Annotated in this window: 43 protein-coding genes; 11 read left to right on the top strand and 32 right to left on the bottom strand. The window is 64.7% G+C overall.

Features of this window, described 5'->3' with window-relative positions:
• A partial coding sequence (locus HMPREF2550_RS08360; RefSeq protein WP_070790652.1) for an HNH endonuclease signature motif containing protein occupies positions 1-843 on the top strand: 843 nt, incomplete at its 5' end.
• A gap of 64 nt (positions 844-907) precedes the next feature.
• Here the strand turns inward: HMPREF2550_RS08360 and ptsP are convergent.
• From ptsP to dacB, 19 genes are all read right to left on the bottom strand, one after another.
• Positions 908-2,593: a phosphoenolpyruvate--protein phosphotransferase gene (gene ptsP / locus HMPREF2550_RS08365; RefSeq protein ID WP_070790653.1), complete on the bottom strand. Its 1,686-nt coding sequence runs from the start codon at positions 2,591-2,593 to the stop codon at positions 908-910.
• 31 nt (positions 2,594-2,624) lie between these two features.
• Complete coding sequence (locus HMPREF2550_RS08370; protein ID WP_070790654.1) at positions 2,625-3,437, bottom strand: PRD domain-containing protein; 813 nt, start codon at positions 3,435-3,437, stop codon at positions 2,625-2,627.
• Between the two features lie 17 nt (positions 3,438-3,454).
• Positions 3,455-5,488: a glucose PTS transporter subunit IIA gene (locus HMPREF2550_RS08375; RefSeq protein ID WP_070790655.1), complete on the bottom strand. Its 2,034-nt coding sequence runs from the start codon at positions 5,486-5,488 to the stop codon at positions 3,455-3,457.
• Between the two features lie 70 nt (positions 5,489-5,558).
• On the bottom strand, positions 5,559-6,707 hold the full coding sequence (locus tag HMPREF2550_RS08380) for a glycosyltransferase family 87 protein (protein WP_070790656.1): 1,149 nt from the start codon (positions 6,705-6,707) through the stop codon (positions 5,559-5,561).
• A complete protein-coding gene (gene lysS / locus HMPREF2550_RS08385) occupies positions 6,708-8,249 on the bottom strand; it encodes a lysine--tRNA ligase (protein ID WP_070790657.1) in 1,542 nt (513 codons plus the stop codon).
• Between the two features lie 19 nt (positions 8,250-8,268).
• On the bottom strand, positions 8,269-9,675 hold the full coding sequence (locus HMPREF2550_RS08390) for a DHA2 family efflux MFS transporter permease subunit (protein WP_070790658.1): 1,407 nt from the start codon (positions 9,673-9,675) through the stop codon (positions 8,269-8,271).
• Positions 9,666-10,940, bottom strand: a complete 1,275-nt coding sequence (locus HMPREF2550_RS08395) for a hypothetical protein (RefSeq protein ID WP_070790659.1) — start codon at positions 10,938-10,940, stop codon at positions 9,666-9,668. Before HMPREF2550_RS08395 ends, HMPREF2550_RS08390 begins: the two co-directional genes overlap by 10 nt.
• Positions 10,941-10,961: 21 nt before the next feature.
• Entirely contained in the window at positions 10,962-11,753 is a 792-nt protein-coding gene (locus tag HMPREF2550_RS08400) for a pantoate--beta-alanine ligase (protein WP_070790660.1), read from the bottom strand.
• Positions 11,750-12,442, bottom strand: coding sequence for a 6PGD fold domain-containing protein (locus HMPREF2550_RS08405; RefSeq protein ID WP_070790661.1), 693 nt, complete (start codon positions 12,440-12,442; stop codon positions 11,750-11,752). Before HMPREF2550_RS08405 ends, HMPREF2550_RS08400 begins: the two co-directional genes overlap by 4 nt.
• The gene (locus tag HMPREF2550_RS08410) at positions 12,439-13,386 is read right to left on the bottom strand and encodes a DUF6779 domain-containing protein (protein WP_070790662.1); all 948 of its coding nucleotides are present in this window, start codon (positions 13,384-13,386) and stop codon (positions 12,439-12,441) included. The genes HMPREF2550_RS08405 and HMPREF2550_RS08410 overlap by 4 nt, the downstream gene beginning before the upstream one ends.
• A 10-nt stretch (positions 13,387-13,396) precedes the next feature.
• On the bottom strand, positions 13,397-13,888 hold the full coding sequence (locus tag HMPREF2550_RS08415) for a DUF3180 domain-containing protein (RefSeq protein ID WP_371441176.1): 492 nt from the start codon (positions 13,886-13,888) through the stop codon (positions 13,397-13,399).
• 4 nt (positions 13,889-13,892) lie between these two features.
• Complete coding sequence (gene folK, locus HMPREF2550_RS08420; RefSeq protein WP_070790663.1) at positions 13,893-14,366, bottom strand: 2-amino-4-hydroxy-6-hydroxymethyldihydropteridine diphosphokinase; 474 nt, start codon at positions 14,364-14,366, stop codon at positions 13,893-13,895.
• A 1-nt stretch (position 14,367) separates the two neighbouring features.
• On the bottom strand, positions 14,368-14,742 hold the full coding sequence (gene folB, locus HMPREF2550_RS08425; RefSeq protein ID WP_070764226.1) for a dihydroneopterin aldolase: 375 nt from the start codon (positions 14,740-14,742) through the stop codon (positions 14,368-14,370).
• Positions 14,742-15,593, bottom strand: a complete 852-nt coding sequence (folP, locus tag HMPREF2550_RS08430) for a dihydropteroate synthase (protein ID WP_070790664.1) — start codon at positions 15,591-15,593, stop codon at positions 14,742-14,744. Before folP ends, folB begins: the two co-directional genes overlap by 1 nt.
• 3 nt (positions 15,594-15,596) lie before the next feature.
• Positions 15,597-16,169, bottom strand: coding sequence for a GTP cyclohydrolase I FolE (gene folE, locus HMPREF2550_RS08435; protein ID WP_070790665.1), 573 nt, complete (start codon positions 16,167-16,169; stop codon positions 15,597-15,599).
• On the bottom strand, positions 16,159-18,543 hold the full coding sequence (ftsH, locus tag HMPREF2550_RS08440; protein ID WP_070790666.1) for an ATP-dependent zinc metalloprotease FtsH: 2,385 nt from the start codon (positions 18,541-18,543) through the stop codon (positions 16,159-16,161). The genes folE and ftsH overlap by 11 nt, the downstream gene beginning before the upstream one ends.
• A 41-nt stretch (positions 18,544-18,584) precedes the next feature.
• Complete coding sequence (gene hpt, locus HMPREF2550_RS08445; RefSeq protein ID WP_070764360.1) at positions 18,585-19,178, bottom strand: hypoxanthine phosphoribosyltransferase; 594 nt, start codon at positions 19,176-19,178, stop codon at positions 18,585-18,587.
• A 90-nt stretch (positions 19,179-19,268) separates the two neighbouring features.
• Positions 19,269-20,174 carry a tRNA lysidine(34) synthetase TilS gene (tilS, locus tag HMPREF2550_RS08450; RefSeq protein ID WP_070790667.1) on the bottom strand — a complete coding sequence of 302 codons (906 nt, stop codon included), beginning with the start codon at positions 20,172-20,174 and terminating at the stop codon, positions 19,269-19,271.
• Positions 20,175-20,176: 2 nt separating this feature from the next.
• A complete protein-coding gene (dacB, locus tag HMPREF2550_RS08455) occupies positions 20,177-21,457 on the bottom strand; it encodes a D-alanyl-D-alanine carboxypeptidase/D-alanyl-D-alanine endopeptidase (protein WP_070790718.1) in 1,281 nt (426 codons plus the stop codon).
• A gap of 63 nt (positions 21,458-21,520) precedes the next feature.
• Between dacB and HMPREF2550_RS08460 the strand changes: the two genes are divergently transcribed.
• Positions 21,521-21,997: an inorganic diphosphatase gene (locus HMPREF2550_RS08460; RefSeq protein WP_070764217.1), complete on the top strand. Its 477-nt coding sequence runs from the start codon at positions 21,521-21,523 to the stop codon at positions 21,995-21,997.
• Between the two features lie 360 nt (positions 21,998-22,357).
• Here HMPREF2550_RS08460 and HMPREF2550_RS12285 read toward each other — a convergent pair whose 3' ends face one another.
• The 7 genes from HMPREF2550_RS12285 to HMPREF2550_RS08500 all read right to left on the bottom strand — a co-directional run bounded on the left by HMPREF2550_RS12285 (position 22,358) and on the right by HMPREF2550_RS08500 (position 35,802).
• A complete protein-coding gene (locus HMPREF2550_RS12285) occupies positions 22,358-24,475 on the bottom strand; it encodes a zinc metalloprotease (RefSeq protein WP_168167701.1) in 2,118 nt (705 codons plus the stop codon).
• Between the two features lie 345 nt (positions 24,476-24,820).
• Positions 24,821-29,860 (bottom strand): DUF6923 family protein, encoded by a 5,040-nt coding sequence (locus HMPREF2550_RS12135; RefSeq protein WP_141760570.1) that lies wholly within the window; start codon positions 29,858-29,860, stop codon positions 24,821-24,823.
• A gap of 82 nt (positions 29,861-29,942) precedes the next feature.
• Positions 29,943-30,866, bottom strand: a complete 924-nt coding sequence (locus tag HMPREF2550_RS08480) for a SpaA isopeptide-forming pilin-related protein (protein WP_141760571.1) — start codon at positions 30,864-30,866, stop codon at positions 29,943-29,945.
• Positions 30,867-30,872: 6 nt separating this feature from the next.
• Positions 30,873-31,775 (bottom strand): class C sortase, encoded by a 903-nt coding sequence (locus HMPREF2550_RS08485; protein ID WP_070790671.1) that lies wholly within the window; start codon positions 31,773-31,775, stop codon positions 30,873-30,875.
• A gap of 153 nt (positions 31,776-31,928) precedes the next feature.
• Positions 31,929-33,428, bottom strand: a complete 1,500-nt coding sequence (locus HMPREF2550_RS08490; RefSeq protein ID WP_070790672.1) for a SpaH/EbpB family LPXTG-anchored major pilin — start codon at positions 33,426-33,428, stop codon at positions 31,929-31,931.
• Positions 33,429-34,177: 749 nt separating this feature from the next.
• The gene (locus HMPREF2550_RS08495; protein ID WP_070790673.1) at positions 34,178-35,029 is read right to left on the bottom strand and encodes a hypothetical protein; all 852 of its coding nucleotides are present in this window, start codon (positions 35,027-35,029) and stop codon (positions 34,178-34,180) included.
• An 89-nt stretch (positions 35,030-35,118) separates the two neighbouring features.
• Positions 35,119-35,802, bottom strand: a complete 684-nt coding sequence (locus HMPREF2550_RS08500; RefSeq protein WP_070790674.1) for a sortase family protein — start codon at positions 35,800-35,802, stop codon at positions 35,119-35,121.
• A gap of 26 nt (positions 35,803-35,828) precedes the next feature.
• Here HMPREF2550_RS08500 and HMPREF2550_RS08505 point away from each other — a divergent pair, with 26 nt between their 5' ends.
• Together HMPREF2550_RS08505 and HMPREF2550_RS08510 are read left to right on the top strand one after the other, a co-directional pair.
• Positions 35,829-36,125, top strand: a complete 297-nt coding sequence (locus HMPREF2550_RS08505) for a rhodanese-like domain-containing protein (RefSeq protein WP_070790675.1) — start codon at positions 35,829-35,831, stop codon at positions 36,123-36,125.
• 75 nt (positions 36,126-36,200) lie between these two features.
• Positions 36,201-36,641, top strand: a complete 441-nt coding sequence (locus HMPREF2550_RS08510) for a MarR family transcriptional regulator (RefSeq protein ID WP_070764204.1) — start codon at positions 36,201-36,203, stop codon at positions 36,639-36,641.
• A gap of 251 nt (positions 36,642-36,892) precedes the next feature.
• On the opposite strand, the gene ppk2 is transcribed toward HMPREF2550_RS08510, so the two are convergent.
• From ppk2 to groL, 4 genes are all read right to left on the bottom strand, one after another.
• On the bottom strand, positions 36,893-37,792 hold the full coding sequence (gene ppk2, locus HMPREF2550_RS08515; RefSeq protein WP_038592494.1) for a polyphosphate kinase 2: 900 nt from the start codon (positions 37,790-37,792) through the stop codon (positions 36,893-36,895).
• Between the two features lie 121 nt (positions 37,793-37,913).
• The gene (locus HMPREF2550_RS12540; RefSeq protein ID WP_256380815.1) at positions 37,914-38,042 is read right to left on the bottom strand and encodes a hypothetical protein; all 129 of its coding nucleotides are present in this window, start codon (positions 38,040-38,042) and stop codon (positions 37,914-37,916) included.
• 89 nt (positions 38,043-38,131) lie between these two features.
• Entirely contained in the window at positions 38,132-38,278 is a 147-nt protein-coding gene (locus HMPREF2550_RS12290) for a hypothetical protein (RefSeq protein ID WP_168167702.1), read from the bottom strand.
• Between the two features lie 391 nt (positions 38,279-38,669).
• Positions 38,670-40,310 carry a chaperonin GroEL gene (groL, locus tag HMPREF2550_RS08520; RefSeq protein WP_070790676.1) on the bottom strand — a complete coding sequence of 547 codons (1,641 nt, stop codon included), beginning with the start codon at positions 40,308-40,310 and terminating at the stop codon, positions 38,670-38,672.
• A gap of 217 nt (positions 40,311-40,527) precedes the next feature.
• Between groL and HMPREF2550_RS08525 the strand changes: the two genes are divergently transcribed.
• From HMPREF2550_RS08525 to HMPREF2550_RS08555, 7 genes are all read left to right on the top strand, one after another.
• Positions 40,528-41,865, top strand: a complete 1,338-nt coding sequence (locus HMPREF2550_RS08525) for a dipeptidase (protein ID WP_070790677.1) — start codon at positions 40,528-40,530, stop codon at positions 41,863-41,865.
• Between the two features lie 204 nt (positions 41,866-42,069).
• A complete protein-coding gene (locus HMPREF2550_RS08530) occupies positions 42,070-45,084 on the top strand; it encodes a Na+/H+ antiporter subunit A (protein ID WP_070790678.1) in 3,015 nt (1,004 codons plus the stop codon).
• Complete coding sequence (locus HMPREF2550_RS08535) at positions 45,085-45,576, top strand: Na(+)/H(+) antiporter subunit C (protein WP_070790679.1); 492 nt, start codon at positions 45,085-45,087, stop codon at positions 45,574-45,576.
• Entirely contained in the window at positions 45,566-47,413 is a 1,848-nt protein-coding gene (locus HMPREF2550_RS08540; protein WP_070790680.1) for a Na+/H+ antiporter subunit D, read from the top strand. Before HMPREF2550_RS08535 ends, HMPREF2550_RS08540 begins: the two co-directional genes overlap by 11 nt.
• Positions 47,414-47,935 (top strand): Na+/H+ antiporter subunit E, encoded by a 522-nt coding sequence (locus HMPREF2550_RS08545; protein ID WP_070790681.1) that lies wholly within the window; start codon positions 47,414-47,416, stop codon positions 47,933-47,935.
• 3 nt (positions 47,936-47,938) lie between these two features.
• Positions 47,939-48,217, top strand: coding sequence for a monovalent cation/H+ antiporter complex subunit F (locus HMPREF2550_RS08550; RefSeq protein WP_070790682.1), 279 nt, complete (start codon positions 47,939-47,941; stop codon positions 48,215-48,217).
• Positions 48,214-48,615 (top strand): monovalent cation/H(+) antiporter subunit G, encoded by a 402-nt coding sequence (locus HMPREF2550_RS08555; RefSeq protein ID WP_070764186.1) that lies wholly within the window; start codon positions 48,214-48,216, stop codon positions 48,613-48,615. Before HMPREF2550_RS08550 ends, HMPREF2550_RS08555 begins: the two co-directional genes overlap by 4 nt.
• A gap of 4 nt (positions 48,616-48,619) precedes the next feature.
• On the opposite strand, the gene HMPREF2550_RS08560 is transcribed toward HMPREF2550_RS08555, so the two are convergent.
• Together HMPREF2550_RS08560 and HMPREF2550_RS08565 are read right to left on the bottom strand one after the other, a co-directional pair.
• Positions 48,620-49,756: a glutamate--cysteine ligase gene (locus tag HMPREF2550_RS08560; protein ID WP_070790683.1), complete on the bottom strand. Its 1,137-nt coding sequence runs from the start codon at positions 49,754-49,756 to the stop codon at positions 48,620-48,622.
• A 69-nt stretch (positions 49,757-49,825) separates the two neighbouring features.
• Positions 49,826-50,818 carry a LytR C-terminal domain-containing protein gene (locus HMPREF2550_RS08565; protein WP_141760572.1) on the bottom strand — a complete coding sequence of 331 codons (993 nt, stop codon included), beginning with the start codon at positions 50,816-50,818 and terminating at the stop codon, positions 49,826-49,828.
• Between the last annotated feature and the right edge of the window lie 255 nt (positions 50,819-51,073).

Raw genomic sequence — 51,073 nt, forward strand, 5'->3', positions numbered from 1 at the left:
CAAGAAGGCGCGCGTGTGCATGGCCACCGGTTAGACACCCTGGCCTACATCACCCGCTCCGCCCGCTCGCTCAAGGATGTAACCAAGCGCTGGCACTACATCGACACGCTGTGCAACACATCCGGGGACCTGGCGCGCATCCGGCGGGTGGCCGCAGAGCTGAAGGCCGAGTTGCAGGCACCGGAGCCGCGCACCCCGAAAGCACGGGTGACCCACCACGGTGATGGGTACGCCACCCTGCGCCTGACAGGCCCCGCCGCCGACGTCCAGGGCGTGTTCGACGCCGCGAAAAACGACGTGACCGGCTGGCTGAATGGTGGGTGCCCGAAAGCCGAGTACCTGGTGCGCGTGACCGCGAACCTGGACCTGGGTGACTACCTGCGCATCATCGCAGGCGAAGGCAACGACGTTAAGGTCCACTTCGACAACGGTGTGATCGTTACCGGGGAGGAGTTTGTGCGCATGCAGCTCGAAGCACTCGGCTCGATCATCTTGATCGGTGCGATGGACGGGCCAGTCAACGCGTACCACGCCCGGTTCGCCACCCCGAAGCACCGAGAAGTCATGCTTGCCGACTCCACGACGTGTACCTGGAAAGGATGCAAGGCACCCGCCTCTGAGTGCGATGCCCACCACATGGTCGAACACCAACACGGCGGGGAGACCACACCATCGAATCTCGGCTGGTTATGCAAGTACCACAACTCGCAGGCCGCCCGCGGCACCCGGGGTCACACCGAAAGGCGCGACGGGCAGATCACCTACGTCTCACCCTACGGGAATGTCACCGCTACCGGTGCCGACCACAAAGCCCGAGCCGAGAACCGAAAACCACCCGACTAAACCCCGCACGCAAAAAGCCCGCGCGCCAGCAAAACTGGCGCGCGGGTAAGCATGCCTGAAAGCGCTAGAGCAGGTCGCGGAGCACCGGATCAGCGATCTTGAGGACGTTTTCGCGCGCCTCCTTGGCGGTCGGGGCGTCGACAGCGTAGTTGGCCATCTGTCGGCAAGTATCCATGTCGTGCAGGCGCAGCGCGGCGCGGACCGCGTTGACCTTCGACGGCGCCATCGACAGCGAGGTCACGCCCAGGCCGACGAGCACGAGCGCCATGAGCGGGTCGCCGCCGGCCTCGCCGCACACGCCGACGGACTTGCCGGTCGCGTGCCCGCCCTTGCCGGTGGCCTTGATCATGGTGAGCACCGGCGGCTGCCACGGGCTGAGCAGTTCGGCAAGCTCGCCCTGCATACGGTCGGCCGCCATGGTGTACTGCGACAGGTCGTTGGTGCCGATGGAGGCGAAGTCGGCGATGCTGAGTACGTGCCCGGCGCGGATCGCGGCCGCCGGCGTTTCGACCATGATGCCCACCTTGGGCAGCCCGTAGCCGCGTGCCTTGTCGCAGAACCACTGCGTTTCCTCCACGGTGGCGACCATCGGCGCCATAACCCACAGTTCCGCCTCGGGCACGTTGGCGTGCGCGTTGGCGAGCGCCTGCAGCTGGTCGTCGAGGAGGTCCTCGCGCTCCATGGACAGGCGCAGGCCGCGGCGGCCGAGCGCCGGGTTTTCCTCCTCGCCGAGGTCGGCGAAGCTCAGCGGCTTATCGGCACCCGCGTCCAGGGTGCGCACGACCACGCGGCGCTTCCCAAAGGCGCGCAGCACGCGCGTGTAGGTCTCGGTCTGCTCCTCCACGGTGGGCGCCGAATCGCGGTCGAGGAAGAGGAACTCGGTGCGGAACAGCCCGGAGCCCTCCAGGTCGAGGCCCGCGGCCTTCTCCGCATCTTCCGCGGTGCCGATGTTGGCCAGCAGCTTCACCTTGTAGCCGTCGCGGGTTGCGCCCTCACCGGAGGAGCCGGCGAGCGCGTCGGCGCGGCGGCGGGAACGCTCCTCCAGCTCGGCGACGTCGGTGTCGGCCGGGGCGACGATGACTTCGCCGACGCCGCCGTCGAGGGCGACCGGCGGGGCGTCGGCAACCGCGCCGAGGACGCCCTTGACCTGCACGGCCGCGGGGATGCCCAGCTGGGCGGCGAGGATCGCGGTGTGCGAGGTCGCGCCGCCGCCCTCGGTGACGATGCCGAGCACCATCTCCGGGTCCAGCGTCGCTGTCTCCGCGGGTGCGAGGTCGTGGGCGACCAGGATCGACGGCGCGTCGAGGTGCGGCACGCCGGGCTCGGGCAGGCCGCGCAGGCGCGCGATGGCGCGGTCGCGGATGTCGTAGAGGTCGGTGACGCGCTCGGCCATGTAGCCGCCGAGTTTGCGCAGCTTGCCGGCGTAGACCTCCACTGCGTCGTGGACGGCGCGGGTGACGCCGGTACCTTTCTTCAGTTCCTTGTTGATCCCGCGGATCAGGCCCCGGTCGGTGGCCAGCGTCGCGGTGGCCTCGAGGACCTGCTTGGAGGTTTCGGAGTTCGCGTGTTCGGCGCGCGCGGTCAGTGAGGCCGCGACCTCGTCAAGCACCCCCGCGACGCGCTCGGCGTCGCCTTCGGCCGCGGCGGGTTCCGCCTCGTCGATGCCCACGGGCGCGGTCACCACGGCGACCGGGCCCGAGGCCGTGCCTGCGGAGACGCCAATGCCGTAAAGAACAGTGCGGTCAGTCATGTGTTTCCTTTCGCTCGTTCTCCCCTCGAGACTACTCGCCCGCGTGCGGCTGGCGCAGGCGCGCGATGTGGAGGCCGAGGTAGGCCAGTTCGTCGTCGGTAAGCGACTGCCCAAAGCGCAGCTCCACCACGTGCGCGACCTTCCGCGCAACCGCCATATCCTGCGGGTATGCGCGCAACAGCTCGCGTGTGAGCGGGGAATTGCCGTGGTCGAGCTGCGCCCCGCGCGCCAGCCGCACGAAGAGGTAGCGCGCGTGCGTGATGAAGCGGGCAGTGCTTATCGACGCCCCGTCAACCCCAATCACGTCCAACATCTGCTGAATCACGCCCGTCATCTGGTAGGTGTGCGCGAGGTTTCCCGTGTTGAACCCGGCGTTGACCAGGTGGAGGGTCAGCGCGATGGCTTCCTCCTGCGGCAGCGGCTCAGCGAGCCTGCGGTTGAGGGCGTGCAGCAGGCGCTCCCCCTGCGCGGCCTCCTCCGGGTAGAGGTGGGTGACCTCGGCGCGCAGCGGGTATTCGACCGTGGTGCCCTGGCGGGCCCGTTCGGCGGCACCGATGATGTGGTCGGCGATCGCGGTGACCAGGGTCAGCCGCGTGTGCACGCCGACTTCCTCGAGCGCTGCGGCGACCTGTTCGACGGTTTCGGCGGGCAGTCCCGCGATCATTTCGCCGGCGTGGTCGGGGTCGCGGCCGTCGAGCGGGACGAAGATGCGGGCGACCTTGGCTTCGTCGATGCGCTCGCCCTGCTTGGCTTGAAAGCCGACGCCGCGGCCGGTGACCACCACTGGGTCATCGCCGCGGCGGGCGAGCACGACATTGTTATTGAACACGCGCAGGACCTGCATGCCCTCCAAGCGTAGTGCTACTTGGTCACGCCGAGGATCGGCTGGCCCTCCGCGACCGTGTCAGCTGCCAGATCGTCGACGGCAGCAAGCGTCTTGGAGTTGACCACGGTGGTGATCACGGTCGGGTCGACGCCGGCGTCGATGATCGAGGCGAAGTCCACCTCAGCCAGCGGCTCACCGGCGCGGATCTGCTGCTTCTTCTCCGCGACCGGGGTAAAGCCCTCCCCCTTCAGCTTGACGGTGTCGATGCCGATGTGGACCAGCACCTCCACCCCGTCGGCGGTCTTGATGCCGTAGGCGTGGCCTGTCTTGGCCACCGAGATGACCTTGCCGTCGACCGGGGCGACCACGGTCGCGTGATCGGCCTGCGGCGTGATGCCCACGGCGTGGCCGAGGGCACCGGAGGCGAAGGCGGCGTCGGCAAGCTTGTCCATGGCTACCGAGGCACCAGCGAGCGGGGCGAGCACCTCCTTGGTGGCAGCGGGCGCTGCGGCAGGCACGGGCGCAGCCTCGGCTGCGGGCTCTGGCTCGGCCTCAGCCTGAGCCTCTTCTTCCGCGGCAGCGCGACGCGCGAGCGCCTCCGCCTTCTCCTCCGGAGTGCGGTAGTCCGTGATGAAGATGATGGTGAACGCGGTGAAGAATGCCACCGCGATCGCGATGACGTAGACCCACGCCGGGCTGAAGACCGGGATGGTCAGCAGCGAGGTGAACACGAACGCGCTGGTCTGCACGCCGCCGAACGGGGTGCCCAGGATCGCGATGGTCAGGCCACCGGCGAAGCAGCCCACCAGCATGCGCGGGTAGATGCGCTTGAAACGCAGGTGGATGCCGTAGAGCGAGGGCTCGGAAATACCGCCGAACAGGCCGGCTGCCAGCGCGGAACCGGCGGTCTGGCGCATGAGCGGGTCCTTGTCACGCAGCGAGATGGCGAACACAGCGGCGGTCGCGCCGAAGCAGGCGAAGTTCCACGCGCCCATCGGGCCCTGGATGAAGTCGTAGCCAAGCGTTTGGATGTTCACCAGCATCAGGGCGTTGAGCGGCCAGTGCAGGCCCAGCGGCACCAGGAACGGGTAGAGCATCGGGATCAGGATGGCAAAGACGAAGGGCGCGTTGCCGTTGAGCCACGCCAGGCCGACGCCGATCCACGCGCCGAGGGCGTAGCCGAGCGGCCCGATGACCAGGGCGGTAAAGGGGATCATCACCAAGAGGGTGAGGAAGGGGACAAACACCATGTGGACCGCGGACGGGATGAGCTTCTGGAAGCCCTTGTACACCAGCGCCGCGATGGCAGCCATGATCAGCGGGACAAAGACGTTGCCGCCGTACTCGGGAAGCAGCATCGGTGCGCCGAAGACGGTCACGCGCGCGACCTCGCTGCCAAGCAGCGCGTTTTGCGACACGATCGCGTCCGGGTGCTCCGCCAGCCCGGTGAACTCCGGGGTAAACAGTGCGAACATGACCGCGGCGGGGACCCAGCCGTCGATGCGCAGCTTCTTACCCGCGTTGTAGGCCACCATCACCGGCAGGAAGTAGAACACGGAGCGCCACATAGCGTCGACGAACTGCCAGGTCGGCGTCTTGACCTCGGCGCGGAAGTCGACCAGGCCGAGCGCGTCGATGACCGCGGCAGCCGCGATGACCAGCGAGGCACCCAGCAGCACGCCCAGGATCGGGCGGAAAGAATCCGAAAGGTACTCGAAGAAGGCGTCCAGCCACGGCACCTTGCCCTTGGCCTTGGCGCGGTTTTGGGCTTTGACGTCGGCGTCGCTAAGCTGCTTCGCCCCGCGCATCTCGGGCAGGGCCTTCATCTCGTTGTAGACGTTGGCCACATCGCCGCCGATGATGACCTGGTAGTGGCTGCCGCCCTGCGGAACCGCACCCATCACCTTGGGGTTTGCTTCGAGGCGTTCCTTGTCGGCCGCCGAGGCGTCGGCAAGCTCGAAGCGCAAACGCGTCGCGCAGTGGGACATGCTCACGATGTTGTCGCGCCCGCCGATTCCGGCGAGGATGTCAGCGGCCTGCTCCTGCAGGCTCGCTTGTGTCTTTGCCATCAGTTCGCTCCTTATTTCAAAGAAAAAAGACCTGGGACGCGAAAACGTCCCAGGTCTTGCCCCGCGCTGTTTAGGCGGGTAACAACCCTGTTGTCTTTTTCCATCGTAGGCCCGCGTGCACCGCGATGGCAAAGGGCACCACGCCCCATCCGAGGGTGGCCAGCAAACTCGGCTCGCCGGGCAGCGCGAACAGGCCGGTGGTGGTCCAGATCGCGATGCCGGTGGCCCAGTTGCGCGCGGGTGAGCGCAGGTCGATCGCGGACATCGCCAGCGGGATCAACCAGATCGAGTAGTAGCCCTGCAGCAGGCCGCCGACGAGGAAGACGCCGCTAAACAGCGCGCCGAGGGTACAAAAAGCCCACACCGCGCCGAGCTCGCGGCGCTGCGGGAACATGAGCGCCACGGCGGCGAATACGCCGATGAGCACGATCGCGCTGACCACGAAGGTGCCGACCGTGCCCAGCCCCATCGCGCCGATGGCCCCGTTGTCGTAGTCGCGGGTCTCCGACAGGTACGGCACGAGTCTCTCGAGGTACCAATGCGGGTTGACCGTGGTCGCCCAGCCGATGCCGAACAGCGCCGCGTACGCCGCGACCGCGCCGACGATCACCCACCACTGCGCGAGCAGAAACGGCACGGCCGCGAGCACCACAAACTGCGGCTTGATGGTCACCGCGTAGGCGAACAGCAGCGCCGCGACGACCTTCGAGCCGCGGTAGTCGCGCAGGCAGGCGTGCACGAACGCGACCATCACCAGCAGCAGAAAACCGTTGATGTTGGTCAGGTACACGGTGGATTGGACCGGCTCGGGCGTGTTAAACGCAATCGCGATCGTCGCCAGCGTCAGCGGCACCGCCCTGTGCGGGGCGAGCATCCTCGCGGCCCAGTACACCGCGCCGCTTATCGACGCCACACTCGCCCCCACCATCGCCCACCGGCCAACCTCAAACGTGCCAAAGATCGCGAGCGGGGCCAGCACCACGTTCGCGCCCGGCCCGTAGAGGTAGTGCGGGTCGGTGGTGGAGTAATCCTCGTTGTAGACGGGGATGCCCTGGGTGTAGCGCTGCACCGCCTCCCAGATCGGCACGAAGTCGGAGCCGTATCGGGCCAGCGGCAGCGTGATCGCGACACGGATCAGGCCGATGAGTGCGGCCGCGGCGAGCAGCCACAGCGGCACGCGCCGCGGCAGAAGCGCGGTGCGTTCCGCGCTCGGCGTCACCTAGGCCTCCGGCTTGACCATCGGGAACAGGACGGTCTCGCGGATGCCCAGGCCGGTCAGCGCCATGAGCAGGCGGTCCACGCCCATGCCGCAGCCGGAGGTCGGCGGCATGCCCTGCTCCATCGCTGCGAGGAAGTCCTCGTCCAGCACCATGGCTTCCTCGTCGCCGTCGGCGGCCAGGCGCGCCTGGTCCTCGAAGCGGGCGCGCTGGATGATCGGGTCGATGAGCTCGGAGTAGCCGGTGGCCAGCTCGAAGCCGCGGATGTAGAGGTCCCACTTCTCGGTCACGCCCGGCTTGTCGCGGTGGTCGCGGGTCAGCGGGGAGGTCTCGACGGGGAAGTTGGTCACGAACACCGGATCGTAGAGCTGGTCGGCGCACAGCTCCTCCCAGATCTCCTCGACCAGCTTGCCGTGGCCCCAACCTTCGCCCTTGGGGACCTCGAGGCCGATGTGCTCGGCGATCGCGGTGAGCTCTGCAACCGTGGAGTCGATGGTGACCTCGGGCTGGCCCGGGAACTTGCGCTCCAGCGCCTCGTTGAGGCTGGGGTACATCTCCATGACCTTCCATTCGCCGGAGAAGTCGTACTCGGTGCCGTCGGCAAGCGTGACCTTCTCGGAGCCGAAGACCTCGCGGGCGCAGAACTTCACCAGGCCCTCCATCAGCTTCGCGCCGTCGGCGTAGGTGCCCCACGCCTGGTAGGTCTCCAACATGGTGAACTCCGGCGAGTGCGACTTGTCCACGCCCTCGTTGCGGAAGTTCTTGTTGATCTCAAAGACGCGCTCCAGCCCGCCAACCACGGCGCGCTTGAGGTAGAGCTCCGGCGCGATGCGCAGGTACAGGTCGATGTCCAGCGCGTTCGAGCGGGTCACGAACGGGCGGGCGGCGGCGCCACCGTGCAGGGTCTGCAGCATCGGCGTCTCAATCTCCACGAAGTCCTCGCCGGTGAGGTACTTGCGCACCGCGGCGATGACCTTGATACGCGTCATCGCGTTCTCGCGTGCCTGCTCGCGCATGATCAGGTCGGTGTAGCGGTGGCGGACGCGCTGCTCCTCGTTCATCTCCGCGAAGGCAACCGGCAGCGGGCGCAGCGCCTTGGAGGCCATTTGCCAGGATTGGGCCTGGACGGAGAGCTCGCCACGTCGAGAAGCGATGACCCGGCCCTTGACCGCGACGATGTCGCCCAGGTCGGTGTCGGACTTCCAGGCGGCGAGCGCGTCCTCGCCCACCTCGGCCAGCGACAGCATGACCTGCAGCTGGGTCCCGTCGCCCTCCTGCAGGGTGGCGAAGCACAGCTTGCCCGTGTTGCGCTGGAACATGATGCGGCCGGTCACGGCCACCACGTCCTGGGTCTCCTGGCCCGGCTCGAGCTGAGTTACGCCGTCGCCCTCGCCTTCGGGCACGGCCTGGTACTTGCTCCGCAAGTCCTTGAGGGAGGTCGTGCGCTCGACGCTGACGGGGTAGGCGTCGCGGCCCGCGTCGAGGAACTTCTGCCGCTTCTCGCGGCGGATCTGCTGCTGCTCTGAAAGATCTTGCGTAGTCACGCCCGCCTATCGTAGTCGGTCAGCGCGGTGCACTCGACTCCACGGTCACCGTTTTGCGTTTGCCGCCCACAAAGCTCACCGCCGCCAGGGCAATTATCGACGCCACGATACCCGCCACAAAGCTCACCGGCGCGGCCTCGGCCTGGCTCGCTCCTCCCGCAACGCCCAGCGACATGATGCCAATGAACACCGCGGTGCCGGCCGCGCCGCCCAGCTGCTGCAGCGTGTTGAGGATCGCGGAGCCGTGCGAGTACAAAGGCTGCGGCAAAGCCGAAAGCGAGGCCGTCATCAGCGGCGTCATCACCATGGCCATCGCAATATTGGTGAGGATGAGTGTGGTGACGATGAGCCACTGCGGGGTAGTCTCGCCAAGCGTGAGCCACAGCGTCACCTGCGCGGCGGCGAGCAGGATCGCCCCGGGGATGGCGATGGGGCGGGTGCCGACGGCGTCGAAAATGCGACCCGCGATCGGCGAGGCAATCCCCTGCGCCACCCCGCCAGGCAGCAGGATCAGGCCGGTGACCACGGTGGACAGCCCCAGCGCACCTTGCAGGTACATGGGCAGCAGGTTGACCGTGCCGAGGAAGGAGCCGAAGACCACAACGATCGCCACGAGCGAGAGCGTGAAATCGCGGTAGCGCAGCGCGTTCAGGTTCAGCAGCGCCTTGTCCACCTTGGCCAGGCGGCGTTGGCGGGCGGCGAAGATGGCGGTAAAGACCACGCCGACACCGACCGCGATCCCGGGTGCCACCGAGTCGCCGGTGACCAGCTGGGTGAAGGTGGACAGGCCGTAGACCAGCCCGCCGAAGGCGAAGACGGACAGCAGCACGGAGAGTGCGTCGAGTGGAGTCTTGCGGACTTCGCCCACGTTGGGCATGACGACAATGGCCAGGATGAGCAGCAGCGCAGGAAGCGGCACCATCACCCAGAAGATGTGGTGCCAGGTCCACCGGCTCAGCACCAGGCCCGCGAGCGTCGGACCGAGCGCCGGAGCCACCGAGATGACCACCGCGTTGAGCCCCATCACCGTGCCGCGTCGCTGCGGCGAGACGACGTTCAGCGTGACCGTGAACAGCAGCGGGATCATCACCGCCGTGCCTGCCGCCTGGATCACGCGCGCGGCGATGAGCACCCAAAACGCCGGGGCGAGCGCGGCGATGACGCTGCCGGCGAGGAAGAGCGCCATCGACAGGAAGTACAGCGTGCGCGTGGTGAGCCGGTCGATGAGGAAGCCCGAGGTGGGGATCACCACGGCCATGGTCAAAAGGAAGCCGGTCAGCAGCCACTGGGCCACGTCCGCGCTCACGCCGAATTCCGCCATGATCGCGGGCAGGGCGACGGCGACGGTGGTCTCGTTGAAGATCATCATCATCGCGCTGAGCACGAGGATGGCAAGGAGCACCGCCGGGTTTTGGGCTACTCGCACAGCGGCAGTCCCAGGCGCTTGTCCTCAGACTCGTGCCCGTTGATCACCACGAGGTACTGTTCTTTATTCTCCGGCACCATCACGAACGCCGGCGGGTAGGCCTCGGGCACCTCGTAGGAGTCGATCATGCACTCGCCGCTGCCCAGGATCACCGCCTCATCGCGGCCCGGGACCACGTCGTCGCGAGTGTCTTGCGAAACGTACTTCGACACGGAGACACCCAGGTCCTCGTTGGCGCAGCGGATCTTGCCCTCCTGGCCAGCCTCCGGGGTGGCCGACTCGCACACCAGGTCCTCCCAACCCTTGCCGCCAGCACGCTCAGAGACGAGTTGCGGGTATTCCTGGGCGATCTCGGCGTCCGCGCCTGTCCACTCCTCGCCGCGGTTGTTGTCCCACCACCACCAGAACGCGCCGAGCGCGATGAGCAGCAGGACGAGCACGGCGATGATCCACGGCCACGGGTTCATCCTGTCTTTAACCACGGCGGGGCGCGTGTACTCCCCCGTCGGGCCGTAGGCGTAGGGCTCGGGCGGCTTGCGATAGCCGTCCTGCGGGCGCGGCGCGACCGGCGTCGAGCCATCGGTGCCCACCGCGGCGGCCGCCCCGCCGGCCAAGGCGAGGAGGTAGCCGGCGCAGGAGCCGGACTCGCGCGCCAGCTCGGCGTCGGTCGATTCGCCGGTCATCTCGGACACGAGATCGCGGAAGGCGGCGCGGTTAGCGTCGATGGTCGCGGCCGCATCGGTCTCGCCGCCACCTGCGAGCGGGCCCACCAGCGCCATCTTCACCGGTACGGACGACCACGCCGGCTGCACCAAAAGCTGCGCCGGGTCGATGGAGCGCGAGACAAACTCCGGGTGGCCCTCACGGTTGTAGGCGTCGATCGCCTCGGCGGCAGGCAAAAGCAGGTCGCGTGCTTCGGCGTTGGTGAAGGTGGTGCCGGCGGCGCGTTTGTCGTCGATAAGCGAGCGCAGCGTCGAGCCCGAAGGGGCCTCGCGCAGCACGAAGAACTGGCCCTCATCGCTGATGCCGGCACCGCGCGGCTGGAAGGTGCCGGGGTGCTCGGCTTCGCTGAGCTCGCGGCCGAGTGCGTCGGTGTCGGCGGTGGCGCCGGCGTCGAAAAGCTCGACCTCCACGGCCTGGCCCTCCGCATTCGACGCGGTGAACAGCGTCGATGAGGCAGTGCGGCCCGATTGGCGGACCTGCTCGGCGGTGAAGGCGAAGCCGTAGCGCTGATTTAGCAGTGCAGCGATGTTGGACACAGACATGCCCAAGAGTGTAGCGCCTGCCTACGCCTCGATGTTTTTGAACCCAACGCCCAGCGGCACGCCCACGTTGTCGATCAGGCGCACCTCGCCCAGATCCACTGCGGCGAGCAGGCGCGCGTCCCCGGTCGCGGGGGCCGGGCGCATGGCCAGGTCGCGCAGCTCCAGGTAGGCGGGCGTGACCCCGGCGGCCGCGAGCACCCCGCGCGCGGTCTCGAGCACCGTTGCCGCGCCGTGCTCGGCGGCGTGCGCTCCGGCGGTCAGCGCCGCGCCGAGTGCAAGGGCGGCCTCGCGGTGTTCCGGAGCCACGCGCTCGTTGCGCAGGCTCACCGCGAGCCCATCGGGCATGCGCACCGTCGGCACGCTGTGCAGCTTGACCTCCATCCGCAGCGCCGAGACCGCCAGCTGGGTGGCCACGAGCAGCTCGAAGTCCTTCTCGCCGAGCACCAGGTCGGTGGCATGTGTGGCGTTACACAGGGCCAGATGCTTAGCGACGCCACGCTCCACCCCCTCCGCGTCCTCCAAACACTTCACGCCCGTGGACACCCGTGCTGCGGTCGGCAGCGTGCCGTGGAAGACGACGTCCACCTTCTCCTCGGCGAACACGTCGGGGACCTCCTCGCCCTCGAAGCTGACGAACACGTACGCGCCGAGCAGCGACTTCGCCGCGCGGATCAGCTCGATGTGTCCGGCGTGGACGCCCGTGGACAGCGGCACGAGCACCACCGACTTGCCCACCTTGCGAAACGCGCGGCCGTAGGTGGCGAGCAGTGCCTCGTCGGTGACCACGGTCGCTTTGCCCGGTTCAAACGTCATCTGGATTGTCTCCCTTCGTACTTTTCCATTGCCCATACTTGCACGGCGGTGTCCCCGGCCTGCTCAGCGGTACGGCGCTGCAGGTCGACGAACAGGCGGCGCACGCCCGGGTCCTCGATCGCGGCGTAGAGGGTTTCCAGGGTGGCGACGTCGAGCGGTGCAGCGTCTTCGGGGTCCTCGGGCGCGGGGAGGTTGGGGATGGCTTGGGTGGTGAGCGTGTGGGCGTCGGCAAGCACGGCGTGCTGGCGCGCGCGGAGCTCCTGCGCTGCGGCAAGGGTGGGACGCACCGTGTCCGCGATCGGCACGGCGGTCGCGCCCGCCTCGGCGAGCAGCATCGCGACGACCGCCTCCCCCATCTCGTCGGCGCCCGAGGTCACCCACGTGGACTCACCGATCTGGTGAGCGCACATGACGATGGCGCGGGCGGTCTCGACCTCGTCGAGCAGCTGCGCCCCGCCGAGCAGAGCCGTGTGGATGAACATCTGCTCGGCGCGCGCGTGCGGGGCGAAGCGGGCGGCCCAGGCGCGGACGGTGGCGGGATCGTGGGCGTCGATGAGCACGAGGTCGACGTGCGCGATCTGCCCCGGATCCGCCGGGTCGAGCGCAACGACGCTGTGGCCTGCGCGCTCCAGGCCTGCGGTCAGGTCTTCTGCTGGGCCAATCTTGCCGACGAGCAGCCGCGGCGTCATGAACGCTTGCTGCGCGCGATCAGCTCGGCGACGGAGAGTGCTCCCTCGCGGCCGGCGTCGCGGCGGCGACGGCCACCGGTCGACTCCTGGGCGGGCTGCTCGTGGCGGCCGACGTACTCGGGCGTCTCCGGCTCCGGCTCCGGCTGTGCAGGCTTCTGTGGTTCCGGCTTCTCCTGTTGCGCCGGCTTTTCCGCCTCCGCCTTCGCGCGCTCGCTGATCAGCGCGGACAGCGGGTTCGGCTGCTCGCGCTGCGGCATCTGGCCGATCTTGCCGGCGACGGCGTCGCTGCTCGGCGCGCCACTCGGGCGGGTGCGGCGGGTGCCTGCGGCGGTGTGTTCGCTGGTGACGCGGGTGATCTTGGCGGTCTCGTAGGTCGAGGGGCCCTTCGCCTCGGCCTTCGGCGCAGCCTGAGGCTCGCGGAACGGTGCCACCGGCTCGTGTACCGGCTCCTCCACCGGCTGGACGGCCTCACTGGGCTGCGCGGCGGTGTCCTTGGCCCACGTATCCGGAGCCGCACCTGCCTGCTCGATCTCCTGGATGCGCCGCGCCGCCGCGCGCACGGCCGCGGGTTCGTACTCGAAGACCTGTCCGCTCATCTCCTCCAGCTGGGTGCGCAGTGCCTTGATCTCGGACTGCAGTTCGCGCAGGAGTTCCTCGTCCACGGAAGGCGCGGCCGGCGCGGGGCGCGCCTCAAGTCGGGCGAGCTCTTCCTTGTGCTGCGCCTCGCTGGCTTCCAAAGCGCGGGTGGCTTCGTCGCGGTCGCGGCGGGTTTTGAAGATGATGATCAGCCCGGCTGCGGCGGCCCACAGCGCGAGGATGAGCGAGATTTTTAGCGCGTTGGCCGAGTTCGTGAAGAGCATCACCACCGTGCCCACGATCGCGAGCGCGAAAGGCACGATGACCCAGATGTTTCCGTTGTCTCTGGACGAAGATTCGGCAGTCATGGTTAGTACCTTAGCTAACCGCTTCCCCGTTGGATGGTGGCGACACCTCACACGCCTTCTCCAGCAGCACCCCGGCCACCGCGAGCGCGAGCCCACCGAGCACACCGCTGGCGAGTGCGGGCAGGTCGTCACCCGCCGCCGCAAGCACCCCGAGCCGGGGCAGTACGTAGACCAGCGGCCCGAGGTAGGCCCCGCCGGCGATCGCGCCGCCCCACGCACTGGCCTTGCCAAAGAGCATGAAGTTCGCGGCCATCATGGGGTTGAGCTGGGAACGGTCCAGCCCGATGCGCCCGTCCTCGCGCCGCTTCTTCACCACCACCACGAGGTAGCCGCAGGTCAGCGCGAGCACCCAGAGGCTCGAGGGCACAAGAATGCTTATCGACGCCACCGCGCCGTAAAACCGGCGCATCAAAATCAACGTCGCCGCAGCACAAAATCCGGCGACCCCGACGAGCGCAGCCACGGAGGTGCGCTGCATGCCGCTGCCCGGTTGTTCTGCCATGAATCTAGTCCTCCAGCCTGCGCACGCCTTCGCGCTCTTCTGCGTCGAGGCCCGCGAGCAGGTCGGCCACGCGCTCGCCGCCCAGGGTAGCGTCCGGGTCGAGCTCCAGCCAGGGTGCCAGGACGAAGGCGCGCAGGTGGGCGCGCGGGTGCGGCACCGTCAGCACGGGATCGTCTGAGGTGAATCCTTCGATGTCGACGATGTCCACGTCGAGTGTGCGCGGGCCCCATCGCTCGATACGCACGCGGTTGGCGGCGGCCTCTAGCGCCTGGCATTCGGTCAGCAGTTGGGAGGGGGAAAGCGGGGCGTCGATAAGCAAGCTCTGATTGAGAAAGTCCGGCTGATCCGTCTTGCCCCACGGCGCGGTGGCGTACAGCGAGCTTGCGGCGACGAGTACGTCGGCGAAGTGCGCGCGGACGCTCGCGAGGTGGGCGCGGGAGTCTTCCATGTTGGAGCCGGCGGAGATGACGGCGCGCATGCTACCTCCTGTGCTTGCGGTTGCGGCGGCACACGACAGCGACGTCGTCGAAGACCAGCGGGATCGGGGCGTGCGGCTTGTGCACCGTGACCTCGATGGCGTGGAGGGGGCTGAAGCGCTCCATGGCGGTGTCGGCGATCTCGGTGGCGACGGTCTCGATGAGCTGGCGCGGGGTCCCAGCGGCCACGTCGTAGGCGAGCTGGGCGAGCTCCGCGTAGTTGATCGTCTTGGTCAGGTCGTCGCCAGCTGCGGCCTCGGCGAAATCGACCCAGCAGGTGATGTCGACGGTAAAGGCCTGGCCGTGCTCCGTCTCGTGCGGGAGCACGCCGTGGTGGGCGTAGCAGACAAGGCCTTTAAGTTCGATGCGGTCGGCCATTAGTTGACGCCTCCCTGCCGCCAGCGCGCGGCGACGTCCACCGCGTCGCGGGAGACGGCGACCTCGTGGACGCGCACGCACCACGCGCCGTAGTGCGCCGACAGTGCGGTCACCGCAGCGGTGGCGGGATCGGCGTCGACCGGCCCGTGTGCAAGTCCGCGGTCCTCGCGGATCCCGCGGAGGAAGCGCTTGCGGCTCGCGCCGACCAGGACGGGGAACTCGCCGGCGATGAACTCCGGCAGCGCGTGAAGCAGCGCCCAGTTGTCCGCGGCCGTCTTGGCAAAGCCCAGGCCCGGGTCGAGCGTGATCTGGTCGTGCGCAACGCCGGCGGCAAGCGCGTTGTCGACCAGCTGGGCAAGCACCTCGTGGACGTCGCGGACCACGTCGCCGCCGTGGTCGGCGGCACCGGAGGCGTTGACAAAGGCGTCGGCGCGCCAGTGCATCAGGCACACCGGCAGCTTCGTCTCCGCCATCACGCGGTACATGTCCTCGTCCGCGAGGCCGCCGGAGACATCGTTGATCAGGTCCACGCCGGCTTCTGCGGCGACGGCTGCGGTGGAGGCGCGCATCGTGTCAATGGAGGTGCGGATGCCATCGGCGTGCAGCGCCTCGATCACCGGGCGGATACGCGCGGCCTCCACCTCCGCGGGCACGCGGGTCGCGCCCGGGCGAGTGGACTCGGCGCCGACGTCGATGATGTCCGCGCCCAGGCGCACCAGCTCGTGGGCGTGCGCGATCGCGTCGTCCGCGGCGAGCCAACGCCCGCCGTCCGAGAAAGAATCCTCCGTGACGTTGACAATGCCCATGACGGTGGTCCGCCCGGGCGCCGTCAGCTCTGCCACGCTGACCATTGCTTACCTCCTGATCAGGCTCAAGACCTCGGCGCGCGAGGCCGCGTTCTTCTGAAAGCCGCCGCGCACCGCCGAGGTGGTGGTGATCGCGCCGGGCTTGCGGATGCCGCGCATCGCCATGCACAGATGCTCGCACTCGACCACCACGATCACCGCGGAAGCGCCCAGCTTCTCGACGATCGCGTCAGCCACCTGGCCTGTCAACCGCTCCTGCACCTGCGGCCGCTTCGCGTACAGATCCGCCAGGCGGGCCAGCTTGGAAAGGCCCGTGACCTTGCCGTCTTTGCCCGGGATGTAGCCCACGTGCGCCTTGCCGTAGAAGGGCACGAGGTGGTGCTCGCAGGTGGAGTAGATCGGGATGTCGTGGACCAGCACGAGCTCCTGGTGGTTCTCCGCGAACGTCTTCTCCAGCACCTCGGTGGGGTCGGTGTGCAGCCCGGCGAAGACTTCCTCGTAGGCGCGGGCCACGCGCGCAGGCGTCTCTTTCAGGCCCTCGCGGTCCGGGTCCTCGCCGACAGCGATGAGCAGCTCGCGTACCGCGGCTTCGGCGCGCGCCTGGTCGAACTTATTGGTCATTGTTGGTGTCCTCTGGGTTGCTGGTGTCGTCGTCAGCCTTGCGGTGGCGCGGCATCTGCTGGGTCGTATCTTCCGACGGGCGGTAGTAGGAGTCGGCGGGGCGCTCGTTCTCCGGCAGGCGGAAGCCGATCTCCTCGGTCTGCTCGGGCTGCTCCGGCTCCGGTTTGTGGTCTGCTTCCGGCTTGGGCGCGTAGTTGCGCATGCCCGGGTGCTCGCTGCGCTCGGGAGCGTCGGCGGGAGCGTTGTTTGCGCCCGGGTACGTCCAGCCCGGCGGCGGGGTTGGCCCGCCGTAGGTCGGACGGGACCCGCCCTTCGGTGGAGTCCACGCGGTGGAGCCGTTGCCTGTGTGCTTGGGGCCCTTGTCGCGGGCGTCGCGCTCGCGCTGGCGGCGCTCACGTGCTGCTCGCGAGGCGTCGAGAAGCGAGAAGGGCTTCGGCGGTTCCTCGCCGCGTTCCTTCGCAAGCTCCACCGGGGTCTTGACCGGCTCGCGGCCCGGCTGCTGGCCGAAGCGGATGTCGTGGGCGGGCAGCTCGGGGCGTACCGGCTCGATGCCGTCGAAGAGCTCCTCAAGGTCCGGGCGGCGCAGCGTTTCCTTCTCCAGCAGCTTGGAGGCCAGGGCGTCGAGCTGGTCGCGGTACTTCTCCAGGGTGGAGTAGGCGACGGTATGCGCGGCGTCGAGAAGCGCCTGCATCTCCTCGTCGATCTTGGCGGCGACGTCCGGCGAATACTCGAGCGAGCCCCCGCCGCCGCGACCGGAGAAGGGATCGCCCTGCTCCTGGCCGTACTTCACCGCACCGAGCGAGGAGGTCATGCCGTATTCGGTGACCATCGCGCGCGCGATCTTCGTGGCCTGCTCGATGTCGTTGGAGGCGCCGGTCGTGGGGGCACCGAAGACGAGCTCCTCGGCCGAGCGGCCGCCCATGGCGAAGACCATGCGGGCGAAGAGCTCGTCGCGGTTGTACATGCCCTTGTCGTCCTCGTCGGCGGTCATGGCGAAGCCGCCGGTGCGGCCGCGGGCGAGGATGGTGACCTTGTAGACGCGCTCGATGTCCTTGAGCGCCCAGGCGGCGAGCGTGTGGCCGCCCTCGTGGTAGGCAGTGACCTTTTTCTCGTGCTCCGAGATGATCTTGGTGGAGCGGCGCGGGCCGCCGATCACGCGGTCGGTGGCCTCCTCCAGCGCGTCCGGGGTGATCACGTTGCCGCCGATGCGCGCGGTGAGCAGGGCGGCTTCGTTAAGCACGTTCGCGAGATCGGCACCAGACATACCGGCCGTGCGCTTGGCCAGCGCCTCCAGCGAGACGTCCTTGGCCAAGGGCTTGCCCTTCGCGTGCACCTTGAGGATCTGCTCGCGACCGGCCAGGTCCGGGTTGGTCACCGGGATCTGGCGGTCGAAGCGGCCCGGGCGCAGCAGCGCTGGGTCCAGGATGTCCGGGCGGTTGGTCGCCGCAATCAGGATGACGCCCTCGCGATCGCCGAAGCCGTCCATCTCCACCAGCAACTGGTTGAGCGTCTGCTCGCGCTCGTCGTGGCCGCCGCCCATGCCGGAGCCGCGCTGGCGGCCGACGGCATCGATCTCGTCGACAAAGATGATGCAGGGGCTGTTCTCGCGGGCCTGCTTGAACAGGTCGCGCACACGCGAGGCACCCACGCCGACGAACATCTCCACGAAGTCGGAACCGGAGATGGAGTAGAACGGCACGCCGGCCTCGCCCGCCACCGCACGCGCGATCAGCGTCTTACCGGTGCCGGGTGGGCCGTAGAGCAGCACGCCGCGCGGGATCTTCGCGCCGAGCTTTTCATAAATGCCCGGCTCCATGAGGAAGTCGACGACCTCCTGCAGCTCGTCGACGGCCTCATCCGCGCCCGCGACGTCCTCGAAGGTATTGGTCGGGTTGTCCTTAGTCAGCTGCTTCGCCTTGGACCCGCCGATGCCAAACATGCCGCCACCGGCCTGCATCCGGTACATCAGGTAGAAGATCAGGCCGAAGACGATGATCATCGGCAGCATGAAGCTGATCATGGACAGCAGGAAGGACTCCTGCGTCACATTCGTCTTGTAGGTGTCCGCCCCGGACTCGCGCACAGCGGCGAAGATCTCCGGGGTCGTGCGCGCCGGGTACTGGGCGGAAACCGCCTCGACGCCCTCGCGCTCCTCTACCGTGATGGGTTCGCGCAGCTCGATGCGGACGCGCTGTTCGCGGTCGTCGATCTGGACGTCCTTCGCGTTGCCGTCGTGAAGCTGCTGGATGGCAACGGAAGTATCTACCTGCTGGTAATTGCGCGTGTCATCGCCAAAGAGGGTGAGCACGTACAGCAGGATGAGCGCGACGGCGGCGAAGATGCCCCAGCGCAAGACATTCTTATTCTTAGTCATACAGTTTTGAGATTTTGCCTTTTCTTACTAAAAAGCTGGCGTTAAGCGTCGCTGTCCGAGTACACGCGCGGGTGCAGCGTGCCCACGTACGGCAGGTCGCGGTAGCGCTCCGCGTAGTCCAGGCCGTAGCCGATCACGAACTCGTTCGGGATGTCAAAGCCGACATCCAGCAGATCGATCTGCGCCGTCTGCACCTCCGGCTTGCGCAGCAGGGTGATCACCTCGAGGCTCTTCGGTCCGCGGCCACGTAGGTTCTTCAGCAGCCAGGACAGGGTCAGGCCAGAGTCGATGATGTCCTCGACCACGAGCACGTCGCGGTCCGCGATCTCCTTATCCAGGTCCTTGAGAATGCGGACCACGCCCGAGCTGGTGGTGGAGTTGCCGTAGGAAGACACCGCCATGAACTCCATCTCCGCCGGGATGGAAAGCTTGCGCACGAAATCGGTGAGGAAGAACACCGCGCCCTTGAGCACGCACACGAGGATGAGGTCCTGTTCCGCGTCCTTATACTTCTCCGAGATCATGTCGGCGAGCTCCTGGATGCGGGTCTGCAGCACCTCCTCGGTCAGGAGGATGGCCTCCACGTCATCGCCGTAGCGGTTGGCGGGGACGTTGAAATCCTTCTCGGTGTACAGCTCGGTCATGGTTGGGCCCTTCCATCTCCTGTTGGCTTACAACTCCTTCATACTGCCACCTATTCACCTTGTGCGACAACAAGGCCCAGGTCAACGGTCAGTGAGTTGGAGTGTGCCGTCGACGCGGCGCACCCGCACGCCCTGTGCCAGATCGACGCCGACCTGGCCGCGCCAGTGGGTGACCAGCCGCTCGATGGCGTCGAGCTGGGCACCGTTGGGGTGGACGTTGTGGTCGACGAGCCAGGCGTGGATGCGGGAGCGGCGCACGACCCCGGGCAGCGCTTTGAGGTCATCGCAGCGCATGGGGCCGGCAGGTTGGGCGAGCCCGCGGATGACGGCGTTGCTCTGCGCGATCCGGTCGGCGGTGCTCGCGAGCGCGGGGACGGCGTCGCCGCCGAGAAGCTCCGTAAGGGCCGGGATGATCTGGGTGCGGATGGCGACGCGCCGGTACGCCGGGTCCTGGTTCATCGGATCATCCCAGGTGGTAAGGCCGAGCTCGGCGCAGGCACCGACGGTGTCCGCGCGGCGCAGGTGAAGGAAGGGGCGCACGAGCCGCCCGGCGCGCGCTTCCATGCCTGCGGGGTTGCCGCGCAGCGCCCCGAGTAGCAGGGTTTCGGCCTGGTCGTCGGCGGTGTGCGCGACCCAGACCTCGTTGTGGGAAGCGAAGAGCGCGGCGTAGCGGGCCTCGCGGGCGGCGGCCTCGAGGTTGTCGCTTCTATCGACGCTCACGGCCACGACTTCGGCAGGGACGCCAAGCGCGCGGGCCTGGGCAGCGGCACGCTTAGCGACGCCCGCAGAGCCCGGCTGCAGCCCGTGGTCGACAACCACCGCGCGCGCCGGTTGTTGCTCCGCTGCTGCGGCGGCGACGAGGGCGAGCGAGTCCGGCCCGCCGGAGAGTCCGATGGTGACTTCGGCGTCGGTGTGGTGTGCGCGTACGGCGCGTCGGCAAGCGAGGAAGTGCGGCGAGGTGCGGGGCCAGAAGGGCTGCGATGCCATGGTCAGAAGGCGCGCAGGACGGAGGCGAGCTCGTCCATCCCGCGGCGGGCCTCAAGGATGGAGGAGTCGTTGGAGATGAACGCGAAAGTGTAGACGTTGCCTGCTTCGCTGGTCACGGTGCCGGCGAGCGCGGAGGTCTCGTCGAGCGTGCCGGTCTTCGCGCGTACCCAGCCGCGGCCTGGGAGATCATCGTAGCGGGTCTCCAGGGTGCCCTCGCCCGCGGCGACGGGCAGGGTATCGAGCAGGTCGCGCAGCGGGGCCTCGGTCGCGGCTTGCATCAGGATGGTGTCGAGGAGCGCGGGCGCGATCCGGTTCGTGTCGGAAAGCCCGCTGCAGTCGGCCAGCTCGGTGCCGCTGAGGTCCAGGCCGTGCTCGGCAAGCGTGTCCAGGACGGCCTGCGGCGCGTCGGTGGTGCCGCGGGCAAGCGCAACCTCGTGGCCGATGGCCTCGGCGTAGACGTTGTCCGAGTTGCGCATCATCACCCGCATCCGCTCCGTCAGCGTGGGCGACTCGACGGTGGCGAGCACCTGCGCGTCCTCCGCGACGGGCGCGTCCGCAACGCTGGCGTTGTCCGCGCCGAGGCGGTACGCCAACGCCTGCGCCACCGCGAGCGCCGGGGTATGCGAGCGCGGGACATCGCCCTCGGTGTTGCCGTCCATGCGGCCACCGGAAAGCATCGCCGGCTGCAGCGGGGCTACGTAGCCCGCGTCGATGTTCTCGGGGTCCCAGGTTTCGGGGAACTCAGTAAAACCGTCCCAGAGCGAGGTGTCGATGCTTACCGACGTGACCTGCCCTGCGTCGGAGGCCGAAACCTGCGCCGCGAGGTCATCGAGCGCATCGTCGTCGAGCCAGACGTCGCCGCCTGCGAGGATGGTCACCTCGCCGGGCTGCGCGCCGCGCACCACAGCCGTGGACAGCGTGTCCTCCGGCCCCAACTGGTACAGGGCCGCGGCAGACGTAAGGATTTTGGTTACCGACGCCGGGCGCAAAGGCTCGTCCGCGTTGCGATCCAGGACCACCTCGCCCGTGTTCACGGAAGAAATCCGAGCGTGGAAGGTGCCGAGGTCGGGGTTTGCGGCGGGGGGCGTTAGAGCGTCGATAAGCAACTGCTCGTCGATGTCACTGCCCTGCGCAGGTGCGAGCAGCGGTGGCGGGGCGGTAAGCGAGTATGCGGGGGCGTGCTCCAACGCCGCGAGCTCGCGCTGCGCTGTGACCCCGAAGCCTGCCGCCGTGCCGACCGCCGCGAGCGCGAGCGCGCCCACTACCCAAGACCATACTTTCATCGGCACCAACACTAGCCCACGTATGATGGGGAGCCGAACCATCACAAGAAGAAGGAGCAATACATGGCTACCGAGGTCATCATCGAAATCCCCAAGGGCTCGCGCAACAAGTACGAGCTCGACCACGAAACCGGCCGCGTCTACCTCGACCGCTACCTGTTCACCCCGATGGCCTACCCCGCCGACTACGGCTACATCGAGCACACGCTTGCCGACGACGGCGACCCGCTCGACGCACTGGTCATCCTCCCCGAACCCGTCTTCCCCGGTGTCACCGTGAAGGTGCGTCCGCTCGGCGTGTTCAAGATGACCGACGAGGCCGGCGGCGACGACAAGCTGCTCTGCGTCATCGACGACGTCCGCTACGAGCACTACCAGGACATCGACGACGTCTCCCAGTTCCTCAAGGACGAAATCGAGCACTTCTTCGTGCACTACAAGGACCTCGAGCCGAACAAGGAAGTTTCCGGTTCCGGCTGGGGTAACAAGGCCGAGGCCGAGAAGATCCTGCAGGACGCGATCGAGGCGTACAAGAAGTAAGGCTTCTGGCTTTTTGGGTTTTGGGCCCGGGTCTGCCGTTGTTGGTGGGCTCGGGCTTTGGTGTTTGGGGGGTGGTGGGTTTGATCGGCTAGTGCGTAGCGTCTGGAACGTAGCCTTTCGAGTAAAACGCTTGAATCGGCCGCGGGAAACGGCGGCCCACTCGAAAGACTACGGTTTGGGGGCTACAGTTCTGCCGCTACGTTGTAGGGCCTGGTTTTTCTGGAGGACGTTGGGCCCCTCAGGATGGTAATCAGCCGATGGGAACGTCAGGATGGTAATCAGCCGAGTAACTGCCGCGGGTTGGCGTGACGTTACTCGGCTGATGACCATCTTCTGGTTACCATCCTGGTTTTGGGGCGTTTAGAAGTTCGGTGCCGGAACCCCTGGGATGAGGCCGCCAGCCCAAGCCCAGCCCGCGCCGAGGACGCCGATGATTCCGAGCACCAGCGGGATTACGATCGCCGCGATAGTGCCCTTGCTGGAACCCTCAGCCGAGCCGGTTGCACTGCCCGTGGGGTCGGACCCGTCTTCTGCTGCGTTTTCTGCTGCGTTTTCTGTGGGGGTGTCGGCGGGTGCCTCCAGGGTGGTGGTCACCTGCGTCATCGTGACGGTCGGGGCGTCAACGGTTGGTGTCTCGGTCTCCGGTTCTGGTGCCGCTGGAGTTTCGGCGACAGTGCTGGTGGCTACTGCCGAAGACGGGGTTGACGTAGTTGCCGTTGTTGACGTGGGGCTGTCGGCAGGCTTTGCGGGTCGGGTCGTCCACGGCCAACGAGACTCGGACGGGGTCGGCTCTTCCACGTCGACCGGGGTGGGCGTCGTGGACGAGGTGGTGGCCACTGTGGAGGATTCGTGCGCGGTCGTGCTCGTCGGTGTGGCGGGCTTCTGTGTAGACGACTTCGGTGTGGTTGCCTGCGATGTAGTCGCCGAAGCGGCGGAAGTCGCCTTCGACGTGGTCGTCGGCGAATCCGGCTTCTGCGTCGACGACTTCGGCGTGGTTGCTTCCGTTTTAGTCGTCGAAGCAGAAGTAGTTGCACGGACGGTAGACATCTGCGACGTCGAAGACTTCGGCGCGGAGGTGGTCGCACGAGTGGTGGACTTCTGCGACGTTGTTGTCGAGACGACCGGCTTCTGCGTAGACGGCTTCTGCGTGATTTCCCGCGTAGTAGTCGTCGGCGCGGTGGTAGTTTCGCGTGCCGTGGACTTCTGCGAAGTCGTAGTCGGCGCGGACGTGGTTGCACGCGTAGTGGGCTTCTGCGAAGTCGTCGTGCTCGTTGTTGCAACGGGCTTCTGCGTAGACGACTGCGACGTAGCTGTCTGCGTGGTGGGCGTGGGCTTTGCCGTCGGGGTGACGCGGTGCGTCGTCAACGTTGGCGAAGACGTCGTGGTTGTTTTCGGTGCAGAAGTGGTGGAAGACGTTGTTGTCTGCGAAGCCAACTGCTCCCGCAGTTCTGCACGGTTAGTGTTTGCTTCGCGGAGGGCGGCGAGGTAGACGTCGGCGAGTGCCTTATCTCCCGCGGCACGAGCGCTTTGATACTTGTCCGCGTACTCCTTGACCGCGCGCTGCGCCTCTTCGAGCGTGCGCGGCTTCGGCACCGTGATCGGAGCAAGCGTTGTGCTCGTTGGCTGCGTGGTCGTGGTGGGCTCCACCGGCGGTGCCGGCTCGCTACTGGTCGGCTGGGCCGGTGCCGTGACCGTAACAGTCAGGTCACTGGGGCGTTCGCTAGTCGGCGAAGGCTGAGTCGTGGTGCGCTTCGTTGTAGTTGGCACACTCGTGCTCGTCGGGAGCTCCGGGGTGGGCTCAGGTTCTGGCGTCGGTTCAACAGACGGTTCTGGTTCTGGCGTCGGTTCAACAGACGGTTCGGGCTCCGGAGCTGGTTCAACTGACGGCTCGGGTTCCGGTTCGGGAGCAGGCTCCGGGGTCGGCACGGGTTCAGGCTCCGGGGTCGGAGTCGGCATCGGCTGGCCATTCAGGCGGCGCAGATCCGGGTGGGTCTGGATGAGCACCTGCGCGTCGAACTTCGTCGGCAGGGTGGCGAACTTGCCTCCGGTCGCACCACTCTTCATCAGCGTGTTATCGCACGAGTGCGCAAGCCCCATCGCGTGGCCCATCTCGTGAGCGAGCGTCATCACCATGCTTGCGCGGTGAATGCTTGCCGGGTTGGAATACAACGATTTGTTGAGCATGACGCGCGGGTTATTCCCGGGCATCCCCGCCTGGCGTCCAATTACCGTACCGTCGATTGGCGCAAGCTCCACCGTCACTGCCTCCGGGTCGCGGTGGTCCACATACTCGACGCGGAGCAATCCTCCGGTTTGGTCGATCCAAGCATCCATCGCCTCTTTGAGGTGCGAGCCGTAAGGGGTGGTGTTGTAGATCTTCAGCGTGTTTCCGCGGATATTGCTGTGGTGGAGGCCGAAGAAGTACCGGTTGACGTCGGTAATCTCTTTGCCCTGTTTCACCTCTCTGATCGCGGTCATGCACCGCGCATCACGCGGGTTTCTAATCTCCCCTTCGTACGCATCCGCAGACGGTGTACTAACTAAAAGCGAGCCAGCGCCCAGAGCGACAGCGCATGCGGTGGCGAGGAATTTTCGGGGAGACACGGTGAGGATAACAACCTTTTCGTAAGAAATAACTAACTAGACTCTTAGAAAGAATACAGGTTGAAATCGGCAATAGCCATTCGATGTCACCGAAAACCATGCAGGTCACGGTGGTACCGTCCTTCATCCACCGTATGACCAGAAATGCGAATACGCCGCTGCGAACACCCAGCTTGTGCTGGGATTCGCAGCGGCGATTATGCCCTCTACCCCATCGGCTTATGCCCGTGTCATATTGCGACGTCCGAGCGCGGTACCAAAGAGGATCAACACACTGCTGAGCAGCAAAGGCACTTGCAGTCCGTAGCCGCCCGTCTTAGGCAGGTTGCCCTGGCGGACGTTAGCGAGCGTCAAGATTGCGTCTCGGTCGGTCAACCCCCAAGATGACGGCGCCTTCGATAGGTCAATCTGGCGCGCCACAACACTAGCGTCGGCAAAGCGAAGGGCTACTTGCGCCGATCCGGAGTTCCCGACGATTCCGACGGAGAAATCAATAGGACGAGTGAGCAGACTGAATCCCTCAGGGGCCTGACGCTCATAGAGCCTGTACTTGCCTGGTTCCAACTCGGGGGAGCCAAAAGTGCCCCTTTCCTCGTTATAGGAGAACGGCAAGGATTTCTGGCCCTGAATCGGCTCCCAGTCATCGCCCAATGGGACAAGCTCGAATTTTGCCCTGGACAGAGTCTTCCCATTCGTCAAAATGTCGTCGCCGTTGAAATCGTCAGAGGACACCTTTGCAAGATGCAGGGACACCTTCGCCGGATTCGTCTCTGGCGGCGGGACACAAGCAATATCTTCCGCGCCCTGGACATTTACATTGTTGTACAGCGACTTCCCCGGTGCACACGTTTCAGGATCAACAGCAGTGCTCAGAGCCTTGGCATCGGTCACAAGGTATTTGACCTGCACGTGGTACTGATGAAGATTTCGTTTTCCGTCCTTTTTGATCGTGCCGCCTTTCGCAAGCTCAAATCTAAGGTCCTCCTGGTTAAGCGGCTGCTGCGCCGTTGTGGAAACGAACTGCTTTTCGTTCTCGTCTATCCCTGTCCAGGAAACTTCCTGCACCTCAATTCCCTTGGGGAAGTGGAGCGTATCGATCACTGGCCCGTAATGCATATCCGCAGCCGGGCGGGTCACCCCACCTACCTCAGTCTTCTGACGAAGCGGGTTGGTTATCTGAATTGTGTAATTGGCCGAATAGCTTCCGTTCTCGTCAGGTCCCGAAACTTCTCCTGGTTTCTTGTCAACACAAGGTGCATCCACTGCACTGTTGTTGTCCGTCTTCAGATCAATCTCATTTGGCGTCAGCGTTGCAAAGTTAGGCGAGCACACTGCCTCCTCAGGTTTTCCTGCAACGTCCGCGGACAGGTGAATTTCTACCGAGGACCGAGGCCCAAGGTAACCGTGAGTAAAGCGCATTAGCTGCTTGTTGTCCTGCGGTCCCCACTGCACCTTCCACGTGGCATCGCTGCCCACGACGGCGGTAACAACAGGGTTTTTAACAGTGTCAGGTAGAAGATCATTGAGCTCGAAGCCGCTGCTCGGCCCATAAGATTCGTTAGTCACCGTAACAACCCAACTCACCTTGGTTTGTTTTCCGTCGATCCAGGTTTCAGAACGAGTCTTCTTCACTCCCAAGTCGACATTTCTTGCCGCGATAGTACTGGCACCGTCGGTGTTATAAGACCTCGGAGCTGTGCCGTGGGAGATCAGCTCAACCTTTTCAGATTCGGTACCGGGATTCAGCACACGGAGGCGAATTGAATCGGTCGTTGCAGTCCTACCACCCGTACCAAAACCGAGATCACCGTTGCCGTATGACCAGGCTTTGCCCCAGACAGGAGCCCCATTTCGTGCAAGCTGCGACAGCTTAACACCAGTTACCGGGTCCATCAGGTCCGCGATGTTGGTGGTCCTTACTTCACCGGTTTCCAGGTCGATCCGTTCCAAGAAAATCTTGTTTTTCTCTCCTGCCGGGCTGATCCAAGGGCTCCTAATACCCCATAGGTAACGCTGAGCATTAGGGTGCGCACTCGCAGGCATTGCAGCCAAATCCTCAGAGAACGTTCGGTACCTGTCCGTGCTGATGGAAGGAGCAGAACCATTCTTTTCGGATCCGTACATCTCGGCGGACGGATTATCGAGATTAACTAGGTACATCGCTCCGGTACCACTGGATGAAGAGTTAGAAACCCAGTAACGATTCTGGTTGTCAAATACGCCAGAGTTAATGCCTCCCCACAGGTCATTCGCCGAAGTAGCTGGTGTCGAACTGTGACGGTACGACCCTTGGAAGCCGTAATCAGTATTCATGGAATGTGTCTTGCCGGAAGCGGGCTTCTTCACTTTGCCGAGATCGTGGACCTCTCCGGTCCGCGGATTAATCTGCAGAAGGTGTCCTGCTGGATAGCACGGGTCTTCCAAGTATGTGAGCCTCTTATTGGTGTCATGCCCACGAGGCTGACTGATGGCGTACAACCAGTTATCTTGCGGGTTATATGACAGCGCATTGTATACCCATGGTGTCTCATTTCCTACCTCGACAAACTGACTGCTGCCATTTTCCTGCAAGTACAGCTGTGACGAGTATCGATAGTTCAAATCGTTGTTCGCTCCCGGAGGGAGACGATCGATGTTACTCGCGATTACGTAGACTCCACCAGGATTAGCTGCGGCAATAGGTGCATGCCGTTTTTCGGGGGTAAGCGTCTCACCTTTGCACACACGCTGTCCCTTATTCGCAGGTTCGGCACCTATTTGTTGCTTATAGATCGCCGTCTGGATATTGCCACACGGCAAATCATCGTTAAGCCAAACATTCATGTACGCAAAGCCTGCAGGCCAAGTCCAACCATTTGCCTCGTAGATCTTCACAATTTCTCGAAGATCGATGACGATTTCCGACGTTCCCCAGCCACGCACAACCTGGCTACGGATTGAACTGGTGCCCGCTTGACTGTTCCTCGAGTTAGTAAATTCATAGACCACGTTGTGCTGTTTGAACACTTTTCCGTCGGTCCGCTTTAAGTGTAAGGAACCATCACGGTACGTTGAGGAATTTTCTACGTTGAATTGAACGAGCGTAGGACGGTCATCCGGCTTCGCTCCGAGACCTATTGGTGGGTTAGTTGCAGGCAGACAAATCCCCTTGCTTCCACCAGTTTCCGGGATAGAAAATGCTGAAGCGGTTGCATCTGGGAGCTCAGGCTGCACCGGCTCCTGCCCCTCTAGATCCGATTCTTTTGGCTGGGAAGGACCGGCAGCTTCCGGTGTAGATCCAGATATCTTCCAATCTGAGTTGAGTTTTCCACCGGCAAACGGCAGCGCGAAGCGCTGCCCCTCGCCAAATGTATAAGGGTCTTTAAATTTGTAAGTCAAACTCCCGTCCTGGTTTTTGTTGACGGTGACTTGCTGACCATCAAACCAGACATACCGCTGACAAGATGTCACCTGATTGCTCGGCACCTCGCGACATGCGTTAGCTAGAATCTCGAATCCAGCACCCGACGGATCTTTTTCAAGGTTTTGTCCCGAGTTAGAAAGAGTGATGCTCTCGAGAGTTACCGGACCGCCATCGACCTTGAAGTAGGCTCGGCCGGCAGGAGTCGTTGTTACGGTCTCGAAGCGAAGGCTTCCACCAGTTTTTGCTGCACTCGGATCCTCGAGGTGTTCCGGCTCCGTGAACTTTCCACCGGGCCCGGGAACTGTCCCGTTATCTTCTGGCTCAACGGAAAAATCAATGTTGCCCGGCCCCTGTGGAACTTCTGCACGCTTTGCGTTGTCGCCTTTGAGTTCCATTCGGACAGTAAGTGTTGCCCCATCAGGGATAGCAAGAGGGTCCGGCAATCCAAAGCTCGCCTTGCCGTCTAAAACTCGGCCGGAGTATTCAGCAATTACTGATCCATCCGGGCCAGCTATGGTAAGCCGAGGTTGAACGCCGCTGTCCGGGGAGTAGGCAGTCGTTCCTTTCGGGATCTCGGCGGTGATAGACGGGGTGAGGATACCGCCCTTGGTCACCTTTTGAACCATCTCCGCTTTCCAGCGGTTTTCACGAACCGAAACAATCGGCTTTGCAGTCGTACTGAGCTTGCCCTGGTCATTGTCCTCAGACCAGCTTTGTTCCTTGCGCTCGTCCTTCACACGAAATGAGCCGTAGACTTCTACCTCGTAGTTGTTCCGCAGAACATCAATGTTGCTGCTCCAACCAGGATAGTTAATGTTGCTAGCAATCTTGAGATTGTCGCTCCCCGACCAGATGAGGAATTGCCCATTGATTGGAGAGTTCCCGGACTCAGGGTCGAAAAAGCGGATTTCAACGCCCTTATCGCGGCCTTGGTTGTCTTTGACCGCGGACCCTTTTCCATAGTATTTTTCGTTCGCGTTCTTCTCTACGGCCCACTGCAGATCAGGTTTTTGGGTGCCCGTTTGAATATTACGCACCACAATCCGCGTGATACGAATATCAGGGCCATCCTGACCAGGGAATGCACCTGTCGGCTTCACCTCGATATAGCGCTTCGAACCTGTTAATCCTTCGAAGACCTGAGTACCTGCGCCAATAATGGGCGAGTCGAGCCGCTGCTCTGCAGACCAAAACGTCTCATCGCTTGCTCGCATGTTCAGGTCAGCTTGCGGAGCGTCATCATCAGCCGCGCCAAATCCCGATGCTTCCAATTCCTCAACAGTCGGGACTTCGTCGCTCTCTGCAATCTTATAATCAGCAGGTCCGGTAGTGCGTACCTTCAACTCGACGTGCTGAGGAGGAATCTCATGCAGCGCGTCCATGTCGAAGGCAAGGACGCCGCCATCGGCGTTGTTTACAAAGCCGTAGTCCGTTGAGTCGAGCGCCACACCGTCAATAGTGACCCCAGTAATTTTCTCGATTTCACCATCACCTGACCGGGTAATACCAAAGATATTCTCGTCAGATGCTTTAGCCCCGTATCCCCAAGCTTTGCCGTCGGGATCATTGACGACTACTACGTCCACATCCTCATCCCGAGTCACCTGCACCGCCTCACCTGCGGTAAACAAAGGAGGCTGTATGGGCTGTGCTGAGGTAGTCGGTACTTGCGGGGAAGCGGGTGTCGGCGTTGTTTCAGGGATAGAGTCCTCAGCAAGTGACGACGCTTCGTCAGGCGTAAATAGCGCTTCAGCCGATAGGGTTTCTAGCGCGGTCTCATCCTGTGCCTCCGCAGGGTAGGCAGCGAGGCCAGCAACCAGCGATGCCGAAGCTAAAGCAGCTACAACAGCAGACACGCCATGGTTAGTCCGGCGCGTGCGAGTGCCACGCTCCGAGCGCTTGAAAATGTTTCGCATCGTTTGTCCTTCCTAAATCCGTTTAGCGTGTGTTGTCTGCGCGGTTACGTCGAGCCAGGATCACGCCGAGCAGGACCAAGGCCAGGCCAAGCCCCGCTGCCCAAAGCACGTTCGCGCCTGTGGAGGCCAATCCGCCTCCGCCGCTGCGGCTGCCGCCGTCGGATGAGCCGCCGCCGTTATTGCCGCCACCGGGCGCAGTGGTCAGGCCGGTGGTGGTTTCCGTCGTGCGCACCGTGGAGGAATCCGTGGTGCGGTCGGTGGTGGTCTTCTCCGTAGACGAGGTCACCGTGCGGGTGCGCTCCCCCGGCGGAGGCGGCGTCTTCTCAGTCGTAGGGGTGACCGTCGGCGTGGTGGTCACCGTTGTGGTGGGCGTGGTCGTCTGCGAGGTCGAGCCGCCCGGGAGGTTGTTGCCAGGCTTGGTGACGATCACGTTGTCGTACTTAAAGCGGTCGCCCGTCGCGTTGGCGAGCGGAAGGATCAACAGCTTCGGGCTGGAGATCCGGTAGTCGTAATTGGTATCCGGAGCCGACTCCTCGAGCAGGTACAGGCCCGGTTTTAAGTCCATGAACTGCACGCGGCCATCCTCGCCCGTGGTGAGGGTGGAGATTGTGTCGAGGCCGGCGGCGCGGGCGTCGTCAAGCGACATGTTCCTGGCCGCACTGCGGCCGTCCCCGGTGGTGATGTCCACGCCGCGCACCTTCGACAGCGTGAACTTCGCGCCGGCGACGGCTGGGGGCTTCTGGCCAGCAGGAATGTCATCAAACGGGTTCGTGGGGGCCTTCCGCACGAGCAGCGAGATCGGCTCGTTGACGTCGACGCTCTCGGCCGCGATGTTGCGGTCGTTGCCGCTGATGACGCGATCGGCGGCAAGCGCCGCGGGCATCGCTGCGCTACTGAGCATTATCGACGCCGCACCAGCGACGGCGAGGGTTTTGAATGTGCGCACTAGGACTTAGACCTCCTCGTTCGAAGTGCCCGTGCGATCGTTCTTCTGCTTCTCGCGCCAGATCCACCAGGCCAAGCCGAGGAGAATCAACAGCGCCAGCAGTCCGAGCGCCCACATCCACCACTGCACGGTGCTGGTGGATTCATCGAGCACGCTCGCCTCGTCCGGATCCATTGGGACGCGCTCCGCGTGGACGAGAAGGCGGTGCGTGTTAATGCCGTAGGGGGTGCAGGTGATCAGCGTGAGCAGGTCGCGGCCCTCTTCGGCGCGGAGACTTTCCGTCTCTTCCGGGAGCACGACCTCGATGTCGTAGACCTCGTACTTCATCCGCTCGCCGAAGGTGGAGAGGTAGATGGCGTCGCCGACCTGGACGTCGACGAGGTCGTCGAAAAGCGTGGCGTTGGTCAGGCCCGTGTGACCCGTGATCACCGAGTGGAAGCCCTCGCCACCGGTGGGCAGCGCGGAGCCGTAGAGGTGGCCAAGCCCCTTCTGCAGTGTGTCGTCGCGGGTGCCGTGGTAGACGGGGAGGCGGACGTCGATAGCCGGGATGGCCAGCTGCGACATCGCGGACACGCCCTCGAGGTGCTTCTCGTACTCCTGGTAGTCCAGGTTGTCCTCGGAAATGCGCGCGAGCCACGGGTCCAGGATCGGGCCGTCCGTGTGCGAGCGGTTGTACTCCTTCGCCGCTTCGAGCGCCTGGTTGATCTGCTCGGGTGGAGCCTCGACGAGGTCCTCCTCGTATTGCTTCGCCACCTGCTCCTGCACGCGGTTGTTCCACTGGGTGGCGACAACCGGGTACATGAGCACCATCAGCCCGGCGAGGATAATGATGACCGGCAGCGCGATGCGCTGGAAAAACGACTCCTGCGCCGGCTTCTTGCGGTGCTTGCTTTCCACAGCTGTGCTCACTGCGCGATCCTTCCTCACCTGGGCACCAGGGGCATGTGTAAAAACTGGGCGGGAGTTTTACGCCTTCCCGCCTTAAGGCGTGGGTGGTGATGCTAATGGCAGACATCACCTGTAATCGGCGCGGTGGGCACCGCACCGGCTACACGTTGCGGCTTAGGCCGACTGGGAGTTGCGACGTGCTGCGTAGACACCGCCACCGATGATGGCCAGACCAGCAAGAACGATGATCAGGACACCCATGCCACCGGTGTTGGGCAGCGTATTCGGGGACTTAATGTTCTTGACGTTTGCGGCAGACTCAATAGTCTTCACCGGTGCGCCGGTCTCCTTGTTGACTTCGCCACGCTTCAGCTCAAAGGGAATCAGCTTGTCATCGGCGATGTAGCCCTTCGGTGCCTTCGTCTCCTTGAGGCAGAAGTTGGTCTTCACGTTTTCAGCAGAGTTGTTCTCAAAGTCTTCGACGTGAATACCCGAGATAGTTACCGTGCCGTCATCACCCGTAACGAATTTCTTCACCGGCTTCGTCGTGTCGCCGGTGCTGGAGTAGGCGTTCTGAGCACCGGTGTCTGCAACCTGCGTCCAGGGCTTACCTTCTCCCCCTTGGCAGCGAACAAGCTCAAACTCTGCACCAGCGAGCGGCTTCGTGCCTTCATCGGTCTTGGTTACCTTGAGATTGCCCCAGTAGGTGTGAACCTCGTTGGTCGGCTGTTCGACATCATGCTCGGAGCTGCCGTTGTTGTAGATCAGCGTGCCCTGGTTGGGGATGTGCTGGACCGCCTCTTTAGTCTTAGCCGTGATGGTGGTCTTAACCTGAGTACCGGCCTGCAGTTTCTTCCGGCCTGCCTCGGTAAACTCGACCTCGACCTTCTGGCCATCGATGTTCACCTGATAATCGGTGCCGACGGTGAAACCTTCGACCTTCACGTTTTCCTCGGTCGGTGCGGCAAGCTTTTCGTGAAGCGTATCCCGGACAACGTACTTGGTCAGCGTGCCTGCCGGTACGCCAGTAGACAGGGTGTAGGTGTACTCGTCACCAGCGTTCGCCCACTCATCCTTCACTTCCTTGGTCACCGTGTTCTCGGTGTTCTTCGGGTAAGCATGGACGTCGTAAACCCAGTCGGTACCGTCTTTGTTCGTCATCGGCACGTAAACCAGGAACGGCGCACCCGGTACGACGCCAGCAGGTGCCTTGGTCTCGACAACGCGGTACAGACCACGCTCAAGATTCTCAAACTTCACGTTGCCGCCGTTAGCGGTCGTGCCGGATGCTACATTAGCCTTTTCCGGCTCAATATTGAGAATGTCAGCAGTCTTGTTGTCCTTGTAGGTCTTTGCCGCTTCCTGCCAGTCCTGATCAGTCTTCAGAGACTTGACCAAATCAAGCTTGTATTCAACTCCGTCCAGTCCGGTTCCAGGAACGCCCTGCATCTCCTGGCCGTTCGCCTGCTCTCCAGGCTGCTGGTCATTTGCAAGCTTCTTCTTGTGCAGCGTCAGCGACAGCGATTTCGAGCTGTCAATGCCAGCGCCAGTCACGTTCGAGGTGTGCGCCGGAGTCTCCTGCGCAATCGCGTCAGTAGCAATACCGGCGGAGCCGGCGAGGGTCAGGCCCGCAGCAACTGCGATGGCTGCGGTCTTGGTAAAGGCATTGGCCATGGTGAAAGTCCTTCCGGAAAATCAGAGATCGCTGGGCCCTGTGTGGTCAGCGGTGGGAAAGCACGCCGTAACTGTTCCTGGCGTGAACTTGGGCCCAGCCTGGGCACCGCTTTGAAAAGTAGTAGCAACCTGAACACCTGTCCACTCCGCTACTAAAGCGTGTCGTCACTACTTTTAAAACTATTCATCCATACATACAACGCCTCGCACCACCAGCAACTTCCTAGCACCCCCATCCACATGCGACCTGCATAAATGCGGTGAGCGTCAACCCGCATGAGCCCGACGATGTGCCTCAGGGCACAGATAGACGTTTGAAAAAGTATTCATTACTCACAGGAAGTAGGGGGGGGGATCGGGGGTAGCTTGGCTATTTTTATTCCGATACCTGCACGATTGGCAGAGCCATCCCCAACAAGAGGCCCAACCTTAGGTCGCAGCGCGATCCACCTCGCCATCACAATCTATCTAGACCTTTAAAGCATGTAAGTGTCCCAACAGGCAAAATGCGTCGTGGGTGGGACGCGACCGGCACCGCCCCCCAAGCCGCAGGAGCTCCGGCGAAAACGCTCACACAAACCACACCCGTAATACGACACCATTACGTATCTCGAAGCAACAAAACTGCCCAGCAAGACACAACGCGATACACGATCACCCACCCCCAACGCACCAAAAAGGCGCTCCCGCAACCATGCGAGAGCGCCCACAAGACACCCCGTTCATCGCTGCCACACGCAGCGACACCGCTAGATCAGGTAGCGACGCCCCACCAGGAAGACGGCAGCACCCAGCCCGGAGGCGATCACCAGGGCGACGAGCGCGCGGAGGAACGTGTTCGAACCCGTCTCGGCGGCCATACCGCGGGCTTGCACGCCCTCGACAGCGGCACCAGCAGGTGCCGGAGCGGCCTGGTGATGCACCTCTACAGCTGGAGCGTCGGCAGCACCTGCGTCCGGCACAGCCTCCGCATCCTTGCCGCCAGCACGTGCCTCTTCCAAGCCCTGCTCGCGGACCTCGCCGGAGTGCTCAGCAACCAGCTTCGCGGATGCCTCGACTTCTTCCGGCGTCGGGGTATCGGCGACGCGGGCAATGTCGTTGACATAGGTTGCGCCGTCGGCATTGAGGTAGAAAGTCTCGCCGTTCACGCTCAGCACAGACGGCAGAGCGACGAGCCCGCCCTGGACTGGGTCCGGGTTGTTCGGATCGACGGCGTCGGCGTCCAGCACCTTCTCATTCGGTGCGCCGTCACCCTCGGGCTTGACGGGCGTGGCGACAGCGTCGCCCTTCGGAGCATCAGCGGGAGCTTCGGCCGAGGTCGAAGCGGAAGTATCCGCCGGAGCGTCGATAAGCCCGGCGATGGCGGCGCGGGTTACGTTGACCGCGCGCTCCTGGTCGGCGGCGCTTAGCTGCGCGTACGGCACGGCCACCTGAGCGGCGTCAGCGACGTAGTAGTCGCCCGCCTCGTTAAGGAAGTAGGTCGCGCCGAAGGCGTCGTGCACCTCGGCGGGCAGGTCCTGGGCTCCGGCGAGCGGCGCGGCGGAAAGGGCGAGCGCGCCGGCGAATCCGGCGGCGGCAAGGGTACGTGGGGTGCGGTGCATAGGGGTCTCCTGTCGTGCGAGAAAGACTCACTCTCAAGTTCACCTTTAGACTCTACACGCGCGGTCACACTTTTCACAGGGGCAACACGTCACACATTGGTAACGGTGGCGTCGTTAAGCAGCTCGGCCTCGGGCACGACGGCGACAAACTGCCAACCCACCACCGCATTGCGCACGGCGTCGGCAAGCAGGTTTGGCGGCTGAATGCACGAGATGGTCAGCAGCCGCCCAGGCATCGGCCCGGTGCCCCAGATCGAGGCGTCGTCGGCGAGCCCGGCCTTCTGCGGCGCGTGCACATCCGTCGCCTCGTACTTCAGCCACGCTTCGGCGGAATCCTCGGTGCGCAGGTACAACGCATCGCCGACCGACACCCGCGACGCGTCCGCCCCGCTGTCGTACAGCGCGTCGAACACCCCCGGCACGCCCGCGCCCGTGTGCCCCGCAATCACCGTCAGGTCGCCCGCACCCGGGCCAGGCAGCTCGTACGGCTTGTCCGGCGCGGTGTACACGCAGGCCTTCGTCATCGCGCGCGGATTGAGCGCCCCATCCTTGACCCGGCAGTCCCCCGTCTCAAACTCGGCGTCCAGCCCTATCGCGGGGATGCGCAGCTCCACCGGCCGCGACTGCCCCACCTGCGCGGGCGGCTCAGGCTCATTTCCCCCGCACCGCGACACCAGCGCCACAATGCCCATCAGCACCACCACCAGCACCCCCAGCACCGCGGCGCGCCGCACCCAAAACACCCACTGCGGCGGGCGTCGGTCAAGGTTCATGCAGGAAAGCGTATAGGATCGTGGCCATGCAATCAGTCAACGTCACCGAAGTGCCGCAGGGTGCCCAGCTTATCGACGTCCGCGAGCCCGAAGAGTACGCCGAAGTCCACGCCACCGGCGCCGTCAGCATGCCGATGTCCACCATCGTCGGCAACACCGGCGACATCGACCCCGACCGGGACATCTACGTCATCTGCAAGGCCGGCGGCCGCTCCCTGCGCGTCGCCGAGTACCTCGAGCAGGCGCTCGGCTGGGACAACGTGATCAACGTCGAAGGCGGCACCGAGGCCTGGGTCGCCGCAGGTCTGCCCACCGACAAGTAGACGTTCGGGGGTACGCACGCTCGTCGCGGCCAACTGTAATTGTTTGGTGTGGCCCACTAACCCTAGGATGAGGGTATGGCAACCCACGACGAGCTCCCCAGCGCGCTAATCAAATCCCCGTCCTTCCAGATCGAGCGGGTCCGTCGCCACACCAAGGACGAGGTCGAGCGCACCCTGTGCAAGCACGAGGTGTCCATGCGCGGCTTCTGGGTGCTCACCTGCGTCGCCGAAAACGCGCTCTCCCAGTCGCAGCTGTCCAGCCTGCTGGCTGTCGACGCCTCCGACATGGTCCGCCTCGTCGACTCGCTGGAGGACCTCGGCTGGGTCAAGCGCGACCGCGACCCGAAAGACCGCCGCCGCCAGATCGTCACCGCCACCAAGAAGGGCACCAAAGCCCTGAGCATGCTCGCCGACGAAGTTGCCGACGCCGAGGACCGCGCCCTCGACGCCTCCAGCAACAAGCAGCTCAAGAGCCTGAAGAAGCTCACCAAGGCCATCATGGAGGACGAGGAGTAGGGTTTGGGGCGCGCCTGCGGCGGCAGGACTGGCCAAACAGCGCAAGTTGGAGTTCGATAGTTCCGGAAATTTCAGCGACTATCGAGTTCCGATCTGCGCTGTTTAGCCCTGCTCGGCCCAATTGTCGAACCCGGGTTGTCGAACAACCTCAATTTTTTGGACGTGTTCGACAAGGCGGGTTCGACATATAGCCCACCCCAACACAAAACCCGGCCCCCATGCGGGAGAGCCGGGCTGTATAGCGCTAAAGCCTAGTCACCGATCTGGTCGCGGCCGCGCTTGACGATCAGCGGGTCCGGCTCGCCAACCACATCGTGATCCTTGTTCGTGTACTCGAACTTGCTCAGGATGTAGCGCATCGCGTTGAGGCGGGCGCGCTTCTTGTCGTTGGACTTAATGGTGATCCACGGGGACTCGTCGGTATCCGTGTAGCGGAACTGCTCCTCCTTGGCGCGGGTGTAGTCCTCCCACTTGTCCAGCGAGGCCAGGTCCATCGGCGACAGCTTCCACTGACGCACCGGGTCCACCTGGCGGATGGCGAAGCGGGTGCGCTGCTCCTTCTGCGTCACGGAGAACCAGAACTTGGTCAGCGAGATCCCGGAGCCCAGGATCATGTTTTCCAGCATCGGCACCTCACGCAGGAACTCGGCGTGCTGCGACTCGGTGCAGAAGCCCATGACGCGCTCAACGCCGGAGCGGTTGTACCAGGAACGGTCGAAGAACACGATCTCGCCGGCGGCCGGGAAGTGCTCGATGTAGCGCTGGAAGTACCACGAGGTGGACTCGCGCGGGCTGGGCTTCTCCAGCGCGACGGTGCGGGCGCCACGCGGGTTGAGGTGCTCGTTAAAACGCTTGATGGTGCCACCCTTACCGGCGGCGTCGCGGCCCTCGAAGATGATGATGTGGCGCTGGCCCGTGTCCTTGGTCCAGTTCTGCCACTTCAGCAGCTCGATCTGCAGCGCGCGCTTTTCCTTCTCGTACTCATCACGGGTCAGGCGCGCGTCGTAGGGGTAGTTCTCACGCCACGTCTGGATCGGGGTGCCGTCCGGCATCAGCAGCACCGGATCGTCTTCATCGGTATCGTCAACGACCCAGCCCTCGACCTCCGCGAGGTCGATCATCGGGAGTTCATCATCTTTGTGGTCAGCCATACTGTCGAGTTTACCGCCCACCCCCGCTTTGTGTTCAGTAACTGCGCAAGCGGGGCTAGCAAAGACCCCCGAAACGCAAAACAACCCCGCACAAAGGCGGGGCTGTAGGTGGCGGCGTCGCTTATGCGACGAGGCTGAGCAGGTCGCCCAGGTTGCCTGCCAGGCTAGCGAGCTGCTTCAGAATGCCGAGCAGTGCGCCAGCGACGTGTGCGTCAGAGGACAGGAACGCCCAGTTTGCAAGTGCTTCCACGATAATCTCCTTGTGTGAGTGACCTTTTGGGGCCAAGTACTGATGTGGTTGGGTTGCGCACCATCACTCAACAGCGCGCGAAAGAACGACTACTTGTTCGGGAGCTCCGTAGCCTTGTCCGGCAGCGAACCGAGGCTGATGAACAGGTCCGGGATACCGCGGAACAGATCAACGATGTTCTTGCCGAACTTGCTGAAGTCCTTCAGCATATCGACGATGGTAGAGAGGTCACCCATTGTTTTCCCCTTACGTGTAGGTGCCAGAATGTCTGGCTCGAGATTGACAGTGTCCTGACACCCTCTGTGGGGCATCACACGAAGTATTTTGCCACAGCTTCCAGGTTCCGCAAGGGGTTCGCGGAAGGATTTTTCCCGCCTGAGAATTCCTTACCTGGGAGCCTCGTTCACACTTTGGCAACCTTCCTCCCAGCCTCCTGCACGACCTGCATTGTTATACAAGTGTTATGGTCCGCCTAAGTTAACGCGTCTTAAACTTCGGGCGAGGGGTGTAACGGGAGGGGGTAGGGCGTCGATAAGCAGTGCCCGCTGCCAACACATCAGGCCCCCACTTCCGGGGGTGAAAAAGCCCCCACGGGACAATCCCGCGGGGGCTCGAAGCCGGACAGGCTTACATCATGCCCATGGCCTCCGGGTCCATTCCAGCGCCTGCGGCACCAGCCGGCTCCGGCTTGTCAGCAACGACGGCCTCGGTGGTCAGGAACAGACCAGCGATGGATGCCGCGTTCTGCAGCGCAGAGCGGGTGACCTTGGCCGGGTCGTTGATGCCCTCGGCGACCATGTCGACGTACTCGCCGGTGGCCGCGTTCAGGCCCTGACCTGCGGGCAGGTTGGCTACCTTGTCGGCAACCACGCCCGGCTCCAGGCCGGCGTTGAGCGCGATCTGCTTCAGCGGTGCGGAGAGCGCCTCGCGGACGATCTTCACGCCGGTGGCCTCGTCGCCGGACAGGCCGAGGTCGCCTTCGAGCTCCTTGGCGGCCTGCAGGAGTGCCACGCCACCGCCGGCGACGATGCCCTCCTCCACAGCAGCCTTGGCGTTGCGCACGGCGTCCTCGATGCGCATCTTCTGCTCCTTGAGCTCCACCTCGGTGGCGGCGCCGACCTTGATCACTGCCACGCCGCCGGCCAGCTTGGCCAGGCGCTCCTGCAGCTTCTCGCGGTCGTAGTCGGAGTCGGAGTGCTCGATCTCAGCGCGGATCTGCTTGACGCGGCCCTCGATCTGAGCCTGGTCGCCAGCACCCTGGACGATGGTGGTCTCGTCCTTGGTAATCACGGCCTTGCGTGCCTGGCCGAGCAGCTCGACGCCAGCGGTCTCGAGCGAGAGGCCGACCTCCTCGGAGATGACCTGGCCGCCAGTGAGGATAGCCAGGTCCTGCAGCATCGCCTTACGACGGTCACCGAAGCCCGGTGCCTTCACAGCCACGGACTTGAAGGTGCCGCGAATCTTGTTCACCACGAGGGTGGACAGAGCCTCGCCCTCGACGTCCTCGGCGATGATCAGCAGCGGCTTGCCGGACTGCATGACCTGCTCCAGCACCGGCACGAGCTCCTTGACGTTGGAGATCTTGGAGGAGACCAGCAGGATGTACGGGTCCTCCAGGACCGCCTCGCCGCGCTCCATGTCGGTGGCGAAGTAGGCGGAGATGAAGCCCTTGTCAAAGCGCATACCCTCGGTGACCTCGAGGTCGACACCGAAAGTGTTGGACTCCTCAACGGTGATGACGGAATCCTTGTTCACGGCACCGTTGCCGACGGCGTACATCGCCTCAGCGATCTTGGCACCGATCTCCGGGTCGGAGGCGGAAATGCCAGCGGTGGATGCGATCTGCTCCTGGGTCTCGACCTCCTTGGCGTTGTCCAGCACGTGCTTGGACACTGCCTCGGTCGCAGCCTGGATACCGCGCTTAATACCCATCGGGTTGGAGCCAGCGGCAACGTTGCGCAGGCCCTCGCGCACGAGCGCCTGTGCGAGCACGGTTGCGGTGGTGGTGCCGTCGCCGGCGACGTCGTCCGTCTTCTTCGCAACTTCCTTGACCAGCTCGGCGCCGATCTTCTCGTACGGGTCCTCGAGCTCGATTTCCTTGGCTATGGTCACGCCATCGTTGGTAATGGTCGGCGCGCCCCAGGACTTCTCCAGGACGACGTTGCGCCCCTTCGGGCCAAGGGTGACCTTGACGGCGTCTGCCAGGGTGTTCAGGCCGGATTCGAGGCTGCGGCGTGCTTCCTCGTCGAATGCAATGGTCTTTGCCATGTGAGTTTGTTGCTCCTTATATATTGTGGAACGAGTACTCAATTCGTCGGTTCAAGCAGGCGCCCGCGACGGCACGGCTGCTGAGTGGTGCAGCCTCACCCGCTTAGCACTTGGCGTCTCCGAGTGCTAGATCCCATTTTTAGCACTCACCCCCAGCGAGTGCAAGCACGCTTTTGCTTATCGACGTCTACGTGCCCCCACTGGTAGCGTCGCCTGTATGACTGACTTCACACCGGACCGCTCCCGCATCTTCTCCGACCTGGCCGCACTGGTCTCGTTCAACTCGCCCCACTCCACCCCGGAGCTGGCCGATGAGCACGAGGCCGCGTGCGCCTGGACCGTCGCCGCCCTCGAGAAAGCAGGCCTGAAAGTCACGCGCTACCCCACCGTGGACGACGCGGACACCGTTGTTGGCGTCAAGGAGCCGGAGGGCGACGCGCCGACCGTGCTGCTTTACTCCCACTACGACGTGGTGCCCGCGGGCGACCCGGCCGCGTGGACGAGCGACCCGTTCGAGCTGACCGAGCGCGACGGGCGCTGGTACGGTCGCGGTGCCGCCGACTGCAAGGGCAACCTGGCCATGCACCTCGAGGCGCTGCGCCTGCTCGAGCACAACGGCGGCACGGATCTGGGCCTGAAGGTCGTTGTCGAGGGTTCCGAGGAGCTCGGCGGCGAGGACGGGCTGGTCAAGCTCATCGAGTCCGACCCCGAGCTCTTCCGCGCCGACGTCATCCTCATCGCGGACTCCGGCAACGCCGCCGTCGGCGAGCCGACGCTCACCACCTCCCTGCGCGGCGGCGCCCAGATCAAGGTCTCCGTGGAGACTCTCGAGGGCGCAATCCACTCCGGCAGCTTCGGCGGCGCAGCGCCAGACGCGGCGCACGCCCTAGTGCGCATCGCCGACTCGCTTTTCGACGAGCACGGGCGCACCACCATCGACGGCGTCGACACCACCGCGAAGTGGTCCGGCGACGCGTACGAGCGCGACACGTTCCGCACCGACGCGGGCGTCCTCGACGGCGTGCAGCTGCTCGGCACCGTCGAGGACGAGCCGGCAGACATGTGCTGGGCACGCCCCTCCGTGACCATGATCGGTTTCACCTCAACCCCGGTCGCCGAGGCGGTCAACGCGGTCAACCCGCGCGCCGAGGCCCAGTTCAACCTGCGCGTGCCCGCCGAGCAGAGCGCCGCCGAGGTGGCGCAGAAGATGGTAGACCACATCCACGCACACACCCCCTGGGGCGCGAAAGTGGACGTGGAAGTCAGTGGTGTGAATGAGCCTTTTGCTACTGATCCGGAGCGTCCGGGCGTCGCAAAGCTTGGCGAGTGCCTGCGCGAAGCCTACGGTGCTGATTCTTTGACGGTGGTGGGTTCCGGCGGCTCGATCCCGCTGACCATTACGCTGCAGGAACAGTTCCCGGAGGCCGAGATCGCACTCTTCGGCGTGGAGGAGCCCGCCTGCGGCATCCACGGCGTGGACGAGTCGGTCGACCCCACGGAAATCGAGCGCATCGCGGTCGCCGAGGCCCGCTTCCTGCAGACCTACGGAAAATAGCAGCTAGTGGCGAACCTGTTACCTAATCGGTACAGTTGTGATCATTGGCCGCGCCTATACATTTGACGCGCCCCTTCGCGAGCGAGCAGTGCCGCGCGCATTGCTCCAGGTGTAGTAGTTCAACGATCTTCTTACGCTGCTTTGCCGCAACGTTGGGCACGGCTTGAGAACTCGATCCGAACTGCCCAAGGAGGGGTCCGCCCTGTGCTCACACTGCTTGCCGCACTGATCATCGCCACGATCTGTGCCCCGCTGTTGATCCGCACCCTCGGGCGACCGGCGTTCGCGCTGCTGGCCACGGTGCCACTGGGCGGGTTCATCTGGGTGGTCAGCCTGTTCCAGCGCGGCGTGTTTGCAAACCAGGGCGAGATTGTCGCCAGGTATCCCTGGATGCCCTCGGCGAACATGAACCTGGACTTCCGTCTCGATGCGCTCGCCGGACTTTTTAGCCTGATCATCCTAGGTGTGGGCGCGCTCGTCCTTTTGTACTGCTGGGGGTACTTCGACTCCAACCCGCGCAGGCTGGCTAAGTTCGGCGGCGAGCTGACCATGTTCGCCACCGTGATGTACGGACTGGTCATCTCGGACAGCTTCCTGTTGATGTACGTGTTCTGGGAGCTGACCTCCATCCTGTCTTACCTGCTCGTGTCGTATTACGGCGAGCGGGCGTCGTCACGCAGAGCGGCGATCCAGGCGCTGATGATCACCACCTTCGGCGGCCTGGCCATGCTGGTGGGCATCAACCTGCTCGGCTTCAACACGGGCATCTGGCGGCTCAGCCAGATCTCCCAATTCGCGGACCTGGAGAATACTCCGGCGATCTCGACGGCGATCGTGCTCATCATGCTCGGCGCGCTGACCAAGTCGGCCCAGGCCCCCTGGCACTTCTGGCTACCCGGCGCGATGGCTGCGCCGACGCCGGTGTCGGCGTACCTGCACTCCGCGGCGATGGTCAAGGCCGGCATCTACCTGGTGGCCCGCCTGGCCCCGGACATGGCGGCGGTGAACACCTGGCACCTCGTGGTGATTACCACGGGCCTGTTCACCATGCTGCTAGGCGGCTGGATGGCGCTGAAGCAGCGCGACCTCAAGCTGATCCTGGCGTACGGAACCGTCTCCCAGCTGGGCTTCATCACCGCCGTGATCGGTGTGGGCTCGCGCGAGGCGACGATGGCAGGTCTTGCCATTACCTTTGCGCACTCCATGTTCAAGGCAACGCTGTTTATGATCGTGGGCGCGATCGACCACACCACCGGCACCCGCGACATCGGCGAGCTGTCCGGCTTGGCGCGCCGCGAGCCTTTCGTCGCGGCGCTGGCGGTGGTCTCGGCGGCGTCGATGGCGGGCATTCCGCCGCTGTTCGGCTTCATTGCCAAGGAAGCAGCACTCGAGGCGATCCTGCACGAGGAGCTGCTGCACGGCATGCCGGGGCACCTGACCCTGGTGGCGCTGGTGGTCGGCTCGATTCTGACCATGGCGTACTCCCTGTACTTTTTGTGGGGCGCGTTTGCCACAAAGGAGGCGCACAAGGAGGAGGGTGTCTCGCCCGCGGTGGCCAAGATGCACCACATCGGCCCGCACCTGTCGCTCTCCCCGGCGCTGCTCACACTCGCCACCGTCACCTTCGGGCTGCTGCCCGGCTGGCTGTCGGACGCCATCAACAGCTACCTGGATGTGCGCTTCCCCACCGTGGAAGGCCACGATCTGAAGCTCTGGCACGGTATCAACACCCCGCTGGTGCTCACGATCGTGATCGTCACGGCCGGTTCGATCCTGTTCTGGCAGCGCGACCTGATCAAGCGCGCCGCGTTTCCCAAGCCCGCGCTTGGCAACGCCGACGAGCTCTGGGACGCCATCCTGCGCGTGCTGCGCAACGCCTCGCTCAAGCTCACGGCGTCGACGCAGCGCGGCTCGCTGTCGATCAATTTGGCGGTCATCTTCGCCACGCTCATGGTCGTCCCGCTCGGCGCGCTGATCCTGGGCGAGAGCAACGACATCCGCATGATCCTGTGGGATTCGCCGTGGCAGGGCATGGTGGTCTGCCTCATGTGCGCCATGGCGGTCTTCGCCACCATGCAGCGCAACCGCCTCTCCAGTGTGGTGATGGTGGGACTGACCGGCTACTCCATGGCGTTCATCTTCGCCCTGCACGGCGCGCCCGACCTCGCGCTGACGCAGGCGCTGGTGGAGACCATCGTGATGGTGGTGTTCATGCTGGTGCTGCGCAAGATGCCCACGGAGGTGGAGCCGCGCACGGACGACAACCGGCTGCGCGCCTGGCTGTCCATCGCCACCGGCGTGTCCGTAGTCATCGTGGCGATGACGGCGATCTCCGCGCGCCAGGCCACGCCGATCTCCACCCACATGCCGGATTTGGCCTACGACATCGGACACGGCCGCAACACCGTCAACGTGCTGCTGGTGGACCTGCGCGCCGCCGATACCTTCGGCGAGATCCTCGTGCTGGTCATCGCGGCCACCGGCGTGGCCAGCCTCATCTTCGGCACCGGCAAGTTCGGCCGCTCCTCGCGCCGCCCGACGCTGTCGACGAACAAGCCGCGCTGGCTCGCCTCGGGCGTGGATTCCGAGCGCGCGCAGAACCGCTCCATCATGGTGGACGTGGTCACGCGCATCTTCTTCCCGTCCATGATGCTGCTGTCTTTCTACTTCTTCTTCTCCGGCCACAACGCGCCCGGCGGCGGTTTTGCCGGCGGCCTGGTCGCCGCACTCGCGTTCACGCTGCGCTACCTGGCAGGCGGCCGCGCAGAAATCGAGGAGGCGCTGCCCATCGACCCCGCGAAGCTTTTGGGCACCGGCATCCTGCTGTCCGCCATCTGCGTCGTCGTGCCGATGTTCTACGGCAACCCGCCGCTGATGTCCGACTACGCCACGGCGTCGCTGCCGCTGATCGGCGATTTCGATGTGCCCTCGGCCCTGCTTTTCGACGCCGGCGTGTACACCATCGTCCTCGGCCTCACCATGCACATCCTCGGCTCCATGGGCGCCTACCTCGACCGCGAGGAAGACACCCGCAAGCAGCGCGCCCGCGACCGCGCCCGCCAGCTGCAGGCGAAAAACAAGCTGCGCCGCCGCCTGCAAGCCCGCCGTCGGGCGGCCCGCGCCTCCGACCGCGCTGCGGTTGGGTCGACGGGATCGAGTGCGGTGGGGGTCGACGCGGCGTCGAGAAGCAATGAGCCCAATACAGAAAGGAGCGAGTAGATGGAAGCGAACCTCTTTCTCTTGATCGGCTCCGGCGTGCTCATCGCGTCCGGCGTCTACCTCATGCTCGACCGGGCGATGACCCGCATGATCATGGGCGTGCTGCTCATCGGCAACGGCGCGAACCTGCTGCTTCTGCAGTCCGGCGGGCAGGCGGGCTCCCCGCCGATCATCGGGCGCGAGTCCAAGCTCTTTGAAAACAGCGCCGATCCACTCGCGCAGGCGATGATTCTCACCGCAATCGTGATTTCCATGGCCATGAGCGCGTTCATGCTCGCGCTCGCGTACCGGCAGTACCGCTACCGCACCGACGACATCATCGAGCGCGACGAGGAGGACCGCGCCATCGCCGCGCGGCCTTCCCTGCCCGCGGCCGCACCTGACCACGACCGCTCGGACGACCCGGAAACCGGCAAGCCCAGCGAGACCGGCGACTCTTTCGGCCCCCGCTCGTTTGAGACCCCGGTGAAGGAGGCGGATGATGAGAGCTAGCCTGATCAACTTCGCCGACGCGGCGCTCACCTCCATGCCGTACCTGATCGTCATGCCGCTGGTGCTGCCCGCCATCGCCGCGGCACTTATCCTGGTCACCGGCCGCCACGTGCAGGTGCAACGCGCGATCGCATTGATCACCCTGTTCGCGCTGGCGGTGATCGCGGCCGCGATGATCATCGTCGCCGACGTCCACGGCATCCAGACCGTACAGATGGGCGGCTGGGACGCTCCGATCGGCATCACGCTGGTGGCCGACCGTTTGTCCACCATCATGCTGTTCGTCTCGGCCATCGTGCTGTTCGCGGTGATGTGGTACGGCATTTCGCAGGGGCTTCGCGACGGCGACGATGACGACCCCGTCGCCGTCTTCCTCCCCGTCTACATGCTGCTCTGCCTCGGCGTGAACCTGTCGTTCCTCGCCGGCGACCTGTTCAACCTCTACGTCGGCTTCGAGGTCTTCCTCGTCGCCTCCTACGTCCTGCTCACGCTCGGTGCCTCGCCCGGGCGCGTGCGCAGCGGCATTAGCTACGTGATGGTCTCCATGGCCTCCTCCATGGTCTTCCTCTTCGCGCTCGCCCTGGTCTACGCCTCGGTGGGCACCGTGAACATGGCGCACGCCGGGCTACGCATGGAGGGCATCCCAGAGGGCACCCGCGCCGCCATCTTCGCCACGCTGTTGGTGGCCTTCGGTATCAAGGCGGCCGTCTTCCCGTTGGATGCCTGGCTGCCCGACTCCTACCCCACCGCGGCCTCCCTGGTCACCGCCGTATTCGCGGGCCTGCTGACCAAGGTGGGCGTCTACGCGATCATCCGCATGCGCTCCACCGTCTTTACCGACGGTGCCCTAGACACCCTGCTCATGTGGGTCGCGCTACTGACCATGATCGTCGGCGTGATGGGCGCGCTCGCCCAAAACGACATCAAGCGCCTGCTGTCCTTTACCCTGGTCTCGCACATCGGCTACATGATCTTCGGCATTGCGCTCGGCTCCATGGCGGGCCTGTCCGGTGCCATCTTCTACGCCGTCCACCACATTCTGGTGCAGACCTCGCTCTTCCTTGTGGTCGGGCTCATCGAGCGCCAGGCCGGTTCCGCACAGCTGCGTCGACTCGGCTCCCTGCTGTACACCGCCCCGGTCATCGCGCTGCTCTACTTCATCCCCGCGCTCAACCTGGGCGGCATCCCGCCGTTCTCCGGCTTCCTGGGCAAGGTCATGCTCATCCAGGCTGGCGCCGCCGACGGCTCCTGGCTGGCCTGGGTGCTCATCGCGGGCGCGGTGATCACTTCGCTGCTGACCCTGTACGCCATGATCCTCGTCTGGTCCAAGGGCTTCCTTCGCGACCGCGCCGACGCCCCCGAGGGCGACGTAGCCATGGCCCGGCCCGCGACCCTGGCAGAGCGCGACGCGACCACCCAGTTCGCCGACCGCGACGACGTCGGCCGCGTACCCACCGGCATGTTTTTGTCCACCGCGCTGCTGGTCACCACCTCCGTTGCCATTACCTTCCTGGCTGGCCCGATCTCCAACATCACCGACCGCGCCGCCGAGTCCGCACAGGACAGCTCGATCTACCGCAGCGCCGTGCTGGACACCATGCCCGGCGCAGGCGTGGATGGGGAGGTCGCCGAGCCGGAGAACCCGACACGACGGCCAGAGCGCTTCGTCACCCCGCAGGACGAGTACGGCAGCTCGGATACGCTGTACAAGCACCGCAGCCAGCGGGAGGGCACCACCAGCGAGCCCACCCAAGGCGTGAGCACTGAGACGGTGCCGACGCCGGTACGCGCCAGCGAGGCGTCGGCAAGCACGAGCCCCTCCGGAGGTGAGGACTAAATGCAGCAACTCTTCACCGGCATTAAGCACCGCTTCCGCCCCTGGTTCGTGGTGTGGCTGACGTTGATGTGGATCCTGCTCATGGGCGAGCTGAGCTGGGGCAACTTCGCCGCAGGTCTCGGGCTCGCGCTCGCGATCGTGCTTTTCTTGCCGCTGCCGCGCATCCCCAACCACGGCTACCACATCCACTGGGGTCGTCTCGTGATCTTTGTCTTCTCGTGGCTGCGCGACCTCGCCGTGGCATCGACGAAGGTCGCCTGGCTAGCGCTGCGACCCACCGAGCCGCCGCGCAACGCGATCCTCAACGTGCCCATGCGACTCAGCAGCGAGCTCGTCCTCTACTTCGCCACCTGCGCTTATAACCTGCAGCCGGGCGGCTCCGTCACCGACATCAACCTGGCCGACCGCGAGTGGACTATCCACGTCCTCGACGCCGGCAGCGAGCAAGCCATCGAGCGCGAAATCGCCAACGTGGCCAAGCTCGAGCGCCAGATGATCGAGATCTTTGAAAGCAGGAGGTAACCCATGGATCCCACCCTGTACAACGTGTTCCTCGGCATCGCCGCAGTGCTGCTTGCCGTCGGCTTCGCCCTGCTGGCCTGGCGCGTCATCGTCGGGCCCGATTCCATGGACCGCGTATTGGGCAACGACGCGATTACCGCCTCGCTCCAGTGCGCCCTGGCGCTCTACATCTGCTGGACGCTGGACACCACCGTGGTCAACGTGATGATGGTGATCGCCCTACTCGGCTTCATCGCCTCCATTTCCGTCGCCCGCTTCCGCAAGAGGGATGGTTCACTGTGAATTGGCACCTGCTTTTCGACGCCCTCTCGCTCCTGTTCATCCTCCCCGGCGCCTTCATGGTGTTCTCGGCCGCAGTGGGCACCGTCCGCTTCGGCTCCACCATGGCGCGCGTCCACGCCATTACGAAGCCGCAGACCACCGGCCTTTTGCTGATGTTCGTGGGCACCTTCATCCGGCTGGTCAGCTCCCCTGACTTCTCCGTGCACCACCGCGGCGACCTGGGCATGCTCGTCCTGCTAGTCCTGTTCGCGCTGATGACCAACCCGGTCACCGCGCAGCGCCTCGGCCGCGTCGCGCGCCGCGAGGGCCTCTACGGCGGGCCAGACCAGCTCAGCCGCAACGACCGCCCCGCCGACTACCACCCCAAGCGCGTGGACCCGGAGGGGCCGAAGGACTAGGTGTTTAGCGCGGTGGCTGGAGCGTGAACATTTCCTCGCAGGTAGCGTCCACCACCCGCTTCCAGTCGCCGGTGGCCTGGTAGATCTTGCGCTGGCGCTGGTAGCCCGCGCCGCGCTCCATGATCTCGCGGACGATCTCCATCTCCTCCACGCAGTCCAGCTCCTCGGCGATGGGGCGTAGCTCATCCAGCATGTCGTTGAGCTCGTCGGTCACCCAGCGCTCGTCCGTCTCCCGGCTGGTGATCACGAGCGCGTCGAGCCCGTAGCGCGCGCCGCGCCACTTGTTCTCCGCCACGTGCCAGGGCTGCAGGGTGGGGAGCTCCTCCCCGGCGTCGATCATGCGATCGTAGTAGACCACCAGGCAGTGCGTGAGCGCGACGATGCCGGCGAGTTCGCGCAGGTTCGACGTGGCGTCGCTAATGCGCACCTCGATGGTGCCCCACTTGGCGGCCGGGCGGACGTCGAAATGCATGCTGCCGGTGTGGCTGATCACGCCGGAGGTCTGTTGCTCGCGCATGAACTGCACCCACTCGTCCCAGTCGCGGAACTGGTACGGCATGCCCGCGGTGGGAAGCTGCTGGTAGAGCATGGTGCGGTTCGACGCGTAGCCGGTGTCGATGCCGTCCCAGCCAGGGCTGGATGCGGAGATGACCAACAGGTGCGGGTACTTCGTCATGATCGCGTTGATGATCGGCCAAACGCGGTCCTCGTGGCTAATACCCACGTGGCAGTGGATGCCCCACAGCAGCATCTGCTGGCCCCAGTACTGCGTACGGTTGATGATCTCCTTGTACGTGAGCTTCGGGCTTAAAGGCTGCTCGCGGAAATCGGAGAACGGGTGGCCGCCGCCCGCCCACAGCTTCAGGCCCTGCGACTCGGCCGCGCTGCGGATCTTGTCCAGGTCCGTGCGCAGGGCGTCGACGGCCTCGCGAGCGTTTGTACAGATGGGCGTGACCAGCTCGATCGTGTTTTGCAGGAACTCGCGCTCCAGGTGGGTGCCGGGGTGTTCCCGCTCCACCTGCTCAATGACGCGTTCGGCGTGCGGCACCAGGTCGCGCGTGTTCGGGTCGACCACGCCGACCTCCCACTCCACGCCGAGCGTCGGCGCCGTGGATCGTGCAAAATCGCGATAAGGATCCATGCGTGCAAGTCTAGGTTGCTGGGCACAAAACGCGGGAATTTGGTTTCAGGTTTGGGTTGCTGGCTTTGCTTAGCCGGCGAGGACGACCGTGATTGCGTGGCGGTTCTGCAGCGCCTCCGACGGCAGCTGGGTGTCATCACCAGGCAGGTCGTTCGTCGCACGTGGGGTGCCGCCGACGCGCTGCGCGATATCCGCCGCAACCTGCTCCGCGCCCGCGACCTGCGGGTTGTAGAAGACGAAGGTCTCCGGGAACACGCCGAAGGTCTGCTCCGGCATATTCATCGCGGCAGCGTCCTGCGACTTGTTCGCCACGCTGTACTGGCCGTCAAGCTTGCCCGCGGTCTGGTTCGCCAAATCCGGAACGCCCGAGTTGTTAAAGACGTAGACCTGCGCGTTCTGCGCCGTCAGATCCGGTGCAGCCGGGTTCGGCTGCGTTGGATTGTCGGGGTTGTTGGCGTCTGGGTTGTCGGCGTTGTTCTCGCGGTCGGCGTCGGGGTTGGCTGCGTCGCCGTTGTTTTCGCGGTCTGCGGGGTTGTTTGCGTCGGGGTTGTTGGCCGCGTTGTTGTCTGCGCCGTTGCCGTTCGGGTCGTTGGCGTTCGCGTCATTGTTTGCGCCAGGTGCATTGGCGTCATTGTTTGTGCCGTTGTCTGCAGGCTGCGACGCCTGAGTTTCCTGCGCCGCGTTCTCGGAAGAGTCTTTGCCCTGGCCCAGCGCGAAGATACCCCACAGCAGCAGGAGAAGGCCCACTGCCAGGAGAATCATTGCGAGTCCACGCTTCGGCAGCCGCGCTGCCGCGGGTGCTGCTGCCGCTGCGCCAGCACCAGCCGCTACGGCAGTCGAACCAGCCCGCGCCTCATCGGCGGAAACGTAACCGGCACCCGCCTCTTCGACCGGCTCAGCCTCGACGTACTCGGGCTCGTCGGCGTAATCCTCGTAGCCTTCGTAGTCCTCGTACGCCTCATCCGGCTCGTCGGCGCGGCGGTGGGCGCCGCGGTACTCGTCGCTCTCGCGCGGAAACTCGTCTCGTCCGCGATGTCCATCACCAGGGTTCACAGTATTCACATCCGCCACTCTAGACCCTCAAGCATCACTTGAGGGAATAATCGGCCCTGACACGCCGGGGTGTTGGCGTCGATCTTGGCCATTCGGAACCACAGGACACATTCCACGCCCCAGGGACGGTTGGCAGCGAAGCACTTCCGACGAGCAGCCGCAAATGGAGCTAGCTCCGTTTAGAGAATCCGTCGACACGCGACCTGGGGTTTTACAACCGGCGCAAGCCCAAATGGAGCTAGCTCCATTTAGAAGGACCGCCGA

The organism is Corynebacterium sp. HMSC074A01 (assembly GCF_001831515.1).
Lineage (GTDB): Bacteria > Actinomycetota > Actinomycetes > Mycobacteriales > Mycobacteriaceae > Corynebacterium.

Excerpts from the sequence above, each read along its gene's own strand:
- ptsP (WP_070790653.1), bottom strand. The coding sequence starts at position 2,593 with ATGACTGACCGCACTGTTCTTTACGGCATTGGCGTCTCCGCAGGCACG.
- HMPREF2550_RS08370 (WP_070790654.1), bottom strand. The coding sequence starts at position 3,437 with ATGCAGGTCCTGCGCGTGTTCAATAACAATGTCGTGCTCGCCCGCCGC.
- HMPREF2550_RS08375 (WP_070790655.1), bottom strand. The coding sequence starts at position 5,488 with ATGGCAAAGACACAAGCGAGCCTGCAGGAGCAGGCCGCTGACATCCTC.
- HMPREF2550_RS08395 (WP_070790659.1), bottom strand. The coding sequence starts at position 10,940 with ATGTCTGTGTCCAACATCGCTGCACTGCTAAATCAGCGCTACGGCTTC.
- HMPREF2550_RS08400 (WP_070790660.1), bottom strand. The coding sequence starts at position 11,753 with ATGACGTTTGAACCGGGCAAAGCGACCGTGGTCACCGACGAGGCACTG.
- HMPREF2550_RS08405 (WP_070790661.1), bottom strand. The coding sequence starts at position 12,442 with ATGACGCCGCGGCTGCTCGTCGGCAAGATTGGCCCAGCAGAAGACCTG.
- HMPREF2550_RS08410 (WP_070790662.1), bottom strand. The coding sequence starts at position 13,386 with ATGACTGCCGAATCTTCGTCCAGAGACAACGGAAACATCTGGGTCATC.
- HMPREF2550_RS08415 (WP_371441176.1), bottom strand. The coding sequence starts at position 13,888 with ATGGCAGAACAACCGGGCAGCGGCATGCAGCGCACCTCCGTGGCTGCG.
- folK (WP_070790663.1), bottom strand. The coding sequence starts at position 14,366 with ATGCGCGCCGTCATCTCCGCCGGCTCCAACATGGAAGACTCCCGCGCC.
- folB (WP_070764226.1), bottom strand. The coding sequence starts at position 14,742 with ATGGCCGACCGCATCGAACTTAAAGGCCTTGTCTGCTACGCCCACCAC.
- folP (WP_070790664.1), bottom strand. The coding sequence starts at position 15,593 with ATGGTCAGCGTGGCAGAGCTGACGGCGCCCGGGCGGACCACCGTCATG.
- folE (WP_070790665.1), bottom strand. The coding sequence starts at position 16,169 with ATGACCAATAAGTTCGACCAGGCGCGCGCCGAAGCCGCGGTACGCGAG.
- ftsH (WP_070790666.1), bottom strand. The coding sequence starts at position 18,543 with ATGACTAAGAATAAGAATGTCTTGCGCTGGGGCATCTTCGCCGCCGTC.
- tilS (WP_070790667.1), bottom strand. The coding sequence starts at position 20,174 with ATGGCATCGCAGCCCTTCTGGCCCCGCACCTCGCCGCACTTCCTCGCT.
- dacB (WP_070790718.1), bottom strand. The coding sequence starts at position 21,457 with ATGAAAGTATGGTCTTGGGTAGTGGGCGCGCTCGCGCTCGCGGCGGTC.
- HMPREF2550_RS08460 (WP_070764217.1), top strand. The coding sequence starts at position 21,521 with ATGGCTACCGAGGTCATCATCGAAATCCCCAAGGGCTCGCGCAACAAG.
- HMPREF2550_RS12285 (WP_168167701.1), bottom strand. The coding sequence starts at position 24,475 with ATGACCGCGATCAGAGAGGTGAAACAGGGCAAAGAGATTACCGACGTC.
- HMPREF2550_RS08490 (WP_070790672.1), bottom strand. The coding sequence starts at position 33,428 with ATGGCCAATGCCTTTACCAAGACCGCAGCCATCGCAGTTGCTGCGGGC.
- HMPREF2550_RS08495 (WP_070790673.1), bottom strand. The coding sequence starts at position 35,029 with ATGCACCGCACCCCACGTACCCTTGCCGCCGCCGGATTCGCCGGCGCG.
- HMPREF2550_RS08500 (WP_070790674.1), bottom strand. The coding sequence starts at position 35,802 with ATGAACCTTGACCGACGCCCGCCGCAGTGGGTGTTTTGGGTGCGGCGC.
- HMPREF2550_RS08505 (WP_070790675.1), top strand. The coding sequence starts at position 35,829 with ATGCAATCAGTCAACGTCACCGAAGTGCCGCAGGGTGCCCAGCTTATC.
- HMPREF2550_RS08510 (WP_070764204.1), top strand. The coding sequence starts at position 36,201 with ATGGCAACCCACGACGAGCTCCCCAGCGCGCTAATCAAATCCCCGTCC.
- ppk2 (WP_038592494.1), bottom strand. The coding sequence starts at position 37,792 with ATGGCTGACCACAAAGATGATGAACTCCCGATGATCGACCTCGCGGAG.
- HMPREF2550_RS12290 (WP_168167702.1), bottom strand. The coding sequence starts at position 38,278 with ATGGGTGACCTCTCTACCATCGTCGATATGCTGAAGGACTTCAGCAAG.
- groL (WP_070790676.1), bottom strand. The coding sequence starts at position 40,310 with ATGGCAAAGACCATTGCATTCGACGAGGAAGCACGCCGCAGCCTCGAA.
- HMPREF2550_RS08525 (WP_070790677.1), top strand. The coding sequence starts at position 40,528 with ATGACTGACTTCACACCGGACCGCTCCCGCATCTTCTCCGACCTGGCC.
- HMPREF2550_RS08535 (WP_070790679.1), top strand. The coding sequence starts at position 45,085 with ATGGAAGCGAACCTCTTTCTCTTGATCGGCTCCGGCGTGCTCATCGCG.
- HMPREF2550_RS08540 (WP_070790680.1), top strand. The coding sequence starts at position 45,566 with ATGAGAGCTAGCCTGATCAACTTCGCCGACGCGGCGCTCACCTCCATG.
- HMPREF2550_RS08545 (WP_070790681.1), top strand. The coding sequence starts at position 47,414 with ATGCAGCAACTCTTCACCGGCATTAAGCACCGCTTCCGCCCCTGGTTC.
- HMPREF2550_RS08550 (WP_070790682.1), top strand. The coding sequence starts at position 47,939 with ATGGATCCCACCCTGTACAACGTGTTCCTCGGCATCGCCGCAGTGCTG.
- HMPREF2550_RS08560 (WP_070790683.1), bottom strand. The coding sequence starts at position 49,756 with ATGGATCCTTATCGCGATTTTGCACGATCCACGGCGCCGACGCTCGGC.